This window comes from Sphingomonas sp. TREG-RG-20F-R18-01, assembly GCF_022662475.1.
Classification (GTDB): domain Bacteria; phylum Pseudomonadota; class Alphaproteobacteria; order Sphingomonadales; family Sphingomonadaceae; genus Sphingomonas.
In genome coordinates this window covers 1-43,418 of record NZ_JAKNQQ010000015.1, presented here as the reverse complement: position 1 = coordinate 43,418, position 43,418 = coordinate 1, and the positions used below count along the sequence as shown (strand labels likewise).

At 62.7% G+C, this 43,418-nt stretch carries 56 protein-coding genes; 14 read left to right on the top strand and 42 right to left on the bottom strand.

What is annotated here, in order from left to right; translation table 11 throughout:
* Positions 1 to 158 precede the first annotated feature (158 nt).
* Both L8K25_RS20640 and L8K25_RS20635 read left to right on the top strand, forming a co-directional pair.
* Positions 159 to 1,445: an integrase arm-type DNA-binding domain-containing protein gene (locus L8K25_RS20640; RefSeq protein WP_242140899.1), complete on the top strand. Its 1,287-nt coding sequence runs from the start codon at positions 159 to 161 to the stop codon at positions 1,443 to 1,445.
* Positions 1,446 to 1,458: 13 nt separating this feature from the next.
* Positions 1,459 to 2,148 (top strand): hypothetical protein, encoded by a 690-nt coding sequence (locus L8K25_RS20635; protein WP_242140898.1) that lies wholly within the window; start codon positions 1,459 to 1,461, stop codon positions 2,146 to 2,148.
* Positions 2,149 to 2,331: 183 nt separating this feature from the next.
* Here L8K25_RS20635 and L8K25_RS20630 read toward each other — a convergent pair whose 3' ends face one another.
* Positions 2,332 to 3,555, bottom strand: a complete 1,224-nt coding sequence (locus tag L8K25_RS20630) for an integrase arm-type DNA-binding domain-containing protein (protein WP_242140896.1) — start codon at positions 3,553 to 3,555, stop codon at positions 2,332 to 2,334.
* Between the two features lie 323 nt (positions 3,556 to 3,878).
* Here L8K25_RS20630 and L8K25_RS20625 point away from each other — a divergent pair, with 323 nt between their 5' ends.
* Complete coding sequence (locus L8K25_RS20625; protein ID WP_242140895.1) at positions 3,879 to 4,097, top strand: hypothetical protein; 219 nt, start codon at positions 3,879 to 3,881, stop codon at positions 4,095 to 4,097.
* Between the two features lie 235 nt (positions 4,098 to 4,332).
* Here the strand turns inward: L8K25_RS20625 and L8K25_RS20620 are convergent, their stop codons facing one another.
* From L8K25_RS20620 to L8K25_RS20430, 39 genes are all read right to left on the bottom strand, one after another.
* On the bottom strand, positions 4,333 to 5,127 hold the full coding sequence (locus tag L8K25_RS20620) for a DNA adenine methylase (protein ID WP_242140894.1): 795 nt from the start codon (positions 5,125 to 5,127) through the stop codon (positions 4,333 to 4,335).
* Positions 5,128 to 5,472: 345 nt separating this feature from the next.
* Entirely contained in the window at positions 5,473 to 6,144 is a 672-nt protein-coding gene (locus L8K25_RS20615) for a PEPxxWA-CTERM sorting domain-containing protein (protein ID WP_242140893.1), read from the bottom strand.
* 92 nt (positions 6,145 to 6,236) lie between these two features.
* Positions 6,237 to 9,410 (bottom strand): hypothetical protein, encoded by a 3,174-nt coding sequence (locus L8K25_RS20610; RefSeq protein WP_242140892.1) that lies wholly within the window; start codon positions 9,408 to 9,410, stop codon positions 6,237 to 6,239.
* 1 nt (position 9,411) lies between these two features.
* Positions 9,412 to 9,642 carry a hypothetical protein gene (locus tag L8K25_RS20605; protein ID WP_242140891.1) on the bottom strand — a complete coding sequence of 77 codons (231 nt, stop codon included), beginning with the start codon at positions 9,640 to 9,642 and terminating at the stop codon, positions 9,412 to 9,414.
* Between the two features lie 9 nt (positions 9,643 to 9,651).
* Positions 9,652 to 9,945 carry a hypothetical protein gene (locus L8K25_RS20600; RefSeq protein WP_242140890.1) on the bottom strand — a complete coding sequence of 98 codons (294 nt, stop codon included), beginning with the start codon at positions 9,943 to 9,945 and terminating at the stop codon, positions 9,652 to 9,654.
* Positions 9,942 to 10,316, bottom strand: coding sequence for a hypothetical protein (locus tag L8K25_RS20595; protein ID WP_242140889.1), 375 nt, complete (start codon positions 10,314 to 10,316; stop codon positions 9,942 to 9,944). Before L8K25_RS20595 ends, L8K25_RS20600 begins: the two co-directional genes overlap by 4 nt.
* A 12-nt stretch (positions 10,317 to 10,328) precedes the next feature.
* The gene (locus tag L8K25_RS20590; RefSeq protein ID WP_242140888.1) at positions 10,329 to 10,571 is read right to left on the bottom strand and encodes a hypothetical protein; all 243 of its coding nucleotides are present in this window, start codon (positions 10,569 to 10,571) and stop codon (positions 10,329 to 10,331) included.
* Positions 10,568 to 11,041: a hypothetical protein gene (locus tag L8K25_RS20585; protein ID WP_242140887.1), complete on the bottom strand. Its 474-nt coding sequence runs from the start codon at positions 11,039 to 11,041 to the stop codon at positions 10,568 to 10,570. The genes L8K25_RS20590 and L8K25_RS20585 overlap by 4 nt, the downstream gene beginning before the upstream one ends.
* A gap of 380 nt (positions 11,042 to 11,421) precedes the next feature.
* A complete protein-coding gene (locus L8K25_RS20580; protein ID WP_242140885.1) occupies positions 11,422 to 11,940 on the bottom strand; it encodes a lysozyme in 519 nt (172 codons plus the stop codon).
* 23 nt (positions 11,941 to 11,963) lie between these two features.
* On the bottom strand, positions 11,964 to 12,332 hold the full coding sequence (locus tag L8K25_RS20575; RefSeq protein WP_242140884.1) for a hypothetical protein: 369 nt from the start codon (positions 12,330 to 12,332) through the stop codon (positions 11,964 to 11,966).
* Positions 12,333 to 12,417: 85 nt separating this feature from the next.
* Positions 12,418 to 12,675 (bottom strand): hypothetical protein, encoded by a 258-nt coding sequence (locus L8K25_RS20570; RefSeq protein ID WP_242140882.1) that lies wholly within the window; start codon positions 12,673 to 12,675, stop codon positions 12,418 to 12,420.
* 13 nt (positions 12,676 to 12,688) lie between these two features.
* Complete coding sequence (locus tag L8K25_RS20565) at positions 12,689 to 12,988, bottom strand: hypothetical protein (protein WP_242140881.1); 300 nt, start codon at positions 12,986 to 12,988, stop codon at positions 12,689 to 12,691.
* A complete protein-coding gene (locus L8K25_RS20560; RefSeq protein ID WP_242140879.1) occupies positions 12,985 to 13,515 on the bottom strand; it encodes a hypothetical protein in 531 nt (176 codons plus the stop codon). Before L8K25_RS20560 ends, L8K25_RS20565 begins: the two co-directional genes overlap by 4 nt.
* On the bottom strand, positions 13,512 to 17,960 hold the full coding sequence (locus L8K25_RS20555; protein ID WP_242140878.1) for a hypothetical protein: 4,449 nt from the start codon (positions 17,958 to 17,960) through the stop codon (positions 13,512 to 13,514). Before L8K25_RS20555 ends, L8K25_RS20560 begins: the two co-directional genes overlap by 4 nt.
* Positions 17,953 to 18,384: a hypothetical protein gene (locus tag L8K25_RS20550; RefSeq protein WP_242140877.1), complete on the bottom strand. Its 432-nt coding sequence runs from the start codon at positions 18,382 to 18,384 to the stop codon at positions 17,953 to 17,955. Before L8K25_RS20550 ends, L8K25_RS20555 begins: the two co-directional genes overlap by 8 nt.
* Positions 18,381 to 19,001, bottom strand: a complete 621-nt coding sequence (locus L8K25_RS20545) for a hypothetical protein (protein ID WP_242140876.1) — start codon at positions 18,999 to 19,001, stop codon at positions 18,381 to 18,383. The genes L8K25_RS20550 and L8K25_RS20545 overlap by 4 nt, the downstream gene beginning before the upstream one ends.
* A gap of 17 nt (positions 19,002 to 19,018) precedes the next feature.
* Positions 19,019 to 19,618 carry a hypothetical protein gene (locus L8K25_RS20540; protein WP_242140875.1) on the bottom strand — a complete coding sequence of 200 codons (600 nt, stop codon included), beginning with the start codon at positions 19,616 to 19,618 and terminating at the stop codon, positions 19,019 to 19,021.
* Complete coding sequence (locus L8K25_RS20535; protein ID WP_242140874.1) at positions 19,618 to 22,626, bottom strand: M15 family metallopeptidase; 3,009 nt, start codon at positions 22,624 to 22,626, stop codon at positions 19,618 to 19,620. Before L8K25_RS20535 ends, L8K25_RS20540 begins: the two co-directional genes overlap by 1 nt.
* Before the next feature lie 9 nt (positions 22,627 to 22,635).
* A complete protein-coding gene (locus L8K25_RS20530) occupies positions 22,636 to 22,749 on the bottom strand; it encodes a phage tail assembly chaperone (protein ID WP_242140873.1) in 114 nt (37 codons plus the stop codon).
* Positions 22,750 to 22,775: 26 nt separating this feature from the next.
* Positions 22,776 to 23,174: a gene transfer agent family protein gene (locus L8K25_RS20525; protein WP_242140872.1), complete on the bottom strand. Its 399-nt coding sequence runs from the start codon at positions 23,172 to 23,174 to the stop codon at positions 22,776 to 22,778.
* Positions 23,171 to 23,476: a hypothetical protein gene (locus L8K25_RS20520; RefSeq protein WP_242140870.1), complete on the bottom strand. Its 306-nt coding sequence runs from the start codon at positions 23,474 to 23,476 to the stop codon at positions 23,171 to 23,173. The genes L8K25_RS20525 and L8K25_RS20520 overlap by 4 nt, the downstream gene beginning before the upstream one ends.
* A gap of 7 nt (positions 23,477 to 23,483) precedes the next feature.
* Complete coding sequence (locus L8K25_RS20515) at positions 23,484 to 23,918, bottom strand: hypothetical protein (RefSeq protein ID WP_242140869.1); 435 nt, start codon at positions 23,916 to 23,918, stop codon at positions 23,484 to 23,486.
* Positions 23,919 to 23,984: 66 nt separating this feature from the next.
* Positions 23,985 to 24,395 (bottom strand): DUF3168 domain-containing protein, encoded by a 411-nt coding sequence (locus L8K25_RS20510; RefSeq protein ID WP_242140868.1) that lies wholly within the window; start codon positions 24,393 to 24,395, stop codon positions 23,985 to 23,987.
* Entirely contained in the window at positions 24,392 to 24,898 is a 507-nt protein-coding gene (locus L8K25_RS20505) for a hypothetical protein (protein WP_242140867.1), read from the bottom strand. Before L8K25_RS20505 ends, L8K25_RS20510 begins: the two co-directional genes overlap by 4 nt.
* Positions 24,898 to 25,236: a phage head closure protein gene (locus L8K25_RS20500; protein ID WP_242140866.1), complete on the bottom strand. Its 339-nt coding sequence runs from the start codon at positions 25,234 to 25,236 to the stop codon at positions 24,898 to 24,900. The genes L8K25_RS20505 and L8K25_RS20500 overlap by 1 nt, the downstream gene beginning before the upstream one ends.
* Positions 25,236 to 25,919: a head-tail connector protein gene (locus tag L8K25_RS20495; protein ID WP_242140865.1), complete on the bottom strand. Its 684-nt coding sequence runs from the start codon at positions 25,917 to 25,919 to the stop codon at positions 25,236 to 25,238. The genes L8K25_RS20500 and L8K25_RS20495 overlap by 1 nt, the downstream gene beginning before the upstream one ends.
* 86 nt (positions 25,920 to 26,005) lie before the next feature.
* Positions 26,006 to 26,299, bottom strand: coding sequence for a hypothetical protein (locus tag L8K25_RS20490; RefSeq protein ID WP_242140863.1), 294 nt, complete (start codon positions 26,297 to 26,299; stop codon positions 26,006 to 26,008).
* Positions 26,300 to 26,364: 65 nt separating this feature from the next.
* Complete coding sequence (locus L8K25_RS20485) at positions 26,365 to 27,729, bottom strand: phage major capsid protein (RefSeq protein ID WP_242140862.1); 1,365 nt, start codon at positions 27,727 to 27,729, stop codon at positions 26,365 to 26,367.
* Between the two features lie 11 nt (positions 27,730 to 27,740).
* Positions 27,741 to 28,727, bottom strand: coding sequence for a head maturation protease, ClpP-related (locus L8K25_RS20480; RefSeq protein WP_242140861.1), 987 nt, complete (start codon positions 28,725 to 28,727; stop codon positions 27,741 to 27,743).
* On the bottom strand, positions 28,724 to 30,070 hold the full coding sequence (locus L8K25_RS20475) for a phage portal protein (RefSeq protein ID WP_242140860.1): 1,347 nt from the start codon (positions 30,068 to 30,070) through the stop codon (positions 28,724 to 28,726). The genes L8K25_RS20480 and L8K25_RS20475 overlap by 4 nt, the downstream gene beginning before the upstream one ends.
* A gap of 11 nt (positions 30,071 to 30,081) precedes the next feature.
* On the bottom strand, positions 30,082 to 31,908 hold the full coding sequence (locus L8K25_RS20470) for a terminase TerL endonuclease subunit (protein WP_242140859.1): 1,827 nt from the start codon (positions 31,906 to 31,908) through the stop codon (positions 30,082 to 30,084).
* The gene (locus L8K25_RS20465) at positions 31,901 to 32,332 is read right to left on the bottom strand and encodes a P27 family phage terminase small subunit (RefSeq protein ID WP_242140858.1); all 432 of its coding nucleotides are present in this window, start codon (positions 32,330 to 32,332) and stop codon (positions 31,901 to 31,903) included. Before L8K25_RS20465 ends, L8K25_RS20470 begins: the two co-directional genes overlap by 8 nt.
* A 161-nt stretch (positions 32,333 to 32,493) precedes the next feature.
* Positions 32,494 to 32,727, bottom strand: a complete 234-nt coding sequence (locus tag L8K25_RS20460; RefSeq protein WP_242140857.1) for an HNH endonuclease — start codon at positions 32,725 to 32,727, stop codon at positions 32,494 to 32,496.
* Between the two features lie 106 nt (positions 32,728 to 32,833).
* Complete coding sequence (locus L8K25_RS20455; RefSeq protein ID WP_242140856.1) at positions 32,834 to 33,190, bottom strand: hypothetical protein; 357 nt, start codon at positions 33,188 to 33,190, stop codon at positions 32,834 to 32,836.
* Between the two features lie 25 nt (positions 33,191 to 33,215).
* Entirely contained in the window at positions 33,216 to 33,401 is a 186-nt protein-coding gene (locus L8K25_RS20450) for a hypothetical protein (RefSeq protein ID WP_242140854.1), read from the bottom strand.
* Positions 33,402 to 33,564: 163 nt separating this feature from the next.
* On the bottom strand, positions 33,565 to 34,158 hold the full coding sequence (locus L8K25_RS20445; RefSeq protein WP_242140853.1) for a hypothetical protein: 594 nt from the start codon (positions 34,156 to 34,158) through the stop codon (positions 33,565 to 33,567).
* 2 nt (positions 34,159 to 34,160) lie between these two features.
* Complete coding sequence (locus tag L8K25_RS20440; RefSeq protein ID WP_242140851.1) at positions 34,161 to 34,805, bottom strand: DUF3164 family protein; 645 nt, start codon at positions 34,803 to 34,805, stop codon at positions 34,161 to 34,163.
* Entirely contained in the window at positions 34,802 to 34,987 is a 186-nt protein-coding gene (locus L8K25_RS20435) for a hypothetical protein (RefSeq protein ID WP_242140850.1), read from the bottom strand. The genes L8K25_RS20440 and L8K25_RS20435 overlap by 4 nt, the downstream gene beginning before the upstream one ends.
* Positions 34,988 to 35,009: 22 nt before the next feature.
* On the bottom strand, positions 35,010 to 35,465 hold the full coding sequence (locus tag L8K25_RS20430; protein WP_242140849.1) for a hypothetical protein: 456 nt from the start codon (positions 35,463 to 35,465) through the stop codon (positions 35,010 to 35,012).
* A 41-nt stretch (positions 35,466 to 35,506) separates the two neighbouring features.
* Here L8K25_RS20430 and L8K25_RS20425 point away from each other — a divergent pair, with 41 nt between their 5' ends.
* Positions 35,507 to 35,689 carry a type II toxin-antitoxin system HicA family toxin gene (locus L8K25_RS20425; RefSeq protein ID WP_242140848.1) on the top strand — a complete coding sequence of 61 codons (183 nt, stop codon included), beginning with the start codon at positions 35,507 to 35,509 and terminating at the stop codon, positions 35,687 to 35,689.
* A 22-nt stretch (positions 35,690 to 35,711) separates the two neighbouring features.
* Positions 35,712 to 36,104 (top strand): type II toxin-antitoxin system HicB family antitoxin, encoded by a 393-nt coding sequence (locus tag L8K25_RS20420; protein ID WP_242140847.1) that lies wholly within the window; start codon positions 35,712 to 35,714, stop codon positions 36,102 to 36,104.
* A gap of 427 nt (positions 36,105 to 36,531) precedes the next feature.
* Here L8K25_RS20420 and L8K25_RS20415 read toward each other — a convergent pair whose 3' ends face one another.
* Positions 36,532 to 36,771: a hypothetical protein gene (locus tag L8K25_RS20415; protein ID WP_242140846.1), complete on the bottom strand. Its 240-nt coding sequence runs from the start codon at positions 36,769 to 36,771 to the stop codon at positions 36,532 to 36,534.
* Positions 36,768 to 37,220: a hypothetical protein gene (locus L8K25_RS20410; RefSeq protein WP_242140845.1), complete on the bottom strand. Its 453-nt coding sequence runs from the start codon at positions 37,218 to 37,220 to the stop codon at positions 36,768 to 36,770. The genes L8K25_RS20415 and L8K25_RS20410 overlap by 4 nt, the downstream gene beginning before the upstream one ends.
* A 100-nt stretch (positions 37,221 to 37,320) precedes the next feature.
* On the opposite strand from L8K25_RS20410, the gene L8K25_RS20405 reads away from it, so the two are divergent.
* The 9 genes from L8K25_RS20405 (at position 37,321) to L8K25_RS20365 (ending at position 43,311) form a co-directional block, all read left to right on the top strand.
* A complete protein-coding gene (locus L8K25_RS20405) occupies positions 37,321 to 37,584 on the top strand; it encodes a YdaS family helix-turn-helix protein (protein WP_242140844.1) in 264 nt (87 codons plus the stop codon).
* Positions 37,585 to 37,843: 259 nt separating this feature from the next.
* Positions 37,844 to 38,323, top strand: a complete 480-nt coding sequence (locus L8K25_RS20400; protein WP_242140842.1) for a hypothetical protein — start codon at positions 37,844 to 37,846, stop codon at positions 38,321 to 38,323.
* Positions 38,324 to 38,417: 94 nt separating this feature from the next.
* The gene (locus L8K25_RS20395; RefSeq protein WP_242140841.1) at positions 38,418 to 38,804 is read left to right on the top strand and encodes a helix-turn-helix transcriptional regulator; all 387 of its coding nucleotides are present in this window, start codon (positions 38,418 to 38,420) and stop codon (positions 38,802 to 38,804) included.
* A 604-nt stretch (positions 38,805 to 39,408) separates the two neighbouring features.
* Positions 39,409 to 39,648, top strand: a complete 240-nt coding sequence (locus tag L8K25_RS20390) for a DUF2312 domain-containing protein (RefSeq protein ID WP_242140839.1) — start codon at positions 39,409 to 39,411, stop codon at positions 39,646 to 39,648.
* Positions 39,645 to 40,013 (top strand): hypothetical protein, encoded by a 369-nt coding sequence (locus tag L8K25_RS20385; RefSeq protein WP_242140837.1) that lies wholly within the window; start codon positions 39,645 to 39,647, stop codon positions 40,011 to 40,013. The genes L8K25_RS20390 and L8K25_RS20385 overlap by 4 nt, the downstream gene beginning before the upstream one ends.
* On the top strand, positions 40,010 to 42,160 hold the full coding sequence (locus L8K25_RS20380; RefSeq protein ID WP_242140836.1) for a ParB/RepB/Spo0J family partition protein: 2,151 nt from the start codon (positions 40,010 to 40,012) through the stop codon (positions 42,158 to 42,160). Before L8K25_RS20385 ends, L8K25_RS20380 begins: the two co-directional genes overlap by 4 nt.
* Positions 42,157 to 42,459 carry a hypothetical protein gene (locus L8K25_RS20375; protein ID WP_242140835.1) on the top strand — a complete coding sequence of 101 codons (303 nt, stop codon included), beginning with the start codon at positions 42,157 to 42,159 and terminating at the stop codon, positions 42,457 to 42,459. The genes L8K25_RS20380 and L8K25_RS20375 overlap by 4 nt, the downstream gene beginning before the upstream one ends.
* A 214-nt stretch (positions 42,460 to 42,673) precedes the next feature.
* Entirely contained in the window at positions 42,674 to 43,111 is a 438-nt protein-coding gene (locus L8K25_RS20370; protein WP_242140834.1) for a hypothetical protein, read from the top strand.
* Positions 43,108 to 43,311, top strand: coding sequence for an AlpA family phage regulatory protein (locus L8K25_RS20365; protein WP_242140832.1), 204 nt, complete (start codon positions 43,108 to 43,110; stop codon positions 43,309 to 43,311). Before L8K25_RS20370 ends, L8K25_RS20365 begins: the two co-directional genes overlap by 4 nt.
* Positions 43,312 to 43,418: the final 107 nt, after the last annotated feature.

The window sequence follows — 43,418 nt, the reverse complement described above, 5'->3', positions numbered from 1 at the left end:
GTCGCGCAAATCACAGCGCGACTCGGCGGATCGCACAGCTTGTTTTCCGGCGGAACGACGTGCATTTCGCGGCTCATGGCGGATCGTAGTAGATCACAAGAGCGCGAACGAATCAGGGGCACCCTCGGGGCACCAGTTTTTGCAGTTGGGGGCATCGCTTGCTGACCGAGATTGTCTGTCGGAACGCGAAGCCGCGCGACAAGGCCTACAAGCTAGCCGACGAGAAGGGTCTCTATCTCTTCGTCACGACGACCGGCTTCCGATCCTGGCGTATGAAGTATCGATTCGGCCTGGTCGAGAAACGGCTGACGATCGGGCCATATCCCGAAGTGACGTTGCGGGAAGCCCGCGACGCAAGGGACGAGGCGCGGAAGCTGTTGCGTGCCGATATCGACCCGGCGATCGCGCGAAAGCAGCGACAAGCGGCGTCTGTCATATCCGCCGGCAACACGTTGGAGATGCTGGCGCGGGCTTGGGTGACGGATCAGGCATCAGGTTGGACGGAGCGGTACGCAACGAAGTCGCTCCAGTCCCTCGAACTCAACGTCTTTCCGAGCTTGGGCTCTGTACCGATCAGCGACGTGACGGTCCCGATGGTGCTGCAGACCTTGCGCGCGATGGAGTCGCGGGGCGCGATCGAGACGGCACACCGTGTGCGGCAGCATCTGTCGGCCATCTTCTTGGTCGCGATCGGGGCAGGGCTGGCGACGAACGACCCAGCTCACGTCGTAAAGGCCGCGCTGCAACCCATGCAACACGGGCGACGTCCTGCTGCCCGGGCACTCGAGGTAGCCCGAGGGCATATGAGGCGCATCGAGGGCGCGGCGGCATATCCGGCGACGCTGCTGGCTTCCCGCTTGTTGGCGTTGACCGCTGCTCGGCCGGGGATCGTCCTGTTAGCCGAGGTCAGCGAGTTCGAGGGACTCGACGGCGAGAAGCCGATCTGGCGCGTACCAGCAACGAAAATGAAGCTCACGCGGCAGCGGAAGCTGGACGCGGACTTCGAATTCGTAATGCCGCTTGCAAAGCAGGCCGTCGCGGTCGTGCGTGCGGCGATGATGCTGGGGAAGCCGGATCGGCAATATCTTTTCCCGGGAATCAGCAGGCATTCCCGGCCTCTCAGCAGCAACACTCTGGGAAAGCATTATCGCGATGCCGGCCTGCAGGGGAAGCATGTCCCGCATGGCTGGCGGTCGACCTTCAGCACGATCATGAACGAGCTTGCTGCAGTCGAGGAACGTTCGGGCGATCGTCAGATCATCGACATGATGCTCGCGCATATGCAGGAAGGGGTGGAGGCGATTTACAATCGCGCGGCATACATGCCCCGTCGACGCCAACTTTCGCAGGAGTGGGCGGATATGCTCATGGCCGGCCTGGTCGAGCCGGCCCAGCTCTACCGGGACGCAGCGCCGCCGCCGCGCGGACGACCGCCCAGCAGCTGACAGGCGGTGGCCTGTGAGCGCGGGCCCGATCGGGAATCTTGCCGCAGCGCTTACGCGCGGCGCGCGCGCCTCACGAACATATCAGCCGGTACGCCGCGATAGCCGCCACGCCGGCGAGCGCGAGCAGCGGCTCTGGCGCCAGCACAACATGTTCTCTCGAGACGAGAACAATACCCGCATGACTGCGGCCGAAAAATACGACGATGAGACGAAGCTACCTGGCAAACGGAACGGTGCCCTCGGGTCCACCGCCCTGAAGGTCCTCCGCGTGCTGTTACGCCTGCGCGGCCGTGCAGACGGCCGTTTGGAACCGTCGTATGCGTGGCTTGCTGATAAGGCTTGCATTGCGCGCAGCACGGTCGGCGAAGCTCTTGCCCGGCTGAAGGAGGCTGGCTTCCTGGACTGGGTTCGGCGCACCCAGCGCGTTGAAGATCCTGAGCGGCCGAACCAATACGTCGAGCAAATCCCGAATGCCTTCATCCTGACGCTTCCCGGGCACGCTGAGAAGCTGATCAGGAGGATCAAGCGCAAGGCGACCGACACCATGCGGAACGTAGCGAGGCAGCAAGCTCGCGACGATCGGGCTGCCGGCATGACGTCCGAGGAAACGGTCAACGAGGTGAAGGATCACACGTTGCGCGACGTTCTCAACCGCCTCCGCATAGGAGTTGAGAGTGCAAATCCGCCGACCGGTCAGAAATAACCCTGCAGATATAATTCTATAAGGAGTCGCTACGCGACGCGCAGTTTGAAGTCCCTCTGAAGCCGATAGGCTCCGTCCATAACCTGACGCGTCACCAAGACGCGGCGGTGGACCGATCGGCTTTGGCCGATCGTGGGCTGCCGAGGGGCATCCGGCACGTTCTGTGCCACGATGCGGCAGACGTCACGCGCGGTGCGCGGTTCCGATATCATTGAGGTTGGGCGCGATCAGCGCCCCCCACTCCTGGAGAAGCGCGCGGCGCGCGGCAAAATGCTGCGCCCGGTTATATGCGCGCTCGACCTTCGACATTCCTTTCGGCGCATGGCCGAGGGCGCGATCGATATTAGCGCGCTCTTCCGGCCGCCGCTCGTTCATGATCGTCGAGAAACTAGCGCGCCATCCGTGCGGCACATGTCGCCCGCCAAAGCCGGCACGATCGTAAAGGTCGCCGATCGCGCCGGCACCGATCGGCTGGCCGTTCATGCCGCGGCCGAGGAAAACCAACGCGGCCGGATCCGGCGCGCCGCCGACCGCCGTCCGGACGGCGCGTAACACGTCGGCCGCCGCGGCCGACAGTGGCACAAGGTGGTCGTTATCCGGATCGTGTTTTTTGGCTGCGCCGAGCTTCATTCGCGATGCCGGAACGCGCCACATCGGCTCGTCACTGTCGAGATCCGTCACTTCACACCAGCGCATGCCGCGGAGCGCGGCCAAGCGTACGACGGTCAGCGCAAGAAACATCGATGCCCAGCGAGGAATCGGCGCGCCGTTCAGCGCAGCCACCGCGGCGACCAGCCCGCGCAGCTCCTCGAGGTCGACAATTGCCGCTTGGCGGCCGCTCGCCGGCGCGTTGGCCAGTGCTTCGCGCACCTCGGCCGGATTGTCGATCAACGTCCATCCTTTCGCTCGCGCGAATTCGAACACAGCCTCGATGCGTTGCCGGACGCGCCGCGCTGTCTCGATCGCGCCGCGCGCCTCAACGTGCTCAAGGACGTCGAGCACCATCGGACGCGTGATCGATCCGAGCGTGGTCGCGCCGATCGCGGGGAAGACGTCGCGTGCGAGGCAGTCCAGGACGTCGCCGGCATGCACGGTCGACCAACCGTTGGATCTGTGCGTGTGCCAGGCGCGCGCCGCCTGTTCGAACGTCGTGACCGCGATCGATCGCGGCCGAGGATCCTCGCCGCGATCGAGCAGCGCCCGCGCGGCGTCGCGCCGGGCCCGGGCGTCCACCAGCGATATCGTGCCGAAGGTCAGCGTCTGCTCGCGACCGGATAAATCGCGGTACCGGAGCCGGAAGGATTTCGTGCCGGTCGGCGCGACGTGCAGATACAGCCCATGGCTGTCCGCCATCTTATAAGCGCGCGGCTTTGGCCGCGCGGATTTCACCGCGACGTGGGTCAGCATTTCGGACCTCATCAAGAGAGGGAAAATAGGAAGTGACCGCGGGCCGCCGAGCACACAATTCAATGTTTTTTGGGCAATCCGATGCTATCAGGAACATCGCTGCGGCAGTGCCGACGGGCATGGTCGAGGTCACGTGACCGAGCGGCGTAATTTCCGGACAGCCACCAGTGCCGGAAGGACGTCGGGTGGAGTTGGTTGTCGCCCCTGGTGTGTTCGCTTGCCGTCTCAGGGATCCGGAGCGGGTCACGGCATAACCGGGGAATGAGCGGACCCTGCCTCTACAAATACCGCTCGGCCGCAGCATGGATTCGCAGAGGCGCAGAATGTTCGAGATTAGACCCGCGCTGCATTTCGTCGGATTTCGCGGTAGTGAATATCATTCGGCCGTGGGTGTTTGGGGCAAGCCGGATTTCTTCCACATGGGCTGGGATCGCCGAGCGCAAAGGGATGTTCATCCAGACGACACGGTAATCTTCGCGCAGGGAACCGAGGATAGTCCGGTGGCGCGCTTTAATTATTCCGACCTCGTCGGGATGCCGTAACCGCTCCGAAACCAGTTATTGGTAGGCCGACTGCCTTGCCGCCCCGCCGGGCCGGCCTGAGAATAGCCCGGCGGACCCGCAATAATGGCGGAGGCACCCTCCGCCCCGGTTTCAAAAGGGCGCGGAAATGTGCAGTTCTCAAGGGCAAAGACCGGCCCGATACCCGCTATCATCGGGTCGATACCCGCACGCGGAAAAAGGCGGCCGAGGCTAGTGCCTCAGCCGCTCCTTCTCATCAGTTGCGAACGATCAACTCTGTGACGCGCTTCGCGCCAGTTTGTGACACCGTCCAGGTCGTCTCGACGTCGGTGACGTCAAAGCGTTCGAACACTGCCCGTGCGCCCGGAGTGGCGTTCACCGACAGAATGAATTTTCCGCTGATGCCAGCGAGCTGGTCGGCGAGGCGTTCGAAGTCAGCGCGCTCGAATGTTCCAGGACCATAGTCGGTCTCGCAGCCCCAATAAGGCGGATCAAGGTAGAACAGGGTCTGCGGCGTATCGTATCGACGAATCAGGTCGCCGTAAGGCAAGCGCTCGATCTTCACGCCGGCGAGGCGCTCGTGCAGCTCCTCGAGCATCGGTCCGAGTTTCGTAACATCGAATCGAGCCGGCGCTTGGCGATCAACGCCAAATCCGCGCCCTGATACCTTGCCGCCAAAGGACAGGCGCTGAAGATAGAGGAAGCGCGCGGCGCGCTCCAAATCGGTCAGGCTATCCGCCTCGATCGGGAGCAGACGCTCGAATTCGTCACGGCTTGTGATCTGCCACTTCAGCATATCCATGAACGCCTGGTAGTGACGCTGCAGGATCCGGAAGAGCGTAGAGACGTCGCGGGATATATCGTTGATTACCTCAGCGCGCGGCCGGCGCGATCGCCGAAGAAATATGCCGCCCATGCCGACGAATGGCTCGACATAGGATTCGTGCGGTGTGGCTTCGATCAACGCGGTCAGTCGGCGCGCCAGGTTGCGCTTACCGCCAAGATAGGCCGCAGGCGGGCTGACCGGCTGGACCGGGGACAGTGATGTCATTTTGAGGCTGTTCCTTTGGGGGAGAAGCACTCGGCTACGCGTGCGATGGCCGCCGATCGGGACGATCGACGGGGCCCGCGCCGGGCAGCGCCGGCGACGGATGGGAGAAGCTCTGGGGGAGGCTCTGGGGGATCGCTGCGCGGCCAGCCGACCCGGACCGGGTGGTTAGCCGCGCAGGACCACGGGAACTGCGCCCCGCGTATTCGCTCGAAAGCTATTCTATTTCGCGGGCCACCCGGCGAACCGGAACCCGCAGTCACCGCGCGCGCGGGCCACTCCTTACGGCTAAGTCCGGAGAGGCCTGCTCGATATGGCACGGCTTTGTTAGTACGTCGATCCTCGGCGCTATTTTACAGCAACCCACCCATGCTTGCTCGTATCAGGGGTTGCCAACTGATCGGACGGGCGGAGAACGTCAGTGCGACGCCGGCGCATGGCAAGCCCAATGCTTCCGAATCCGACCAGCATAAGCGCCCATGTGCTCGGCTCGGGAACACCGGCACCGAATGCTGTAAAATCGTAAGTCACAGTGTATTGATCGGTAGCGAGCGTTGGGAAGTGCAGGTCTGTCGGCTGAATGGCCAATCCGTCGATGGAAAATGACGTATCTCCAGTGCCTTCAAATAGGCCTGCAGTGCCTGTTCCAATATACTGGGAAAGATTTAACGAGCTTTTTCCTGTAGCTGTAGCCGAGAATCCAAAAGATATGTTTTCCGGATTGACGACGTTAGCTTGATAAGCGCCAGTAAAATCGTATGCTGCCAATCCGTTGGTGTATATCGTACCAATTGCATTTATGGTAGGTAAAACCGCACCGGGATATGAATACGACTTTGCGAAAAAGTAGGTCTTTACGTAGGATGAAGTAATTGTGACGCTGTTCAGCGTTCCCAAGCTAGGATTAAACTGGTTAATATAATTGCGGAGATTAGTCGCTGTTTGAACAATAGTTAATGCGTTAGCCGGAGCCGCGCTCAACCCTATTAAGGCACATAGTGCTATTGCCAGCTTACGCATTTTATCTTCTCCCTGATTCGTCCGGAATACCCGGGCGAACCAAGGAGTTATCTAGCTAAATATACGAGTCAAACGAACCGTTCACCTCTGCCTTACGTGAGGATAATCGGAGCGGTGCTGTACCACGTCCAGCCACCGTTCAATTCGACGATTTCGGCATACTCGATAGAATCGCCGGCCGCCTGGCCGTTGCGGGCGTAGGCGTTGGTCGCGACCTTTTCGTTCCGCTCGTGCTGGTCCGCGGTGATGGTCGTCATGACGCGATAGCGTACGACTGCGCCCGTCGGCCAAACGCCCGGCGTGATCGTGAAGCTCGACCCGCTGGCGGCCCCGGCAAGCGTCGGCGCTGTCGTGGGGGCGGGCCCATCCGTGTAGGTGCGGCTCGGCGTCTTGCTGAGGTACGCGAGCACTCCGTCGAACAGCGCGTTGAGCGGCGATCCGGACCCGGCGTCCATGTTCCACCGCTGATCGTGTCCACCGCCGCCGTTGTACCCGCCGTACAACCCTTGATCATTGAACAGGCAACTATCGCCGCCGACCGACGCGATCATGGGGCAATACGTATCGCGCATGAAGGCGAACACGGCTGGGCTGGAGAGCCACCGGAACTCGTCCTTTTTCGTACGGAACGTCACGCTCGGCCGCGAGATGTTCCACTCGTAAATGTCGAGCGGCTTTCCGTACGCGGCGAGCGCCTGTCGCTCTGCCGCCATTTCAGTCGTGAGCCCTGCGGCTGACGGGTTCAGCCACGCGACCAAATCGGTCGCAGCGTGGCTCGCGGGCTGCGCGCCGGCGCCGGTCACGTTGGCGTCAGCTGGGGCGTACGGCGCCTTGCACCCGCGGTCCCAGTAGGGAAGCGCATCGTTCCAGAAACTTCCGGTCGAGACCAAATTACCGAGGTCGCCGTTGCCCATCTGCAAACCGAGCTCGAGCAAGGTGCGGGTCTGCCACGTTGGTATTGCGGATCGTACCGTCTGGCCCAAGATCTTCTGCGCAACGAGCCGGCCAATACACGAAGCCACGTTCTTGTTGCCGCCGTCCGAGCCATCGTCAACATAGGCGTGGTACTGGCGGCCGATCGAGGCCGCATAGCTCCAAGGGTTACGTCCCGAGTTCCAGATTTCGTCTGACAGCTCGATACGGATTCGGTTTGCTGCGGGGACCCCGCCCGTAATTGTGTTCGGGTCCGCGCCTTCGCCCGTGTCGAACATTTTCAGCATGCGCGCGAGGTCGTCGAGGCCCTCGGGACTGTTCACCATGGCAAGGGGTGGCGTCAGCCACACGTCACGGCCCGTAAGTTGCCCCAGCTCGATATAGTCTTCGTACGGCGTGCCGCGTGCGCCTTGATGACCAAGGACATTGCGATGCGACCGCTTCGACCAACCCTTGTTGACGGTCTGATCATAGGCGTTGCCGTCGTCGAACGCTTCGCCCCAATCGAGGAAACGCATCGGACCATCGAGTTGCTTGAGGAAGTCGATATAGCTCTGTTGGAAGCGCTTCGTTCGATCCGCGCCAACGGCGCCGAGGAAGATGTTCTTCGGCGGGTTTGTCACGTCGATTGTTTGGAATACGACCGTCAGGAGGTCGTTGTCCGCAACCGGATTGATGACGTCTACGGAGATGTCGAACTGCACGGTGTTGGCGTTGACCACGGTTATGGCCGAATGCGTGTAGCCGGCCCCGCCACCGGGCAATGCGATCGTGCACGCCCCGCCGGTCCAGTCGAGCTGGAGGCGCACCGTTTCACCAGGCGCCATGACCGGAAACGACGATTGCATAGCGATCTTGGACGCCAGCGGGTTACCATTGGGGTCGATCTTCGTCGGCGAATAGTACGGGTCGTACGTCTGATATCCGTTCTCGTCGCCCCAACCCTGCCAATAGCCGCCAGCGAGCAGGTTCGTGTAGGTTGGCCGTGGCACGCCATAGGCGCCCGGAGCGGAAAGGTTCGAGCCGAACAGGCCAAGCGTTGGGTAGAATGACGGCGCTACTGCAACGACCGCGGTGTGAGTCTGGAAGGCGAACCGGATATTGAAATCCGAGCCTTGCTTGTTGAGCGGGACGGGGTTGGTCGTTTCCACCGTAGCAGTGCCCGCTGTTGCATTCGCCACGACGCTGACCGGAGCGTACGGAACCAGCATGTTGCCCGACAGGTCTTCGATCTGCGCGAGGAGAATGTCGTCGGACGAGACGAAATAGACGACGTCGGCGCGCACGAGCCGCGTTGCCGGATGGAACTGAACGTTGCTGATCACCAAGGGGTTATTGGCCAAACCGATAACGCCGGCCTTCGTAGATACGATCCCCTTCGGCCCCGAGTAGTCTCCTGCGTAACTTCCGATCAGGTCGACGGTGACCGCGTTTGCCCCGCCACCGTTCGCCTTGTACTTAGTCTGATAAATCTGGGTCAGCACGGAGTCGGCGTTAGTTCCCGCCAACAGCGTGAGGCCGAATTTGTCGGTAAGCTCCAGCCGATATCGGCTGTTCGTGTTGTACTTGGTGTCAACCGTAAAATAGTCGATAAAACGGGATGCGCCAGCCGTTACCCGATTAAGCAGGACCTTATCTGCGGCGGCAGCTTTGTGCAGCGTGTAACCATTCTGGTTACTCGAATCCATGCCGATATTGATGTACAGATCGTTGTTATCGGTGAACGCAACTTCCAGGTATTGCTCCAACGCGCCGACGTCTGAATTGGAGATGCCCGTGTTAACGGTCGACACGATCGGGGCGGGCTCTGCGGGCGGCGGATTTGCGCGCAGCGTCGTGGGCACCGGTGCGCTGGTGACGTCGTCGTTCAGTATCGTTCCAGTAGCACTGCCGGTGCTCAACTGGAGAGTCGGGGTCGCGGTGAGAAGGAAGTTCTCGTTCGGCTCCACTGTGGTGTCGCCGTTCACCGACACCACGATATTCTTCGACGTCTCGCCGGCGCCAAACGTAAAGCTGCCCGACGGGAATACACTTCCGGTGAAGTCGGTAGCGTCGGCTGCGTTCGCACCGGTCCCTACGATGCTCCACGCTACCGCGATCGGCGACGTCCAGCTCTTGCTGAGCACCGCGACGAAAATGAACAGCTTCGCACCACTATTGCCTTCGGCCGCAGCTGCCGGTGCCATGATTGCAAAGGTGGGAGGCGACGCCGCTAGCGCCGCCGACGCGGTAGCAAGGGCCATCGCCTGGATCGCGGCAGTTTCATTCGCGGCTGCCTCCAGCTTAGTCGTGGCAACCCGGACGGAGTCGATCGCATAGTCGATGAGGTTCATGTCATGCTGCTCCGAGAGAGATGAAAAGCGCCTCGAGGGCGGCGAAGGTGGGGGCGAAAGCGGGATCGCCGGCCAGCACGGTGGTGCTCCCGGCGAGAGTATTGTCGAGCGTCGGGTTTGGATCGGGCGGCAGGACGATGGTGCCCGCCGGAATCGTGACGGGGTCGAGCAGCGAGAAGATCGAACCGTCGGCCGTCAGCACAAGGGTTTGAGCCAAGGGAGCAAGGGCCATGCGAGCCTCCTATGCCGTGGTGACGGGAGCGACGGTCAGCGTGACCACGCGCATCTCGCCATCCCGCGGCGCGGCGCCGTTCGCATCGAGGTGGCGGTCTTCGACGGACAGGACCGTCACCAGCTTTCCGCCGACGACGCCTTGCACGCGCGGAGGGGGCGTGGGGGTCGTCTTCGCGAAATAGGACAGGTCGAGGGTACCGCCGCGATCGCGCACGCCCACGATTCCCTGAAAGAAGGTGAAGGTCGCGCGCTGGCGGCCGCCATTCTCGACCCATCCGCCGAGCACGGTTTCATCGGTCATTTGTTCACCACTCGGATACCGACCGTGATCTGATCGGATTGCTGGAAATTGGTCGTGAAGCTGATCTCGACGCCCAGGACGATACCGGTGCCGTTGAAGATCGCGCTGTCGCGCATGACCGGATCGATATCGATCCAGAAGCCGAACACACGGTCAGCATAGCGCGGCGCGAACGCATCGTCGGTCAGCACCATCATGCCGGCCGCTGTGGCATCGGCATTCGGGGTGATCGTGAAGGACGCGACCTCTTCGTCCGTCTGCAGAATGTCGAGCACCTGGTCGCCGCGTGTTAGCACGGCATAGAAGCCGCGGCGCGGCATCGACGGATCTACGCGCCGCGGGAAAGTCTTGATGTCGGGGGGATTGGCCACCGGCGCGCTCCTTCAGTGCATCGGCTGGTTCGGATCGACTTCCCAGCCGATCTTGCGCAGCGTCTTGCCGTTCCACTGGACGTGGTGGGGTCCCCAGCTGATCAGGTCGCCGATCTGCGGGTGCGGATTGGTGTCGGCCGGGATATCGACGGAACTGGCCGCGTGGGGCCAGTCCGTCGCCAGCCGGATCACGTCGATCGTATCGTTGTCCGGTTGGACGTGATCGACCGACGTGACCCTGCCGTGCCCGCTCATTCAGCGGGTATTTTCTGCACCACTTCCTTCGGCGCGCCGAACACGATGCCGTCCGCCGCCTTCTGCGCGATGCCGCCGACCAGTTCGGCTGCGACATTGACGAGGGGGTTGGCGGTCAGCGCCGATGCCAAGGCGACGATGTCGGCCCCGATGTTCGGCTCGATCGAGCGGAATGCCGACTGCGCGATATCGACCGCGACGTGACCGAGGACGGTGAGATCGCCCTTGAACCCGTCGCGCTGCGCGGTTGCGACCAGCGCCTTCGTGATCGCGAAGACCTTGTCGGGACCGCTCATCCCGGTCGTGTCGAGCTTGAGCTCGGCCGCCATCTTCGCTGCCGCAGCGCCGTACAGGTCGGCCAGGTGCTGCTGCACCGAATGGGTGAGGGTGGTGGTGTCCTGGCTTGCGCCGGGGATCAGGATCCCGGCGACGAAGCCGAGGATATGCTTGAGGGTGCTTCCGATCGACATGGGTATGCTCCTTGGTTGAACGAGGGGGAAAGGGAGGGGTGGGGCCGGTGCTGGCCGAGCGGTTTCGACTGCTGCCGCAAGAAGCGGATCTGCCGGGCGAACGAGATCGTTCGGGACGCGTGTCGAAGTCGCAAGTTGCCAAAGCCGCGTATGCTGAAGGCGGACCCGAGCCCACTGCCAAGCCGATGCCACGCCGATCATCAGCATGGCGCAAACGGCATCAAGTACGGTGTCGTTCGCCAGCGAGGCGGGCAGCAGGTGCTTGCCGACGAGCGCGCCCGCGACTGCTGCCAGGACAATCCGAAGCTGGCCTTTCAGCTGTAGCTGCGCTGCACTGGCGGCGACGTCGATCGGCGTGACGTCGGGATCGACTGCATCGGTCATGCCGGCAGACCGGTCAGGCAGAGTGTGCGCTCATAATTCCGGCGATTGATGAGTCCGCGGACCGGCTTGCCCTTGACGTTCACCCACGCGAGGAAGGCATCGCAGCCGCCGCGCAGGTCGTGACCATTGAACCGACGGGCGATCGTGGATCCGCAGTACCCGCCGACGCCGATATTGTAGGTCAGCAGTGTGGCCGCCACGAGTTGGTTGCCGGCCAGGCCGGGCGTGCAACGCCTGACGCCCTCGGCATGCTCGACAGCGCTGGCACCGTCCATTTCGTCGCACTGAGCGTCGGTATAGACCCGACCGACCACCGCACCCTTGATCGTGCCCCGGCATGCGGTCGCGATGCCGGCTATGTCGCGGTACCCGACCTTCTTATAGCCTTCGAGCGATGTCAGGCCCGACATCACCAGCGCAGCGAGGCTGGCCGTTCCAAGCACTGCTGCAAGGGTAGTCTTCTTGGTCTGCGCGGCGCGCGCGCCTGCGATCGCTTCCGGTGACGGTTGCGGCATTGCTCTATCCTTCCGAGGTACGGTCAGGGGGTAGGGATGGGTACGCTGACCGCGGCGATGGTCGCCCCGACCTGTGCGCCGCGCTCGAGCGCGACCTCTTGGTTCTGCCGTTCGCGCATCCGCTCGATATGGATGACGGCCTCCGCGACCTTCTCCGGCGAGGTTTTAAGCAGCATCAGCAGCGCATCGAGGCAGGCGTCGGCGTTGTTCACCCGGTGCCGCATGATCGCCATCTGCGATTCATGGCGCACCCGCTCGACCTCGATCCGGGCATCCTGAAGTGCCTTGTCCTCTTCCAGCTTCTGGACTCGGGCGAGAAGCTTGGTGGTCAGACTTTCCTCCGCACTGTTCTCGAGTTCGAGCATCCGCGGCCGCTGCTTGATCCATGCCACCAGCGCGCCGCCTACCAACAGGTTCAGAAGGGCTATGCCCACGGTCGACCAGGAGAACCCGGTGATGGCGACATGCTGGACGGCGCTAGGCGTCACGGCGTTGGTACCAGACCGTGCACCACGACATCGTCAGCGCGAGGATCAGCGCTGTGGCGTGGGATAGCTCTGCTGAGACGCGGAACAAGAACGACAGACGATTGACGGCGAGCAAGAACACCAATGCCCAGATTGGGTCCAGTCGTCGGCCACGGCCGCGCGCGAGTCGCCATATCGACGGCGACAGGCAGACGATGCAAAGCATCCACGCCGGCGCGCTTGCGCGGCGTAATAGTTCATCGATCATCGTCGATCTCCGCTTATTTCGGGGCCATGCCCAGGAAAGCCGTCTCGATCGCGCGGGCGCAGTGGCCGGGCTTCGATCCTAGCAGCATGAACAAGTGGTCGATCGCCCAGGCGCAGGGCTTGCCCCACCAGGAGCCGGCCATCGCCGCGCGGCCGACGCGCGAACTGATCGTCTCATCTGCCGAGGGGCAGCTTCCGCCGACGATCAGGTAATAGGGACCCGCAAGCAGGACGTAGGCGACCTGGTCGATCGCGATCAGAAGCTGGATGATCCATTTGCTGACGCGTCGGACCGCACCATCGGACGGGATCATTGCGCAGCGGGTGCGGCGAGTGCGGCCCAGTCGACCGTCGCCGCGCGCACCAGGGCGGCAACGTTCGCGGCAGCCGCGAGCTCGACCATCGCCCCGCGGCGTCGGCCCTCGATCTTGGCGGCGAGCCTTCGCCATGCGGCTGCTGTCGCGAGCACGAGCGTGACGATGTCGACGATCGCCATGCCGGTATATTCCGCCTCGGCTGCGAGGAAGGGGAAGTCGGAAAGGTTCGCCTGCGGGGTCCAGGCTTTGGCCTCTTCCTCTTTCGCGAGATAGGTTGCCTGCTGCCCGGCGACATCGGTGATGAAGTGGAGCCGGAACTGCCCTGCATCATCGTTGACCTTGCCGATCAAGCCTTCCCGAATTGGCGCCAGATCGAGGCCGGTACCAGAGACCGCCTCAAAGGGAACTTGCAGCACCGCAGCGCCTGACGGAACGACCTGGTTGGCCGTTGCCCCCGCAGAGCCCGCGCCGCTCAGCCGGACCTCCCCCGTGGTCGTGTCATAGACGACGTAATATTCGGTCATCGTTTGAACTCCTGCACGAAGATGGCGGCACTGCTGAACTGCATGACGGCTGAACCCGACGCAGACCGTCCGAAGCACAGGCGGTAGCTGTGCGATCCGGCGGGTGGCGTGTCGGAGATGGTGAAGAAGTTCGGCACGCTGGTACCGGTTGTCCTGACCGCGAATTGCCGTGTCACGTCGCCACCGTCGCGCTGTAGCGTGACGAAGAAGAACGGGCCTGTCCCGGACCCATTCGACGCGTCGAAGCTACAGTCGATCTTCACCAACCCGCCTTGCGTAACGATCGTCAGCGGGTCGCTGTAAGCCGGCGATGCACCGGCATCGACCTCGCCACTGCTGCCGCTTATCGTGGCCCACTGGGTGATGGCGTTTGGCGCAACGACGCGCGTCGTCACCGTACCGTTGACGAGCAGGTTGCCGTCGATCAGCACATTGGCATTGATGTAGAATTGTCCGGCAGATCCATCCCGCTTGGACAGCTGGATCATGGTGCTGCCGTCGGTCGTCGTGCCGGTGACGCTCCAAGCAACGGATGCCCCGCCCGGCCCCGCCAGGGCGCCGGCCTGCGTCGCGATCTGCGCGGATACGGTATCGACGTCCGTGCCCAGTCGGATTCCGCACTCGTGCCAAAGCAGCGATTTGGTCACGGAATCGCCATCAAATCCGAACCAGTCCGAGATCATGAACAACCGAAGCTTCGCAACGGCTGGCGGCATCGAAACTGCGCGCTTGAAGACGTAGCGGTTGCCGACCGAACCGTTACCAACGGCGTTCCCGGGCGACGTTTCAAAAGTGTTGAACGCGAACTTCACCTCGGCGACCTGAGCACCGTTGGCATCCAATCCTTGGACGAGAATGCCAGCGCCGCGCAGGCCCCCGCTGAGCAGGGTAAGGTCACCCCGGAGCAAATATGCCGCATCACCTTTCAAAGGGGCCATGCCAGCGTCGAGACTATAATCGGTCGACAGCCCGGCGCCTGCTCCGCGCGTGACGTCGTTTCGGACTGAGAATGCCCCAACCAGCCCGGGCGACACCTTTGTGTTGGTGCCGGCCCATACGGTCCAATACATCGGCGCCGCCTGTCCCTCTGGCCAGCTTGGGAAACTGGATCCGAGGTTTGCCAGGGGTGGCGTGAGCGAGGCCGTGAGATTAGCGAGCGATTGTGCGACGGCACCGACCTTGCCGTCTGCGATGACAGACGCTTGATCGTTTGCGCGTGCCAGCAAATTGCTCGGCGCGGTGCCGTTCACCTGCGCCTCCAGATCCGATGCGCGGGTCGCCGCGGCATAGTTCTGCGGGAAGTTGGCGATAGCGTTTTCGGCAGACGTTACGCGCGAGGTCAGCGGCGGCTTGCTGCCATCGGCTGGGCCAACCGTCGCCTCGAGCGTGCCGGTACGGTTCGCGTAGCCCTGCACGTTCGTCGACAGCGTGGTAATGCGGTCATTGTAGCTGCTGAGCGTCCCGTTGACGTATCCGAAGCGCGTGTTGACCGACGTTGAGAGGTCGGAAACCGACTGCGCTGCATTCGACGCGGTCGTCGCTACCTGATCGACCCGAGCATTCGTCGCCGTGTCACCGTTCTGATAACCCGAGGTGACGCTCGCGATGCTCTGCCCGATCGCGCTGTCGCGGTCGATCGCGGCCTGGTCGACGCGGTGAACCTCGGCATATACGGCGGTGTCATCGTACCCCCCGGATGCTGCAACGCTGTCGATGCGCTGACCGAGTGCCTTATCGCGGTCCTGGCTCGCCTGCTCCACGGTACCTACCCGGGCGTTCACCGCGCCGATCGACTGCGCCGTGGTGACGTCAAGGCAGCGGAAATAGGCAATCTCGATCTTGCCGCCGGGGCCGATACCACCGCGCAAATGCGGATTGAGCCAGACCTCCGAGCGGGCCGAGCCATCGATTAGGTAGTCGATCGGCAGCCAACCCGCGCTGACCGCCAGGGCCGTGAAGCCCGCATAGCTGCCGCCGTCTGCCGCAGTTTGGTTGCTCGACCATTCGTAATCAGCGGAATACGAGCCGTCTGCGCCGACGGCGCGAATCATCGCTTGGTAGCGATAGATCTTGCCGGCAAAGGGCAGAGGATGCCGCAGCGCGACTGAATAGCTGCCGCCGCTGGTGGCGTTGAGGTAGTGATACCCGCCCAGCCCATCAGCGTTGAACAGCATGTCCGGCAGCTGCGCGCTCTGGCCCTGCCACGCATCCGCGCCGTAATAGAGCCCGCGCATGGTAAAGTCGGTCGGGCTGCCGGCGCTGACGGCGAGAGCGGTCGCTACGCTCGCCTGCTGAGCAACTGCGCCACTCAGATCATGGGCGATTCCGTCGATCTTCGTGTTCGCAGCGGTGATACCATCGTCCGCTGATTGCTTCGCTGCGGTGATCCGATCACCGGCATCGCTAACTGCCTTATTGATCGCGGGGATGGTGACATCGTTGACGCTGTTCAACTGGGCCCTGGCGGCCGCAAGTTCGGTGTCAAAGTTGCTGATCTGGGTCAGCGTCCCGCCGACGGTGCCGCTGCCGAAAGGGCTGTTCGGATCAGCGCTGTTGGTCGCATTGTTGGCCGGCTTCGTCCCATCGCTATCGGTGATCCTGGTCCAGTCAGCGCCGGTTGCCCCGGTGTTGATCGCCGGCAGGACCAGCCGGTCGCCGATCATTCCGTTCGAGCGATAACTGACCGCCACTTCATAGGAGGTGAGCGGCGTAACGCTCCCGATCTCGTGGTGAGTGGTAAGCGGCGATACCACCGCCCCGCCGATCCAGCTGCTGCTGCCAGCGACCCGGTATTCAAAGATGATGCCGTCGGCATTCGGCACTTCGCAGGCACCATTCACGATGAGAGCGGGTGCGGTCTGACCGTCGTTGACGATCGTGCCGCCGATCAGCGACCATGCACCGACGGCCGGAGCCGTCTGAGGCGGAACATAAGGGTTGAGCGTAGCCGTGGGTGGGGCAACCCCGGTCTGCCCAAGCGCATATGCGTGCTTGCCGTCGGTTTCCGAGCGCATCGTGAACGTCACGATCCCGGTTGCCGGGTCGACTTCACGGCTGAGGATCAGCATCTTCTGCGGCGTGATCTCGCGCGGTGCCAGCGTAACGCAGTCGCCGACCCGGTAATTCATCCAGGCGGGCTTCAGCTGAACGGTGACGGGTCCGAACTCGCGCGCGTTCTCGATCTCATAGCGGCCGAGTTGGGTTGCCTGCCCAACGTCCTGAACCAGCACGTACTCGACGTCCTTCGTGCGCTCGCCGCCGTCGATCGTGACATAGTCGGCAACCTGGACGAGATCGCCGGCGACCACCTGCCAATCGTGCGCTTCCGAGCGGTATCGCGGCACGACGCCATTGATCCGCGCGCGGCGGGACTGCGTCGCGGTGAGGGACACCTCGCCGACGATATCGCTACTGCTGATGGTCGCGAGACTGACGCGCGGCGTCTCCGCCATGCATGAGATCGAGCCGCCGACCATTACCGGGATAGCTGCCGCTGCCTGGAGGAAGGCTTTCAGTACGGTCCACGGCGTGTCCGGCCGGCTGTAGACGACGCCGCCGACCTTCCAGTTATTGGCGTCCGCCAGGTTCGCGCCGGCGACCATGGCTGGCATATCGATAGCGCCGATCGGGGCGCCGAGGCCGATTACCCGCTTGCCGTTCTGCCAACGCCCGATGCACCAGGTGATCGCGTGCACGAACGGGTTCTCCGACCAGACATAAGTCGATTCGTCGAGGGCGCGGCAGGGCCCAGCGCCACCGGGATAGGTGCTGTCGAGCCGGGGGTCGTAACATTTGACGCCGTGTCCGATCCACGCCGGGGTCACCTCGGCGGTGAACGGGATCGTCGCCTTGCTGTCATAGGCGAACGTCATGGCCGTCGCAGCGAGACCCGACAGTTTGCTCGAGCCGTCCATACCCGGCACCCCGCCGATCGGCGAGAGGAGGGCGGCCGGTTCCGGGCTGTGCCCCAGTTGCATGCGCTGATAGATCTGGTTGCGATACGCCCCCGTCGCATTCCCGCTGCCGTCGAACGCTTGCGTCGTGCGGTTGGCGAAGAACGTGTCGATCGACTGGATCGGTCCCGCGCAGGACAGCACGGTCACGAACGTCTCGTATTTGTTGTTCGTGCCGTGCGTGATGCGCCGGACGATGTTTCCGGAGTTGAGGGTGCGCCCGACCCAGTAAGGCAGCCCGGCGAACGGGTCGGCCTTCCATTTGGTCGGGTCGCCCCCCAGGATCCGGGGCTTGGGCGTCAATAGCGCTGCCCCGAATGATAAGGCTGCTGCCGTCAGGGTCAGCACGGTCGCGATCGCCGTTGCCGATGCCGTGATGCCAACCGACGCCAAGGCCGCGGAGGTGAAAGCAGGCGCGAGAGCACCTGCGGTCGCCACGACGAGCGCGACGGCACCAACCACGAGCGCTGCGGTTTTGAGCACCTTAGCCACGCGGTTCGACCCTCCACGCTGCCAGCGTCTCGATCGGCTGCACAATGACTGCGCCGACGACATCCTCGTGGTACGAAAGCGCGCGACCGTTCCCCATCGCGATCGCCAGCGCGCCAATTTCGGCATTGCCCGGCATCTGGATGATATCGCCGACCAGCGCCGCGGCTGGCGCGATCCGCGCAAAGCCCAGACCGTCGAGGGCGCCGGCAAGCGTATCGAAGCCGCGCGCCTTGAGCGCCTTCATGCCCGAACGCGGGGAACGGTAGGACCCAGCTGCCGGCAACTTCACGCTGTGGCCCATGCGCCGCAGATGCGCCGCTGCCATGCGAACGCAGTCGCGCGTTCCATAGACCAGGGGGCGATCCTTGAATTGGTCGAGCGTCTTCTGCGCCGCCTCGGCGCGCAGAACCATCGGGTCGGTCATGATTTGATCCCCGTCGATGGGCCAATGGCCGGGTTGTTGGTGCGGGTCTGGATCCACGGGGTCGGAAGGTTCTGCCCCCAGGGGACCGGAATCTCGACGAACGTGACGCCGTCCAACCCGGTTTCCCCCGGCCAGATGCTCTTGTGGAAGGATGGAGCCAGGCGTTTGCCTTCCTCGATCTGGAAGAAGCGCTCGAACACCGAAGTGACCTTGAACTCGAGACGGCGCGAATTGAGCGCCCATTTCACGGTCGGAATGTCGAGCTCGCCCGCGAACAGGATGTATGGATCCGGCACCACCTTGCCGGTCAGCTTGTCGAGCACCGCCATGCGGAAAACCACTGTGGCCCCCTGCATGCGCGCAGAGGCGAGGGTAGCAAGCGCAGCGTCGGACGAAGGCAGAAGCGTCAGGGTGATGACCGGTGCGGATTCGCCGCCGCTGTCCATCAGCTTCCCGACTGAATCGATCGCACCGTAGATTGCATCGCGGCCAACGAACTTGCGGTTGCCGATCATGACCTCGCCGGCGCCGTCGAGCAGCAGCAGATCGTAACCTGGCAGGTTGATCTCGACGCAACCGAATATGAGGGGACGATCACCGGCAAGCGCGGTGTTCATTTGCGGCGTAAGCTGGGTCATGCGTCTTCGGTGATCGAGAAGTTGATATCGACCCACGGTTCGAGCCGCAGGCTCCACTCGACGGAATTTCCCGCGATCGCGCCTTCGATCATCGGCACGGCAAACTCGCAAACATCGCCGACCGTGGGGATGATGCGGAGCATCGGCGTGATGCTGACGACCGCCGTCCCGTCGTTGGCTGCAATACCGTCAGCGTCGATCGAATGCAGGTAGCGGCGCCCGAGGTGAATGATCGAGAACCACTGCCCTTCAGAAAAGGGATAGTTTGCCGAAAACCCGGCTAGCTGGAGGGTTGTGCCGGCCTGGTTGGCCGCGGCGATGATGGGCGCGCCGGGTGCACCTGGATTGAACCCTTCCAGCGGCACCGGATAGAGCGCGCCGAGCGACTTCGCGCGCTTCAGCCGCGACAGCCAGATCCGGCCGGTCGGTTCCATCTTCATCGAGGGCAGGGGCACGTCGAGCGCATGGCGCGACCCGAGCCGATCGAGACGCTGGCTTGCGCCGCCGAGTGGCGGGGTGAGGGTCCCGCCCCAGTCGAGCAAGCGCATTTTCGCGCCGGCACGCATCCCCGGCAAAGAAGGGAGCAAGATCGACATCAGGCAGGGATCTGCTGCATGTTGTGCTCGGCGATGTCGTTCTGAGCCATCTGGCTGCCCCCGATCACGGCTTGTGTCGCATGCTGCGCGGAAATGGACTGCATCTGCCGCAGCAGGTCATCGGTCATCACGGCGTTGCGCAGATCGAAGACCAGGGGTGGTGCCGCAGCGCCGCCGCGCGCGACGGATGCGGCCGAGGGCGGCGGGCGCATATAGATCGGGGTCGACCCGACCAATCCGCCGTCGGCGAAGCGCGGCATCGCATTGTCGTTGATCGCGTGCAGCAACGGCAGGTTGCGCGACGTCGCAGCCGCGTTGACGACGAACTCGCCGTTGGACAGGAACGAAAGGATGCTGTCCGAGCGCCCCGTGCCCGGTCCGGTGATATGGCCGCCGTCGGCATGCTTACCGATCCCGCCGAATAGGTTCGACAACAGGCCGCCGCCGCTGCCATCGGATTTTCCGAACAGCGCGTTTGCGAGCGGCCCAATTATCAGCCGCTCCACTGCGATCCGCTCAAGGTCCGAAATGATCGACTTCGCCATATCGCCGAAGCCCGCCGCCACGCTTTTCGTGCCATCAAGCACGCCCATCAGGCCGCTCTGCAATCCCTGAAGCGCGTTGACACCAACGCCCTGGATCGCTTCGTTCATATCCCCGACGCTGCTCTTGATCTGGTCCTGAAAGCCCTCGCCGGGCCCCATCGTTCGATCCTTGACCTGGCTGACGCGCATATCGTGCTGCGCACTGACCGCGGCGAGCGCGTCGGTGCCGCGCTGAACTCGCGCGGGATCCTTGCTTGCAATGTCGCGGTTGGCTTCCTGTGTCAGCAGGCGCTCCTCGAGCGCGAGCAGTTGCAGCCCGATCTTACGACGCTCGGCCGCCGTCTTGGCCGATTCATCCTGCAACTGCAGCATTGCCGTCTGGCGGTCGATATCGCGACGATCGCCGGAAAGCTTGATGTCGAGGTTGGTCTGGATCATCTTCCGATAGGCGGCGGTCTCGGCCATCTTCTCGGTATCGCCATCGATCCGGTCGAGCGTCGCCGCCTGCGGGGCAGTCAGCTTGCCAGCCTTCACCTGGTCGGCGCGTTCTTTCTGCTTCTGCTGTTGCGCATAGCGAAGCTCGACGATGTCGATCTCGAACCGCTTTTCCGCGGTGTCAGCGAGACCGAGCTGTGCCTTGGCATATCGGTCCTGCGCGCCGGCGAGCTCGCGCTGGTAGCTGCCGTCGTCGTTCGCTGCTTTCCGCTCCTGCGCTTCCCGACGGCGCGCCATTTGCTCAGCCGACGGCCCTGCGCGGCCCTTGCTGCCCCAGGCGACATGGTAGTGGTCGCCCTCATCCAGCCGCTCGGTGAGGTTCACGCCGCGCGCGCGGAACGCCTCGACCAAAGTTGCCAGCGACACGTCGGGCGATTTGGCGACATCGAGCGCCTGCCCGCGTTCGTGATTGCTGGTGCCGGGGCGCGCCGCCAATGGGCCTTCACCAGCCTTATACCGATCGTACAGGACCTGCTGCTGCTCACGCGTGCGTGTCGCGCTGGTAACGCGTCCGCCCACACCGCGGACGATGTCCTCGGCCTCGCCGAGCGAGACAGACCGGCCTTTCTGCTGGTTGTCGTTTGCCGTCTGGCGTGTGCTGCGCTGCAATTCCTCGAGATGCTTCGTTTCGGCCTCGCGCGCTTTGGTCAGCCGCTGCATCGTCGCGGTGTATGCCGCGATATCGCCGGTCTTGACCTGCTCCTTCTGAGCATCGCTTTCGAGGCGCTCGTACTTCCGCTTGATAGCGCCCTGCGGCGTCGACAGAGCTTCAATCTGCGACTTCGCATATCGCCCTTCGTCGCCGCGGGCGGTTGCAGTAAGCCTGGCAATCTCAGCCTTATTCGCGGCTGCCTGCTGCGCAAGATCGGACACCTGACCCGCATAGGCACTCACCGCCATGCCAGCACCGGCACCGCCGCCCGCGCCGAAGGTCTGGCCTTCCGCCCCGCGAAGGTTGCTCTTCGCCATTTCGAGATTGGCGGCAATCGTATCGCGGATCGCGATCGTCTTTTGCCGCTCGGCCTCGACCATAGCCCAGTCGCGCTTGAGCTTTTCGTCCGCGGTCATCACCGCGTCGGCTTCCGACTTGACGAGCGCATCGATCGCCGCCTTGTGATCCTTCGCGGCTTTGGCGGCAGCGTCTTCCGCTTCGGCACCTTCGAACAGCTTGGCGACGAGCGGCGTGAGCACGGCGACGCCGACGCTGACAGCCAGCCCCCAGGGTCCGCCCATGAAACTGGCGAACTTGCCGAACGCGCCATTCGTCTGCTCGGTCGTCTGGGCATACATCGTCATGGCTTCAGTGATGCGGCCCATCTCCATGGTCAGCGCGCGCACCGGAGACTGCCCCGCCGCCATCGAATCGGACATCGACCGAATGACGTGTTCCGCGATCATGCCGGATGCGCCCATCCGCTGGTGCTTGGCCGCGACTTCGTCGATCGCCGGCGCGGTGATCCGCGCCTCCGCTGCGACCGTGCTCAGCGCATCCGCCTGCGCGCGCAGCTTCATAGCATCGTCGCCGCGCGATGCGGCATTGGCGGCATAGCTCACAGCAAGCACCCGCTGCGCCGCGCCGGCGTCGCCGAGACGGTTTGCAACCGTGCTCGCCGCTTCGGCCAGAACCCGGAATTGTGCCGCCTCGGCCTCGGCCGCAGCCGCCGCCTGCTGAGCGCCAGCGACGTTCAGGATCTGAATGGCGGACGCGCCATCAGTCCCGACGGCCGCCTGCAGGTTGCGACGAATGCCCGAGAATGCCTTGCTGAGGCTGGCCTCCATCGAGCGCGCCGACTGCTCGATCGATCCGCCGCCGAGTTTGGCAAATGCCTGCTCGACCTCGGACACCACGTCGACACTGGCGGTCCCGAACTGGGCCATGACGGACCGACCGGCCTTCATGCTTGCCTGCAGGTTGGAAACGTCCCCGGAGACGGAGAGATACAGATCGCGACGCGTCTGTGCTGCCATCGGTGCCTCCTATCGCTTGGGGTTGGTTTCCTGCCGGGCCTCGACCATCGCCCAGAACTCGTGCGGCGTGCTTGCCCAGAACTGATCAGGCGACCACCCGAACCCGTCGAGTGCGATGCCCATCAGGCGGCGGTAACGCTGACTTTCGTCTACGCTGCCGCCGCCTTCACGTTTCCCGCCGTGTCCCGGCCGCCCGTGGCGGCGTCGAACAGGCATAACGTGATACGCGCCATCGCCGGACCGATGCCTTCCTCGAAGATGAACTCGCCGATCCGTTCGGCACCGACGTGCCGCGTCAGCTCGTCCTGCGCGCCGGCGCGGATCAGTTCGGCCGCGACGATCCCAAGCTGCTCGAGCGTCATCTCGCCGGTGTTGCCGGTCCGGATGAGGGCGAGAGTCGACACGCCGGTCTGCTTTTCGATCGCCTTCAGCGCGGTATGCGACGGCCGCAGGACATAGACCGTGCCGGCGAGGGTCAACTCGTGCTCGCCGCGCTCGTCGTTCGCCGTCGGCTGCGGCGGGACTGCCGCCTTCTTGACGCGCGTCACGCCACAGGCTCCGCGGAGCCGTCATGGGCGACGGGGACCCCTACCGGCGAGAGCAACGCCAGCACCTGATCGCGCACGTCCGCGAGATCGGCGCCGTCGATCATGCTGGCGAGTGCGCCGATCGACGGCGCGTCCTCGTCGACGAGGAAAGGCATCGCCGCGCGCGCCACTTGGAACGGCGTTCCCTTCCGGATCATCGCAGCATGCTCAGCTGCGTTGCAGCCGCTAGACGCCACCAAGATGGCGTCCAGGTCGGCGGGCTGGCGGGTCGCCAGCGTCGTGTTACCGATGGTGAGCATCATTCGGCCCTTATGCGAGGACGTCGATGGTCGGCGCGGCTGCAAGGCCGAGGTTGACCTTCACGTCGACGGTTCCGTCCTTGTTGAAGGTCCGGCTGGCGATGGTGCCGTACATCAGCGCGGCGAAGATCGCGTCGGCGAGAACGCCCGCCTGGCCGTTCTTCCGCACCTGGAAGTTGAACGGCGTGCGCGCATTGCACATCGTCTCGAGCCGGGTGTAGCCGGTCGGGTCGGGCAGCTTGACGCGGATATCGAGCGCGAGGCTGACTTTGATGTTGCCATAGGCCTCGGTCTCGTAGCCGGCCGACGTCTTGTCCGACGTGTCGATATTGGTCTGCGAGCGGGTGTCGGTCAGCGTTCCCTGGCCGTTGATTGCGGCAAAGGTGCCGACCGTGGATCCTTCGATCCAGCCGAGATAGTCGTTACCGAGAAGCGTGGTGGACATGATGGGTCTCCATAGAATGCCGCCGACATGGCGGGTGGCGGTCGTCGGGCAGAAATAGGGGCCGGATCAGGCTGGCTCAGCGAAGATCTCGTAGTTGCTGATCCCGGCATAGGTGACGCCGTCATCCTTCGATGCGTCGCTGGCCGATGCCGTGATGAACCGGGTCTTCAAGAAATTAACGTTGGCGTCGTTCAGTGCCTGCCGGTCGAGCGCGCGGCGCCCAGCGTGCATCATCTTCAGCAGCACACTTCGATTGTTGCCCCGATAGATCGCGATGATCTCGACGGTCAGTCGTTCGAACTGTCCATCTCGCGATTCCTCATTCTGGGTATCGATTGCGCCGATCTTGAGAAATGGCGGCTGTGTGTTCTGCGGGACATCGTCGAAGACCGGGCAAAGTGAGTTTGGCACCTGTTCGCTGAGCCGCCGGAAGACGGCTGCACGCGTAGCATCCATAAGGTCGATCGGGTCAATCATGCCTGAGCACCTGCTTTCGTGAGCGTTGCCGACCAGAAATCCGCCAGACGCTGCGTTGCGATCCGATCGAGGTCGGCGTCATCGATCATCACGAATGGCGCGGCCGCCCGGGCCTTCACGTTGAGGGTGTACGATGCGACGATGTCCTCGGCGCGCTTGCGGCCGCGCGCGGTGCGCAGCCGGCCGTTGGCCGCCTTGCGACGCTGGACCAGCACCGTCTGGGCTTTGCGGCCGAACTCGACGATGCGACCATAGAACAGGTCCCACCGGTACCCGGTGAGGTTGGTCAGCCCGACCCGTACACGGAGCGAATCGAGGAGCAGCTGGAGCGATAGACCGCTCTCAAGCGCGCCGGTTTCCTTCGGAACACGCACTTGCTGCAGCGCCAGATAGTCGCGGCCGATCATCGCCATTTCGACGCCGATCTGCTCGCGCGCGGCATCCGGCAGCGCGCCGAACAGCGCGAACGTATCCGCCAGACCCTGCAAGCGTTCGCTTGGCATCAGCCTGTTGCCTGCGCGGACGCCGTATCGGCGAGGATCAGCAGCTGCTCGCGGCGACCATCCGGATCGCTGATCGACCGTACGTTCAGATCCAGCACCCCATAGCGCAGCTGGTCAGCATCTGTGATGTCGGTGCCGAAGCGGACGGTGACACGGTAGGAGGATACACCCTGGAGCGCTTGTCCGATCATGGACTCGCGGCTGTTCAGCCCGAGCACCTCGGCATAGACGGTCGCTACATCCGTCCAGACCGTCTCGAAGCCGCCGTCGCCGGTCTTCGTCTGCACGGGGCGGCGGATGGTGACGCGATGGCGCAGACGCCCGGCGGAAAGAGGCATCAGATTGTCCTCAGTCTCGGCTTGCGGAGAAGGCGCTCGACGCCAAACGGGATCTCGATCGCCGCAGCACGCGCGCCAACTTCGGTCGCTTCGCGATTGTTGTAAAAGTGCGCGACGAGCAGGTGCATGGCCTGCTTGACGTTCGCCGGAACATCGGCGGGCGTTGCGTAGCCAGCCTCGACGTCGATCTCGATCGGCAACTGCGGCAAAGGAACGCCGCACACAACTGGAGGGAAGGCCGATGCCAGTCCCCAATGCCATGCCTTCGGAATCATGCGCACGGGGCGACGTGCCAGGGCAATCGTCCAAGAGGACGGGTCGATCGTGTTGACGAAGCCGCCCCGATCGGTCCAGCGCACCGCGGTAACGGCTGATACAGGCCACGATTTGAGATCGATCCACCGGCCTAGCTGAGGCGCGGTTTCCGTCACCGTGCGCGGCGTCAGCACAAGTCCGGTATATGCCTCGACGTCAGCCTGCGCGACCAGGATCAGGTCCGAAATCAGATCATCGTCGTCGGTGGTATCGACCCGCAGGTTCTTCTTGACCGCTGCCAGTGACAGGACGGGCAAGACGGCCTGCCCCGCGAGATACGCCCCGTAAAGCTCGATCACTTGGTCGTCGGCAAGGTCGGCCGACAGGGTGAGGAATGCGCGCATGTCGGCAACTGTTTGCAGCGTCATGTGCACCTCGAAAACAAGAGGGTCGGGGCCGGCCAGGGGGGAGAACCGGCCCCGCTCGCACCGCGCGGGACACGCGGCGGCAAGGCTTAGCTCTTGGTGTCGGTCTTCTTCGCAGTCGACGCCTGGGCAGCCAGCATCTTTGCCGCCGCCTCGGGTCCGTCGATCGTCGGATCGTTGTAGTCGATCCGGTTCATATCGAGCGTCGTATGGGCACGGGGATCGTTGTCGACCGCGGGATGCGACGGGTCGACATCCGGCACGATCTGAACCGGCGCACCGCTGGTGCTGAAATCGGCAGCGGCGGGGATACCGGCGGGACCGGACGTGTCGAGATCGGCACGGATGCCCGGGGTGGACGTCGTCTTCGTGTCATCGGCCATGAGGGCCTCCTATCGTCTTGCGTTGAGGAAAGGCGGCTGGGCGCGCGAAGCGCCCAGCCTCGCGATCAGAGCTGGAGCGCCTTGAGGGCGTCCGGGTTCTTCACGCCGCCGCCGACGCGCTTCGTGCAGTAGAACGCGATGTACGGCTTGTTCGTGTACGGATCCCGCAGGACGCGGAAGCCGATCCGGTCGATGACCAGGTACGCCTCGCGCATATCGCCGAACAGCATCGGCACCGCCGCGGCGCCGATATTCGGCATGTCCGGCACGTCGACGATCGGAGCGCCGAGCAGCGTCGAAGGCTGACCAACCTGATAGGTCGGCTGCCAGTAGTATCGGCCGGTCGAGTCCTTCAGCAGCCGAACCGCGCTCATCGTCTGGCGGTTCATGAAGAACTTGGCGTTGGGCTGATACATCGCCGGAAGATCATAGATGATCTGCGAAACGGAATCGGCATCGATCTGGCCAGCCGTCTTCACGCCGTGGGTCTTGATATCGCCCCACGGATGACGCGCCGCTGCAGAACCACCGGTGACGTAGCTGAGCACGCCAAACGGCTTGTTCACGCCATCGCCGGCGACGAAGGCAATGCCCTCCTGGCGCGAGAACTCGAGTTCGATCTGCCCGGGCAACCAGGTTTCCATGTTGACCTCGCTGTCATCCAGCAGGTCCTGCGACGCAGCTGCGTTCGCGTAAATCTCGCCGGGAGTGAAGGGCAACGCGGTGAACTGTGGCGTCGCCGTTGCCGCTCGCGACGCGGTCTCGCCAACCCAGCCAGAACCGATCGTGCGATCGGTGAACAGCTTGATGAAGCCGGCCTTGCTGATCGACTGAACGGTTGCCTCGGCACGGATCGGCGAGATCAGCTTGAGGCGTTCGGTGACGGTCCGGTCCCATTCGATCGGTGCCGTATAGCCGCCGTCCGTGCCGGATCCCTCGGACATGGCCGCGCGGACGCCAACCTTGCTCTCGGACTTGAGCTTCTCCTCCTGTTCACGCGTGCCATCGCGCATGAACGACCCGAACAGCGTGGTATAACCGGGATCGGAAATTTCGCGGCCGCCGTTCCCATGCAGGTTCCCGGCTGCGATCTGCTTGGCCTGGGTATCGATAGCCGCCTGAAGATCGTTCAGCGTCTCGTTGATCTTCGCCATCTTGTCGGTCGTGACCACATCGGTCTTCCCGGCCTTGATGTCGGAAACCTCCTGGGCATGGGTCTTCTTGAACTCTTCGAACGCCCCATTCAGCGCCGCGATCATTGCCTTCGGGTCGGTTGCCGCTTCCGCGCGAACCGTGGCGCCCACGATCGCGCGCGGCATGGGGGGAATGGTAGGAGCCGCAAGCGTCAAAGTGGGCGCCGCCTTGGTACGAAACGGCATGGCGCACACCGCCGCAGCCGCCGCGAGGGCGGACATCGAAAACATCTTCATGGTCCTGTTCCTTATGGACGGATGGTGGAGAGCAGGGTGGCCATCAGGCCGCAAAGCTCGGTGTCGCCGCCAGCGCCTGGCGTGTCGGCTTCAGGGGCAGCGCCGGGCGTGCCCTTGATCTTGGTGATATGTTCGCGCGCCTGCGCACGGGTGTCACCGCCAGCTACGAGCTTGAGCTCAAGCGCGGTGATGGCCGTGCGCTCGCGGTCCGAGGCCTTGGTCGTCTCATCGACTTTTGTCTGGTCGGCTGCGAGTAGCGCGTCAGCAAACCCACGCTCGATCGCCATCGATCCCGACATGTACGTCTCGGCATCCATCCACTTTGCGCAGTCCGCTGCGTTCGCCCCGGTCCGCTGTGCATAGACATCGGCCATGGCGGTATCGAAGGGCGCCAGAAAGCTGGCGACTTCCGCCATGTCATGACGGTTGCCGGCCGCGCATACCCAACAATTGTGGATCATGAGAAAAGCGGCGGCGCCGATTTCGATGGTATCGCCTGCCATCGCGATCACGGATGCGGCGGACGCAGCCATTCCCATCACCTTGACGGTAACTGGCTGCGAATGCTCGCGCAGCACGTTATAGATGGCCAGCCCCTCGAACATATCGCCGCCGGGGGAATTGATTTGGACCTCGACGGGTCGATCGCCGATCGCGCGCAGCTGGGCAGTTACGCTCTTTGCCGTGATACCACCGCCGGACCACCAGTCCTCGCCGATCACGTCGAACATGGTGATGACGTTGTCACCGCTGGCAACCGCGCGGATCCCAGCCGCGTCCGCCGACCATTTGTCGAGAATGCTGGGCTTGGTCAGAGCGGAAACTGCCCGGTTGGCAGGGACGGGGAGCGCGGATGGACGCTCCTTGGCCTTCACGCCGCCGATGATAGCACGCGGCGCGCCGGGCACAGCGTTCGTGGCTGGCTTACCCGGGACCGGGCGGCCTTCGAGCGTCTGAATGGAAGCCGGCTTACCCGGTGCCTTGGTCGGTTCGGTCATTGGGACTCCTTCGCGGGCGGCTTGCCAGTCGGATCAGCGGGTGGGTCTTCCGCGCCGCCCTTGTCCGCCATGCGTTCAGGCAGCTCATCGCCACCCTCGATCTTGTTCTGCTCGAAATTTGCGCGGACTTCGTTGGGGGTCATCCAGGCTTGCGATCCGCCCGCGCCCAGTGCCTTCGAGAAGAAGGAGGCCTGATCGGTCGGCGATCCGCGCAGAAGCGCGCCATCGTTGAATTTCGGGTAGAGGACGCCTTGCTCCCCTGGATCCAAGCAACGCTCGATCGCCTGTTCCCACGCAACGAACCATGCCCCCAGGCAATAGGTCACGAAAAACTGGCCGAGCTGCCCGATCCCGGTACCCCAGCTGGTTTCGTCGAACATCAGCAGCGGCCGCGGAACGCCGGTGAACCGCGCCAACTCTTCGGCCTGATGCTTGCGCGTTTCGAGGTGTTGCGAATCCTTCGGGGACATGGTCGACATGACCAGCTTCAGCCCCTCCTCAAGGATCAGAAACTTGCCGGCGTTGTCCGCTCCCGAATATCGCTCTTCGAGGCTTTGCTTGAGGTTCTCGATCGCTTCCGGCCCGAGCGTTTGATCAGTCTGCAGCGATCCGCCGGCGAGCATCCCGTTCTTGAACAGACGCGCCGCAGCGCGCTCAGCCTGCACAGCGATGCCGAGCGCCTGCGCCGCGACATCGAGCAGCGCGATGCCGCGCAGTCCGTCAACCGTGACCATTGACCGGAAGTGGAAAATGTCGCGCGCAGGCAGGATCACTTGTCCGCCGTTCGGCCGCTCATACCGGAACGTCAGCTGGAAATCGTCCGATAGGAGTGGTGTCACGCTCCCCCGCTTGAGTGGCACCAGCGAAACGATCCGACCCTTAAAGCCCCGGATCACGAGCGCGTACGCGTTGCCGTCGAGCAGGGCGGCCGTTTGCATCTGGCTCTTGAACTCAAGCGCGGTCTGATAGTCGTTCGGCTTGCGATGCAGTACGCCGAACAGCGGGTGATCGCGCGCTTCCTCGGTATCGCCGTTGTCGAGCCGCCGCATCAGGTGGACCGGCAACATGCCAACCGCGGATGCGATGAGATTGATCGCGCGGAAAAACGTGCTGTCACGAAGCGCGATGTGCTGGCCGATATGGACACCAGCCGCGGTGCTGCGACCGCCTCCCATGAACGCCGCCAGTCGCGGGTCGAGCATGTCCTCGAAGACAAGGTCCTCGCTCAGCGGGTTGTTGTCGTACGCCCAGGATGCGTGCGGCGCGGTGATCGCCATGCCATTGGCGCTTGAACGCCGATATCCCGACATACGGCGATAATCGTCTGGCGACTGAGCACCCATGCCGCCTCCAATCATAACATCAGCGCGCCGCGTGCGGCATAGACCGACTTCTTTTTCGGCTTATCGCGAGCCGTAGCGGCACCGATCGCCATGGCCGTGGTGACCATCCCATCGATCCGGCCGCGCGACTTCTTCTTGTTGAACATCCGGTTGCCCTGACCGTCTGAATCGATCGCGGCATTGGCTGCGCAGCTGTACGTGACAGGCGAGTCATCGATGATGACCCGTTCTTCGAGGATGGCGTCTTCGGTCTTCGTAATCGAGTGCGGCATGCATAGCTGCCGGTCTTCGAACATCACCCGCATGCCCTGAGCGTGAGACACGATCTTGAGACCGCGGCCTTCGGGCTTATCCGGGCCACCGTAGAGCCATACCTCAAGCCCAACCTGGGCGCAGGCATCCATGAAGCTCGCGATGAAGGCGGGATCGACGACCAATTCGAGCACGTTCTGCTCGGCATTAAGCTTCGCCACCTGCATCGCCACGAAAGTGAGATCGATCGTTTCGCCGGGCGTTGCCACGAGGAACCCGTCTTCGACCCATTCGACATATGGCGCGATATCGCGCTCGCCTTTTTCCTTCAGATGGCCTGGCGAATTGCCACGCGCGGTCCAATACCAGCTTTTCACGGCGAGCTTCTCGTCGCCCAGGGCTTCCCAAGCGGCCGACAGCGCAGTCAAATCGTTCTTCTGCGCAAGATCCAGCGCAAGCCTGCAATAGCGGTGCCGCATGGTGGTTTCATCCACCGGACCCTGCACTGCCGACCATTTCTCTTCGTCGATCCAGAAATCGGCAGAGGCGGTGTCGACGCCAAAATAGAGGCGCAACACGCTCGACTTTGTTGACGGCCGCAAGAGCGCACTGGCAACTGTCTCCCGAATGTTCTCGATCGGGAAGGTCTCGCCAAGCGCCGGCAGTGATTTCTGCCATACCCGTTCGTTCTCGAACACGGTCTCGCGATCGCCTTTGTCGATCCGCGCAACGAATGCGAATGCGGTGTCGTCCCGCGCCTCGCCTTTGGCAATCTGCTGGTACATCTCCGAATAGGAGGTGCCCACGTGCTGGGTCGTTGCAGGGGTGTTGGTCCCCATCAGCATCAGGGCGTGACCAGCGACCTTATCGATGCCGCGCTTCCAGGTTTGAAGCACGTTCTCGTCGGTAAGCTCGTGGATTTCGTCGCCTGCCACGTAGTTTGGCCGCGGCCCGGATAGGCTTTCGCCGCTGGCAATGGGCTGGAAGAACGACCCGCTATCGGGATGCTCGATCTTCCACGCGTTCTCCAGCTCCCCGCGGATGACGACTTCGCCCAGCTGCTCGAGGCTTTCGCCGTCGTCATGGTCCGGAATCGTCGCACGGCACATGGCCGCCGCATCGCGGAACAACACATTGGCGGTCTTCTTGTCTTCGCCAATCGCGTAGCATTGAGCTCGCTGAATGTCGCACCAACCCATGATGTAGACGCCGATCGCGCCCATCAGCGGGGACTTCGCTTGCCCTTTCCCTGTTTCAAGCCAACCGGACCGGAAGCGCCAGCGGTCGGTCGCGGTACGCCAACCGAACAGCGACCCCATGACGAACGTGTGCCACTCGAGCGGATAGAACGGCTGCCCCTGAGCCGGACCGTCTGTGACCTGGAAAACCGACGGCAAGAACCCAAGCGCGTGCGCCGCGGCGTCTGGTCGCCAATAGATACCGCGACGTTCGCCATCGCGGATATCGCGCAGGTGCCGCTCGGCCGCGTGCTTCACCAGTTCGCCAGAAGTAAACAGCTTCCCCTCTATGGCGGCCTTCGCCCAGGCCGTTGTCGGATCCTGTTCGGCGAGAAAGCGGTTAGCCACGCTGCTTGATGTACCGAGCGGAGCCAGTCACCTTGTTCACCTTCTTGGCGACCTTTGCGCCGGCGCCGCGATCGCGCGGGCTGACACACAACTCCTTTTCGAGTGCCTGCGCATGGCTGGCGGCATTGCTCATGGTGGTCCACCACGGGTTGTACGTCGGAACGCCGGTTTTCTTGGCCTTCATGACCGGGCCGGTCTTCAGCACCTCACGAGCACTGATGTCGTAGGTGACATAGGCGACAACCAAGCGCTTGATCGAATGCGCGTTGGCGACGGCCAACTTCTCGGCGCCGCGGATCTCGCTAACGAGCGCCTTCCAGTATCCCGCCGCCGCCTCTCGGTCACCGACGCGGCCGAAGATCGACCGCCAGTTCGGCTCGGGCGGAACACCGTCGCCGCCGTCGATCGCTACAATATCGACCATGCCGCACTCCCGGGGCGAACGAGCCGAAACCCTCCCCCCTCCAAATTTGCTCTCAGTGCGTACGGAGGGTCGATGCGGTGTCCGGCGTCGGTCGGCTCAGACTTTTGACCCCCGCCTGCGGTCTGTTGCTGAAATGTCACAGCGCGCGCGCGGCACTTGGGTCAGCAACGACGCGTGCGGTTCCACGGGTGGTCAGCGCTGGTCGGCCTGCCGTCTCGGCTGATGCCCTTGCCCTCGACCGGTACCGCCTTGCCGAACTGCTGTGCCGTGACGATCACGTCATGCCGATCGCAAAGGTTCTCCGTGTTTTCGTCCGTATCGGCACCACCGTGCGCAAGCGGCACCTTGTGATTGACCACGGTCGCGGGCGTCACGAAGCCTTCGGCATCACACATCTCGCAAAGACCATGCGTTCTTTCGAGGCGGCGCTGGCGCTGCTTCTGCCCGGCTCGACCGCGGAGGCGCTTGTCCGGACCGCTATGTTGCCATGGCTTGCGGTGATCAACCATGGCTTCGAATGTCGGTCGCCTTCGCGGCTTCGAGCAGCGCTGCCTCGATCGCATAGCAATCCAAGCCGTATGGTGGCTGATGCTTCAACCTGATTGCCCTGCCATCCTGCATCGTGATGATGAGCATCGTAAAGGAATGACCGCGCTCCCATTCGATAGTGGAGATGTGCGCGCTATTGACGATAACGTCTGCGCCGCATTGCACCATCGGCATAATCGCATCCTCTTCGTTTGGAACGCGATTGCGCTTTGCGTCTATAGCTGTCTGGACGGTCGCCGTGGCGCTAGAGGCTTGGCGCTCGGCAACGCCAATCACAAGCGATGCAATATGGCCCGACATCCGGCTCATGACTTCGCCGGTCCGCATCCAATGGCTAGCGAACACCTGACCCGCGCACAGCCGCGCGCATATCCTTTGCCGCGCGTTCAACGTCATCGATCAGCCGCTCAACGCGGCTCATCGACTTCGAGCCAATCTCCATGTCTTCAGCAGCAGCTAGCGCGAGGTTCGCAGCTTGGCGCACCTTCTCGGCTGTGCTCAGGCGGGGCTGGATTGCCAATGGGCATCTCCGACAATGGTCAGGTCAGGTGGGAGATAGCCGTCGGACATCGCCCGAAGCACAGCTTCTGCGTTTGATGGCGAGGGCGGTAAGGTCGAAAGACCAGCCAGTCCTACTCGCCGAAGCCGCTGAGGCGGCAGCGCGCGCGACTCATGGAGCCACGCTATGAGTTGGTCTCTATATCCTCAGTTCGTAAAAGAAAAGTTGCGATTTTGAACGCCTGGGCACCGCCGAAGCAAACCAGAGCGAACTTGCCGTCACCGCCCTGAACGACGCCCTCTAATCCGACGAAGCTCCCTTCCTGCAGGTTGACCTTCTGTCCGGTAGGGAAGACGTGCCGGTGCGACCTCCGCAGTTCGGCGCGCTGCCGGAGATCCTTCACCTTCAACCGGGCGCGCTGCCTGAGCTCTTCTGCCTCGCGGAGGTTGGCGATCTCGCGGTCGAACAGAAGGACGGTCCCGCCAAGGTGGCGGAAAATGGAGAATGGCGGGTGCGGGCTAACCGGCAGTGCGTGGATCCGCATCAGTTCTGGTAGCAGGCCCGCCCGAGCGAACACGAAGGTCGGCATAATCGCGGCGGTGATTTCGACGGTAGCCTTGCTACGCGGTTTGCGGCGGTCGTACGTTTGCGCCGGCGACCATACATCGAGCCCAGCCGCGACAAGGGATGCAGCGAGCTGCAGCGTCCGCCCCGGCGATGTGCGCAGAATGCACCAATCGCTCGCGCGCGGTCGCCGCGCCGTCGTCGCGTTGTCCATGCTCAGGCAGCCGCGAGATCGACAGTGACTGCTCGCCACCCTGCGTCGGGGCCCGCACGATCGTAGAACCGGACATAGGTGCGTGACCCGATGACCCGGATCGAGTCGTGGATTGCCTCCATTGCGCTCTTCCAGCGATCGTCCTGGATCTCCACGCGAAGCAGCATGAACAGTTCCGCCCGGTTGATCTGTCCTTCTTTGTCGACCTGGAACACGCGATTGACGAGCGCGCGAAGTTCTACCGCGCTACCGACTGCCCATTCGGTCAGGCATTCGTCGATCAATATCTTGGCGGCCTGCAGCTCGGGTCCGAATTCCAAGAGGTCGGCGACCTGGACTTGCACCTTCTGGCAACCGTCGAACGACATCAACGTGATGTTGCCCTTCTTGCCACCGATGGTGGCCCCATAGTTCTGAGCGATTAACGCCTGAAGGTCGCCGACGCTCTGGAACGTCTGCGCTTTGAATTCCGCGATCAGGGCGTTCACCTCCCGCGCTTTCGTCAGAATCTCTCGCACCGTCTCGTCCATCAGCAAGTCGGCCGCCTTCACTGAGGCGATCGGCACGAGACTACCCTTTGCGTCGCGCAGATACGGCATGCCGGCGACATCGATCGCCGCTGGATGACCTATCTCGATGTCGCTCATGCCGGTACACTCGCGGCGTTTGCCCCGATCGCGATGATCGTTTTGATATTTATGAGCGCCCGTCGCGCACGCTGGCCGCTCTCGACCTCGTCGAGCAGCTGGGCGACCTGCGCTTTCGGCAAGGCGATCGTATCGCCCTCCAGGGCAGCGAGTGCGGCTTTAGTATGAGCAACGTTGATCATAAGGACCCCGGTCGATGGTGCTTTAATCGATGTCGGGGAGATGCTCGAAAGGCGGCAGCATCGGTAGCTTCTGATGCGGGAAGGGGGTCTCAAGTTCACCCATGGGCGCTGCAATATGCCAGCCGAGGTGACGCAGAACTTGCTCGAGCGCATTTCTTGAGCCGCCCATGTCGCGGACGCGCAAGCCGCGAACACTACCCGGGACCTTCTCCAGCGAACCGCGCTGGACCAGTTGAGCCACTAACTGGCGGGCGCGGGTATCGCTCACCCCGAGTTTAATCCCGATCTCGTCGAACGTTGGGCTCGTGCCAGTCCGGCCAATTCGTTCGATAATGAACGCGAGTGCCTCGTCGCGTCGCGGCACCAACACTGGGTGACGAGCTAAGTCTCGCATCAATGCTGCAACCCCATGCTCCCGGCTGGAACATAGGGAGAATGTGCAAAAAAGCGAGAAACTTATCGTCTCGCCGACAGCCATGACTATTGCTAAACCAAACTCCAGTGTGTAAATAGATGTGTATGGAACGGGACAGCAAATTGATCGTCAAGCGGCTTATCGGCGAGGGTTTCACCTTCGTGTCGGCCAAAGGCTCTCATCACAAGTTCCGCAACGGTGCTGTCACCGTCATCGTGCCCCATCCCAAAAAGGACCTGCCGCTGGGCACCGCACGTAGCATCGCGAAGATGGCCGGTTGGATCTAATGACGACACAAGGAGTGAAGTGATGAAGTATTTTTACGCCGTCGTACACCAGGACGAGGATAGCGCTTTTGGCGTGACGTTTCCCGATCTCCCAGGCTGCTTTTCGGCATCAGACGATATGGCGCAGCTATTGCCCAATGCGTGCGATGCTCTGGAATTATGGTTTGAGGATGCGAAGGAGGTTAAACCGCTTCGGCTTGATCAGGTGCAATCATATGCAGCAGACGAATTACGTCAGGGGGCCTTCATTCTCGCTGTGCCCTTCATTCGTAACACCGGCAAGCTGGCGCGGGTGAATCTGTCGCTTGATCATGGGATGCTCGACGCGATCGACAAGGCGGCGAACGCTCGAAGCCTGACCCGCAGCGCGTTTATGGCTCAGGCTGCGCGCAACGAGATCGAATGTCGACGCTGAATTGCAACTCGTTGACGGGCGATCCAAGCCGACGCGTCAGCCCGAAAGCAGCCCAAATCGGAGCAACAAACCGACGACCAAGGTGAGCACGATTATTTGCCCTGCCACTGTGACAAGAAACCAGGATTTCGTAGGGAGGCGGCCGACCATCTCATTGAGGGCTGTCAGATCACGTCCGGCGTCGCTCAACTCCGCTTTGGCAGACTGACGCGCGACGCCTTCAGATGTTATAGAAGCGATCCTAGCCTTGAGATTGTCAGTCCTGACCCGGAGTGCAGCGAGGGCTTCGTAAAAATCGTTCTCTGACATGGGCAGAGCTTTTGCCAGAGAGCGATCCTTTGGGCAAGACGACGTGCGCTCGTGCTGATACTCTAGGCCGCGGAGCTATCGTTTACATAGGTTCCCAAGCTCACAAAGGTGATTGTCACTAGCCGGGTTTGTGGTCGTTCGGACGGACCATTCGATCGACCTCATTCAAAAGTTCCTGTGCTGCTTCTGTGTAATTCTGCAGTTCAAGGCTAAGTCCATCGCCATTTCCATGATGCGAGTGACCCAGGGCTGCAACGACGATGTTCATAAGACTCGTAATCTTCACAGCTAATATCGACACTTCGCCCTTAGTAATCGGCTCAGCAAAACAATTATCATCTGGTGCAATGTTCATCATCGCCCTTCCTTCTTGCTCATCCGGTCGGCGCGGCCGGATGATGGATGTACGGTGGTGTCGACTCCTACAGCCAAACATCTGACAAGCTGCAGGATCGCAGCACGATTTGCAGGTGAGATCCGTGAAAAGTATTTTACTATTTCTCGCTCATCACCGTCTTCTAGGTGCGCGGCACCAGTCGGCGTCTGCGCTTCAAACCGTCCAAAACGCTTTATAAGCAGCGCTCGGCGCTCGTCAGGGGAGAGCCCCACAACGTCCAACGCCGTTTCTGCAAATTGTACCCAACGGGGCACAGACTTGAGCTTTTTGTTCTCGAACTGAGATACGGCTTGCTGAGTAAGCGACATTTCCTCGCCCATCTCGGCCGCAACCAACATAGTGCGACGCGCAAGCTGGTGCGCAGACCAGCCCTGTCTGACACGACGGGCTTGCAAATCCTCGGCAATCAAGAAGTATGGTTCCGACACCGCAGGAACGTAGCCCAAAACGCCATCACAACGGGTAACAATTTGCTTGTAGAAGATTGTAGTCCGTTGTAGCTGTCTGGGTATGGCCCCCGAACAAAAAGAATCGGCGCATAACGCATTTCGGCGGGCCGTTGCCCGTGCGGGAAGCCAGGTTGCATTCGAGCGGCAGACCGGTGCGAAGCAGCAGAAGGTATCCTATTGGCTGCGCGACCGTATGATACTCCCAGGCGAGTATGTTCTGGCGACCGAGACCGCTTTCGGCATTTCGCGTCACGAACTTCGACCGGATCTCTACCCAATCGAGCAGCCCGACACCGACACGGCTGTGCTGGAGCCGTTGCGGTGAGCGTTTTTCTCGTTTCCTCATTACTCCTCGGCCGCTATTCGGGCGGCGAGCGTCGGCGGCAGGCTTCTCTCCCCCTGTCGTCGACGTCCCATCTCATCCCTTTCGTCCGCTGGCAGGCCGGACGGAACGCACGTCACCTCGCGATCAAGGCGTGCGCACCATCGTGGCTCGGTAAAGAGCGTCTGCCATGTATGCGTATGGAAGCCGGCACCGGTCGTCTGTGTCGATCGGTGCCGGCTTTTGCGACAGCGATTTCAGCATGACCAAGCTGCGCACACCCCTTTCGATCGAGAACGCACTCTACAAAGTGCTGGGCCGGATCGGCATCGAAGCCGCCTGCGATTCGACGGGGCGGAAGGCGGCGTACCTGCGCAACCTGTCCGATCCAGACAAGCGCGAGCAGCTGACGGTCGCCGACGCGATCAAGCTGGACCTGGCACATCGTCAGAGCGGTGCCGGCGGTGCGCCTATTTACGAGACGATCGGCCTACTCCTGCAAGCCACCGACGCCGAACTTTTCAGTGATTCGCGCGCGATCGGACGCGTTGCCATGGAGGTCATAAAGGAGGGAGGCGAGGCCCATGTTGCGCTGGTCAATGCCTCTTTCCCAGGTGCATCGCCCCAGGACTTTACTGAAACGCTGCGCGAGCTCGAGGAGAACGCAGCGGCCCTATCGAAGGCGATCGCGCTGATCCGCTGCATTAGCGCGGCCGGCATCGTCGGCCAGCAGTCGCCTTGACCATCGACTGACCCGCCTAAAACTTTGTTCTGGCCGACCACGCGAGCTGACCCGCTTTCGAGGGCGGTAAACCGCTGCCCGCAAGGATCGATAGATGACGCCCGGCAACTACATTCGAAAGCGGCGTGAGGCCGCTGGCCTTACCGTAGACGAACTTGCGCTGCGCCTTGAGACGATTCCCGCAGTCTCCGCCATGACCCGTGCTCAGTGGCTGACCATGATGGAGACCGATGTCGCGCCGATATCGATCAGTGCCATTAACGCCATCGTCAGTTTCATCAGCCTGGACGAGACCGTCCTGGACGCCCTGGCCCTGATCCGTGCTGGCGTAGCTCTGTCATCGCCTCAGATTTGTATCGAGTGCGGTTGCAGCGAACATGATCCGTGCTGTGATGAGGACGGAAAGCCGACTTGCTGGTGGATTAGCGAAGAACTCTGCTCGTGCTGTGTTCCGCTAGCCGGGCAGGCAATCGCGCAATGATCCCATTTCGACCGAAGCGATCGGCTCACCTGCAGCTCGCCGTAGACGCAACCTGCATTCTGACCGGCGCCGCGATCGTCATGTTGATCGCACGTCATCCCATCCTTGCCCTGGGCCTTGGCCTCGTCGCGCTTTCCCTAGCGTCGACCGTCCTGGCCATCCTCGTTCGATCGGAGCGTTCACAGTGAGAAATTTGAAGCGAGCTGAGCCCGATATCATCCACGGGCTTAATTGTCATTGTGACCTGTGCAGCCCGCGCTTCGGCGCGGCCGAGCGCGCTGTCGTCATGCTGGGGGCTGGCATGCTGACTGCTACCGGCCTGGTCGCAATTGTAGGACGGCTGGAGGCAGCGCTTCGCGCGCTGTTCGGACTGTGAAAAACGTCCCATCCGAAGGCGCAATTGAAACCGACTTGGGCGTTACGGCGCATGCGCAGCTACTGCTCAGCTACCTTACCGGTGCCGTTCGGCGGTTAGAGATCGTCGACCGAAATCACCAGTATCGAGTGATTGAGGCGCATGCCGAGCAGGGTACGCTGCTCTTGGAGCAAACGAACTCTAAGAACACATTCCTGGTTTCCGTCGCCCAACTGACGGAGGTCGCGCATGTCTGAGACAATCGCAGCCGACCAACTCCGACTCCTTATCGAGCGTATCGAGCGGCTTGAGGAAGAGAAAAAGGGGATCTCCGACGATATCGCCGACGTCTACGGCGAGGCCAAATCGACTGGCTTCGACATCAAGACGATCCGCACGATCGTCCGGCTCCGGAAAATGGAGAAGCACCACCGCGACGAAGCGGAGATGTTACTCGATACGTACAAAGCCGCGCTCGGGCTCGCATGATCCGCCTATCCGACCTCAGCCGTGCAGTCTTCTTCAACGAGCTGCGCAAGCTCGACGTCCGCCTGCCGCTGCGGCTGTGCGACGAAGAGGTAGGTTCCGTCATCGATGACGAAGGGCGCGAGATCTTCGTGGTCGACGCCAATCGCGAGCAGAGCGACGATATCGCCACGGCGATCGCCGCGCTGATCGTGGAGGCGGTCAACGCTCGCGGCGCGACCTTTCCGTCCAGCTCGGGGGGCCGGCCGGTGTCGGCCCCCCTTACCGATCCCGACGCGCTTGCGGTTGCCCCCGCCGGCGTGAGCGCTCCTGAAAGCCGCCCAGGTCGAGACATGCGCTCGCGGCTACCAGCCGGAGACCAGCAATGACAATCTCGAACCACACGATCGATCAACTTCGCCTGTCGCATCTCAACGTCCGCACGAACGAGGAAGACGCCAACGCGACAGAGGGCCTGCAGGCGTCGATCCTGCAACACGGTCTGTTCCAGCCCCTGATCGTCCACCCAATGAAGGGCAACAAGGGCAAGTTCGCGGTCTTGGCCGGCGGTCGCCGGTACCGGGCGATCCGCCGCTTGGTCGACAACGGCGACCTTCCGATGGACTGGCCGATTGATACCGTCGTCCGTAACGTCTCCGATCGCGAGATCATCGAACTTTCGCTCGCGGAAAACCTGCTTCGGCGCCAGCTGCGGCCGTATGAGATCTATGCAGCGGTCGCGAAGGCGCAGCGGCGCGGCGCGACAGCCGAGGAGATTGCCAAGCACTTCGGTCAGTCGCTGAAAGCGGTCCGCCAGTGGATGCGTCTCAGCAACCTCGAGGCTACCATTTTCGAAGCTTATGCGAGCGGGAAGCTTTCGCACGATCAAGCCTGCGCCTACGCGGCGACCGAAGACCAGGCGCTGCAGCGCATGGCATACGACCAGCTCGCGGCAATGCCTGAATGGCAGGCGAAGCCGGCGACTATCCGGCAGCTCATGAAGATCGGCGATCGAGAGGCCGAGAAGCTACTGCGCTTCGTCGGGCTGGAAACATACCGCGCCGCGGGCGGGATCTTCGAGCTCGATCTGTTCGCCGATGATGCCGAGATGCGCGGCCGCGCTGACAACGATGGGTTGCTGCGCCAGCTTGCCGACGCAAAGCTCGAGGTAATCCGCGAGGAGATCCGGCACCGAGCAAACCGGCCCGTTCGGTTCGGCCCCTCCGCCCCGCGCGACGAATACGGTACGACTTGGCGGCTCGAGGTGAAGGCAGGTCTGTCTGCCATGGATGAGGCCACCACGGTGCGCCTCGAGCAGCTGCAGGCTGAGCAAAATGATCTCGAAGAGCAAGGCCGCAATTTGCTCGACGGCGCTGGCGACGTGCTGCCCGGTTCCGAAGAAGCGCTCGCGCAAATCAATGCGCGGTACGATCCCAACGAGGCGGAGATTGCGGACATCGAGGCGGGCCGTGCGCCCGAGCGGAAGATCGTGCTCCCTGATGGTGACATCTACGGCACGGTCGAGATCACCGCTGGAGGCGGTCACGAGCTGCGTTGGTGGTGGGCGAGTGATAAGGCCAAGGCGGGGAAGGGCGAGAAAGAGCCAGCCGGCAAGAGTCTGCGGCCTATTTCTGCCGATACCGTCAAGCTGCACGATGGGGATGCGATTCGCGGATCCGGCAGCGAGTATCAGGCGATTGCAGCGGCAAATGCTGTCGCAAAAGATCAGCACGGGCTGACCGAGGTCGGCGTCCAGGTCATGCGGTCGCTGCGGCGGGAGGTAATGCGCGCGACGCTGGTCGAGAATGCCCATGCCGGCAAGGCAGTTGGCCACGACTATTTCATCTGGGCGCAGCTGCGCATGTCGCTTGGATCTGATCGCGCGAGCAGGATCGGGGCGCGCGCGATCGGCACGGCATTCGAGTCGATCCCCGAGGCCGTGAACGATCATCTCGAGATGAGCCTTGCCCATAGCGTTTGGGAGGGTGCGCTTCGTGAAATCTCCGCGCAGAGCTTCATGACCGAGAAGAACCTCCAGGCGGCGCTGATCGATTATTTGAACGCGTCGCCGGCGCTCAAGAATTTGGCCGCTGCTGTTCTCGCTGGTTTGGCGCTCGAGCGCTCGGCGAACGTCGACGGCTATCGCGTGCCGGTGCACGATGCCGTCGCCCATATGACCGCGCGCGGGTACGACGCGGCCGTCCGTCGCCTCGTCGATCCGACCGCCGAGATGGTCGACCTTCTGCCGAAGGCGCAGCGCCTGGCGATCGCCGAGCCGCTGGTCGAGCCAGCGACGTTCAAGACTTGGCGAAACCTGAAAGCGCCCGAGCTAGCCCCGCTCATCATTCGCGTGCTGCTCGGTACGGCGCGGTCGATCCGCTCGAATATGCGGCGCGCGGCGGAGAGCTGGGTGCACCCGCTCATCCAGTTCGCGCCGATCGACCCCGCCGCGATTGCGGTAGCCGACACCGCGCCGCTGCCGCTCGAGGCGGCGATCGCTAGCACTCATGCAGAAGCCCGAGAGGAAGCAGCGTGACGCAAGGAAATATTGCCAAGGAGCTTGGCCAAGATCTCCAGGATCGCATTGGCGAAGTCCTTCAGCGGCAAACACGCATAGCGGCGCAGGTCTTAGACATGCCGGAGCTTGTGGTCATGCTGATGGAGGTGGCCGTTTCTACGGTGCTCACCGCAGCAGCCACGATCGCCGCTCATAGCGAAGATTCGCAGAGAGAGGTCCAGCTCGACCGTGTGATCGCCACGATCGCGACGTTGGCAGCACGTGATCGCGACCGGACCCTGGCGGCAATCGAGAAGCAGAAGGAGGCAGGGCGATGATGGTAATTATCGCATCTGTCGCCTTCGTTGGCTCTCTAATTTGCGCAGCGCTGTCGGGCGTGATGCCAAACCGTAGCCCATTCACCGACAAATGCCTCTCTATCGGGGCGGTCGCGTCACTCGCCGTCTTAGTCGGTGCAATTGTCGGGACGGTACTGCCATGAGCGGCGCCTGCGGCTCGTGCACGCTGTGCTGCACGCTCATGAAGGTTACGATGGAACCGCCGAAGCCAGCGCGGCAATCCTGCCAGTATTGTACCAACGGCGGATGCTCGATCTATGAGGCTCGTCCGGACGCCTGCGTCGGCTTCAAATGTCTGTGGCTCGCCTCTCAGGAAATCCCGGGTCACGGTCTTTCATCATTGATGAGGCCGGATCGTTCGGGCGTCGTGATGGACCTAAACGAAGCCGGTACAATCATCGCGCATTGCCGATTGCCCGGTTCGTGGAAGCGCGAGCCGATGCTGGCATGGCTTCTGAGGTATGCCGCGCGAACGAACGTCATTCTCGACACGCCATTGGGCTCAGAGCTTTTGAAGCCGAATGCCCAAACAGATCCGCTCGAGCGGGTTGGCATCGATCCAATCAGCAACCTCCGGCTGTACGTTCGGCGGTCCGACCTCGCCAAGTTCCAAGATGGGGCCGTGTCATGAGCGCTCTAGATAACGACCACTTCATCGACATGACGGATGTCGTCGAAGATCTTGGAATTAGCAAAGCGACGATCAACCGCCTGCATCAGGCTGGCGAGTTTCCGCAGAAAGTTCAGCTGTCTCGCCGACGTGTGGGCTGGTGGGCGAGCGAAGTCGCTGCCTGGAAAGTGTCTCGCGATCGCGTCGTCCGGAAAGCCTGAAATTTATATCTGGGGGCACCCGCGGGGGCGCCCCCGACTCTCACCCAACAGAAACTGGCTAAAAGCGGGGGTTTTTCCGAAATGCGCTTAACATACTCAGGGAGCCA

Bases quoted from the DNA above. Each gene is read 5' to 3' on its own strand.
- L8K25_RS20550 (WP_242140877.1), bottom strand. From the start codon at position 18,384: ATGACCGACCCGATGGTTCTGCGCGCCGAGGCGGCGCAGAAGACGCTC.
- L8K25_RS20625 (WP_242140895.1), top strand. From the start codon at position 3,879: ATGTTCGAGATTAGACCCGCGCTGCATTTCGTCGGATTTCGCGGTAGT.
- L8K25_RS20455 (WP_242140856.1), bottom strand. From the start codon at position 33,190: ATGAGCCGGATGTCGGGCCATATTGCATCGCTTGTGATTGGCGTTGCC.
- L8K25_RS20540 (WP_242140875.1), bottom strand. From the start codon at position 19,618: ATGTCGATCTTGCTCCCTTCTTTGCCGGGGATGCGTGCCGGCGCGAAA.
- L8K25_RS20370 (WP_242140834.1), top strand. From the start codon at position 42,674: ATGGAACCGCCGAAGCCAGCGCGGCAATCCTGCCAGTATTGTACCAAC.
- L8K25_RS20425 (WP_242140848.1), top strand. From the start codon at position 35,507: ATGGAACGGGACAGCAAATTGATCGTCAAGCGGCTTATCGGCGAGGGT.
- L8K25_RS20390 (WP_242140839.1), top strand. From the start codon at position 39,409: ATGTCTGAGACAATCGCAGCCGACCAACTCCGACTCCTTATCGAGCGT.
- L8K25_RS20585 (WP_242140887.1), bottom strand. From the start codon at position 11,041: ATGTCGATCGGAAGCACCCTCAAGCATATCCTCGGCTTCGTCGCCGGG.
- L8K25_RS20460 (WP_242140857.1), bottom strand. From the start codon at position 32,727: ATGTGTGATGCCGAAGGCTTCGTGACGCCCGCGACCGTGGTCAATCAC.
- L8K25_RS20545 (WP_242140876.1), bottom strand. From the start codon at position 19,001: ATGAACACCGCGCTTGCCGGTGATCGTCCCCTCATATTCGGTTGCGTC.
- L8K25_RS20605 (WP_242140891.1), bottom strand. From the start codon at position 9,642: ATGGCCCTTGCTCCCTTGGCTCAAACCCTTGTGCTGACGGCCGACGGT.
- L8K25_RS20485 (WP_242140862.1), bottom strand. From the start codon at position 27,729: ATGAAGATGTTTTCGATGTCCGCCCTCGCGGCGGCTGCGGCGGTGTGC.
- L8K25_RS20415 (WP_242140846.1), bottom strand. From the start codon at position 36,771: ATGATGAACATTGCACCAGATGATAATTGTTTTGCTGAGCCGATTACT.
- L8K25_RS20445 (WP_242140853.1), bottom strand. From the start codon at position 34,158: ATGGACAACGCGACGACGGCGCGGCGACCGCGCGCGAGCGATTGGTGC.
- L8K25_RS20520 (WP_242140870.1), bottom strand. From the start codon at position 23,476: ATGATGCTCACCATCGGTAACACGACGCTGGCGACCCGCCAGCCCGCC.
- L8K25_RS20565 (WP_242140881.1), bottom strand. From the start codon at position 12,988: ATGATCCCGTCCGATGGTGCGGTCCGACGCGTCAGCAAATGGATCATC.
- L8K25_RS20615 (WP_242140893.1), bottom strand. From the start codon at position 6,144: ATGCGTAAGCTGGCAATAGCACTATGTGCCTTAATAGGGTTGAGCGCG.
- L8K25_RS20535 (WP_242140874.1), bottom strand. From the start codon at position 22,626: ATGGCAGCACAGACGCGTCGCGATCTGTATCTCTCCGTCTCCGGGGAC.
- L8K25_RS20515 (WP_242140869.1), bottom strand. From the start codon at position 23,918: ATGTCCACCACGCTTCTCGGTAACGACTATCTCGGCTGGATCGAAGGA.
- L8K25_RS20440 (WP_242140851.1), bottom strand. From the start codon at position 34,805: ATGAGCGACATCGAGATAGGTCATCCAGCGGCGATCGATGTCGCCGGC.
- L8K25_RS20435 (WP_242140850.1), bottom strand. From the start codon at position 34,987: ATGATCAACGTTGCTCATACTAAAGCCGCACTCGCTGCCCTGGAGGGC.
- L8K25_RS20560 (WP_242140879.1), bottom strand. From the start codon at position 13,515: ATGACCGAATATTACGTCGTCTATGACACGACCACGGGGGAGGTCCGG.
- L8K25_RS20490 (WP_242140863.1), bottom strand. From the start codon at position 26,299: ATGGCCGATGACACGAAGACGACGTCCACCCCGGGCATCCGTGCCGAT.
- L8K25_RS20475 (WP_242140860.1), bottom strand. From the start codon at position 30,070: ATGGGTGCTCAGTCGCCAGACGATTATCGCCGTATGTCGGGATATCGG.
- L8K25_RS20400 (WP_242140842.1), top strand. From the start codon at position 37,844: ATGACCAAGCTGCGCACACCCCTTTCGATCGAGAACGCACTCTACAAA.
- L8K25_RS20500 (WP_242140866.1), bottom strand. From the start codon at position 25,236: ATGCCTCTTTCCGCCGGGCGTCTGCGCCATCGCGTCACCATCCGCCGC.
- L8K25_RS20610 (WP_242140892.1), bottom strand. From the start codon at position 9,410: ATGAACCTCATCGACTATGCGATCGACTCCGTCCGGGTTGCCACGACT.
- L8K25_RS20495 (WP_242140865.1), bottom strand. From the start codon at position 25,919: ATGACGCTGCAAACAGTTGCCGACATGCGCGCATTCCTCACCCTGTCG.
- L8K25_RS20580 (WP_242140885.1), bottom strand. From the start codon at position 11,940: ATGCCGCAACCGTCACCGGAAGCGATCGCAGGCGCGCGCGCCGCGCAG.
- L8K25_RS20590 (WP_242140888.1), bottom strand. From the start codon at position 10,571: ATGAGCGGGCACGGCAGGGTCACGTCGGTCGATCACGTCCAACCGGAC.
- L8K25_RS20430 (WP_242140849.1), bottom strand. From the start codon at position 35,465: ATGGCTGTCGGCGAGACGATAAGTTTCTCGCTTTTTTGCACATTCTCC.
- L8K25_RS20600 (WP_242140890.1), bottom strand. From the start codon at position 9,945: ATGACCGATGAAACCGTGCTCGGCGGATGGGTCGAGAATGGCGGCCGC.
- L8K25_RS20365 (WP_242140832.1), top strand. From the start codon at position 43,108: ATGAGCGCTCTAGATAACGACCACTTCATCGACATGACGGATGTCGTC.
- L8K25_RS20620 (WP_242140894.1), bottom strand. From the start codon at position 5,127: ATGACATCACTGTCCCCGGTCCAGCCGGTCAGCCCGCCTGCGGCCTAT.
- L8K25_RS20480 (WP_242140861.1), bottom strand. From the start codon at position 28,727: ATGACCGAACCGACCAAGGCACCGGGTAAGCCGGCTTCCATTCAGACG.
- L8K25_RS20510 (WP_242140868.1), bottom strand. From the start codon at position 24,395: ATGATTGACCCGATCGACCTTATGGATGCTACGCGTGCAGCCGTCTTC.
- L8K25_RS20385 (WP_242140837.1), top strand. From the start codon at position 39,645: ATGATCCGCCTATCCGACCTCAGCCGTGCAGTCTTCTTCAACGAGCTG.
- L8K25_RS20395 (WP_242140841.1), top strand. From the start codon at position 38,418: ATGACGCCCGGCAACTACATTCGAAAGCGGCGTGAGGCCGCTGGCCTT.
- L8K25_RS20380 (WP_242140836.1), top strand. From the start codon at position 40,010: ATGACAATCTCGAACCACACGATCGATCAACTTCGCCTGTCGCATCTC.
- L8K25_RS20465 (WP_242140858.1), bottom strand. From the start codon at position 32,332: ATGGTCGATATTGTAGCGATCGACGGCGGCGACGGTGTTCCGCCCGAG.
- L8K25_RS20420 (WP_242140847.1), top strand. From the start codon at position 35,712: ATGAAGTATTTTTACGCCGTCGTACACCAGGACGAGGATAGCGCTTTT.
- L8K25_RS20505 (WP_242140867.1), bottom strand. From the start codon at position 24,898: ATGCCAAGCGAACGCTTGCAGGGTCTGGCGGATACGTTCGCGCTGTTC.
- L8K25_RS20630 (WP_242140896.1), bottom strand. From the start codon at position 3,555: ATGCTGACCCACGTCGCGGTGAAATCCGCGCGGCCAAAGCCGCGCGCT.
- L8K25_RS20405 (WP_242140844.1), top strand. From the start codon at position 37,321: ATGGCCCCCGAACAAAAAGAATCGGCGCATAACGCATTTCGGCGGGCC.
- L8K25_RS20530 (WP_242140873.1), bottom strand. From the start codon at position 22,749: ATGGGCATCGCACTCGACGGGTTCGGGTGGTCGCCTGATCAGTTCTGG.
- L8K25_RS20570 (WP_242140882.1), bottom strand. From the start codon at position 12,675: ATGATCGATGAACTATTACGCCGCGCAAGCGCGCCGGCGTGGATGCTT.